The sequence below is a fragment of the Lysinibacillus sp. RC79 genome (assembly GCF_041262405.1).
Taxonomy (GTDB): Bacteria; Bacillota; Bacilli; order Bacillales_A; family Planococcaceae; genus Lysinibacillus.
Genome location: NZ_JBGCCD010000041.1, coordinates 1 through 48,815 on the forward strand (window position 1 = coordinate 1; position 48,815 = coordinate 48,815).

Consider the following 48,815-nt stretch of genomic DNA (forward strand, 5'->3'; position numbering starts at 1 on the left):
TACGCTTTCGCGCAAAAAACATCTGCTGCTGCCGCTACGCTTTCGCGCAAAAAACATCTGCTGCTGCCGCTACGCTTTCGCGCAAAAAACATCTGTTGCTGCCGCTACGCTTTCGCGCAAAAAACATCTGTTGCTGCCGCTACGTTTTCGCGCAAAAAACATCTGTTGCTGCCGCTACGTTAGCACTACGCTTTCGCACAAAAAACATCTGCCGCTGACGCTTCGCTTTCGCGCAAAAAACATCTGCAGGCCTAAGCACAAAGCCGATTCCGGACGCAATTATACCGAGGCATAATTGATCAATATAATAGTTTCACTAACTGGAAAAAAGCGGGTCAACACTTCTCATAATAGAATATTCTTGGCAGAGTAATAAATTCCGCGCGTCCCGGGAAAGGAAACGGATACCCGCGGAAGAGCAGCGAATACCCGCGAATCCGAGGAGGATACCCGCGGAAGAGCAACAAATACCCGCGCACCCGGAGGAATACCCCGGTAAGCAGTGAATCCCTGAGCGCCTCAGCTAATCTTCGTTTTCTTCTTTTGGAGCAGCGCTATAGGTTGTGACATAGGAAGCTGCTGAGAAAATATTTTGCTGATTCACACCAGTTGGTTCTTTACGTTCAGCATGTGCGGAGGCAAATGCCTTTGAGCTTTTCCATGCTTCGAATGAATGAGGACCGTTCCATTGTGTCATGACGATGAATGTTTCACTATTTAATGGACGAAGTAGTCGGAATGCTACGAAGCCTGGTTCATCTTCAATAGCGCGTGCTCGATTTAAAAAGCGATGTTCAAAAACTGGTCTACCTTCATCTGTAACGGGGATATTGTTGAATACAAAGAAGCCACGTTCTTCTAAATCATTTACTGAATCTAGCACTTCAAACTTACGTGGTGTGGCAAAGACAGATTTTTCTTCGGTTTCATGTATGAGCACAGAGTTTCCTTCTCCGTGTATTAAAATCATTACCTCGTTTGGATATTTATTCTTTAGCTGTTCTAAAAAATCACCTGTACCAGAAGTTAAATAAATATACATAAAATTGACCTCCTTATGAATTTTCGTAATATAGCGTGATTATCTCCATTAAAATGAAAGTCTAAAGCTTTGTCAAAAAAGAAACCCCTTAGAAAGAACAATTTTATGACATTTCCCTATGAAAACTATACAATAACAGAGGAAGCGTTTACTATTGAAAACGGATATCAATAATAACAGAAAAAACAAGAGAATTTTACGATATGAATTTTATTGAGGGGAAGGAACTATTCATGACAACTTTTAATGATACTCTTCTACGTGCTGCACGAGGAGAAAGAACTGAACATACACCAGTATGGTATATGCGACAAGCAGGACGCTCTCAGCCAGAATATCGTGCGATTAAAGAAAAGTATTCTTTAGAGGAAATTACACTTCAACCTGAGCTTTGTGCATATGTAACGCGATTGCCAGTAGAAAATTACAATGTTGATGCGGCAATTTTATACAAAGATATAGTAACTCCACTCCCTGGTATTGGAGTAGATGTGAAAATCAAAGCAGGCGTAGGTCCTGTAATTTCAAATCCTATTCGCTCAGTCGCTGATATAGAAAAACTAGGTGAATTCAATGCGAAGGAACATACACCGTACGTTTTAGAAACGATAAAAATGTTAACAGAGGAACAACTAAATGTGCCTCTAATCTGTTTTGCAGGTGCGCCTTTCACTCTCGCAAGCTATATGATTGAAGGTGGTCCTTCAAGAAACTATAATAAAACAAAGTCATTTATGGTATCAGAGCCTCAAGCTTGGTTTGCCTTAATGGACAAATTAGCTGACATGATCATTTCTGATGTTTCTGCCCAAGTCGAAGCGGGAGCAAAAGCTATCCAAATATTTGACTCTTGGGTTGGTGCTTTAAATGTTGAAGACTATCGTGTTTTCATTAAACCGATTATGACACGTATTTTTGCTGAGCTGAAAAAAGAAAATGTGCCACTTATTCAGTTTGGTGTAGGTGCAAGTCATTTAGCGAAAGAATGGAATGATTTACCGATTGATGTAGTTGGATTAGATTGGCGTTTACCAATTAAAGAAGCGCGTGCAAACGGTATAACTAAACCAGTGCAAGGCAATTTAGATCCATCACTATTACTTGCTGACTGGTCAATTATTGAAAAACGCACGAAAGATATTATCGATCAAGGCTTAGAAATGCCAGGACATATATTTAACCTAGGTCATGGTGTCTTCCCAGAGGTAGACCCAGAAGTGTTAAAACGTTTAACAGCTCTTATTCATGATTATAGTGCTCAACAAATCCAAGCACGTTCTTAATGTAGAAGTGAACAAGATATAAAATCTCATATTCTTTTCTAGGATGATATCTCGATTTCATCGTAGAAAGGGTGCTGTCCAACCTAATGAATTGGACAGCTTCTTTTTGTCACATACTGTATGATTAAAGATATATTTAACTATTATTTAGAGGTGAAAAGGTAATGAAAGAAGTTAAAGGCTTATTAGTTATGGCATACGGAACACCCTATAAAGAAGAAGACATTGAACCTTACTATACGCATATTCGCCACGGTCGCAAACCATCAGAAGAGCATTTAGAAGATTTACGCGGTCGTTATGAGGCCATCGGTGGTCTATCGCCACTTGCTGCTGCTACAAAAGCGCAGGCTGAGGCTTTATGTGCTCGCTTAAATGAAGTGCAAGATAATGTGGAATACAAATTATTTATCGGTTTAAAGCATATTCACCCATTCATTGAAGATGCTGTAGAAGGAATGATAGCGGAAGGTATTAAAGAAGCAGTTTCTATCGTATTAGCTCCTCACTTCTCAACGTTCTCTATTAAATCATATAATGGTCGTGCAGCAGAAGCAGCTGGAAATCGATTAACAATTACTTCTGTAGAATCATGGTATGATGAACCAAAATTCATTGAGTATTGGAAAATCAAAGTGAATGAAACATTTAATGCAATGTCTGATGAAGAACGTGAAAAAGCATGTTTAATCGTGTCTGCACATTCACTTCCAGAGAAAATTAAAGAGTTGGGCGATCCATATGAAGATCAATTAATTGAGACGGCTCGACTAATCAAAGAAGCAACGGGTGTCAATAATGTAGAAGTTGGCTGGCAATCAGCAGGTCAAACACCTGAGCCATGGATCGGTCCAGATGTTCAGGACTTAACGCGTGAACTTTACGAGCAAAAGGGCTTCCGTTCATTCGTTTATACGCCAGTTGGCTTTGTAACAGAACATTTAGAAGTTTTATATGACAACGATTATGAATGTAAAGTTGTTTGTGATGAACTTGGCGCGAAATATTATCGTCCAGCAATGCCAAATACACACCCGTTATTTATTGATGCAATGGTTGATGCCATTCATAAAAAATTAAGCTAAGCGAAAAGAAAGTGATGATGTTGGTGACTCAGAAAAGACGAAAGGTAGTTGTTGTAGGCGGTGGCATTACTGGCCTCACAGCTGCGTTCTATTTGCAAAAAGAAGCAAGCGCAAAAGAATTGCCGTTAGATATCGTACTTGTCGAGTCGTCATTACGTCTTGGCGGAAAAATACAAACACTGAGAAAAGATGGCTTTATTTTCGAGCGCGGGCCAGAATCTTTTTTTGATCGTGAGAACTATGTATATGCTTTGGCAAAGGATTTAGGCATTGAACAGGAAATGATTACAAGCAATACAGGACCGACCTACGTTGCCGTTGGTAGTCAATTGTATCCAATCCCGAGCAATCTTTTGTCTGGGGCAACACCACATATCTCGTCATTTATTACATCAGGTTTGTTTTCACTTAGCGGGAAAATTCGTGCGGCGGGGGATTTTTTCATCCCTCGTTCGGCACAGAATGATGACCAACCATTAGGGCAATTTTTTAGAAGAAGATTCGGTGCTGAAATTGTAGAAAATCTCGTAGAGCCATTACTTGCAGGAACATTTGCTGGTGATATTGAGCAGTTAAGCATGCGCTCAACATTCCCACAGCTTTATGGATTAGAGCAAAAATATCGTAGCCTACTTATTGGGATGAAAAAGTCTGGTACGAATTTTTTAAGTAACGATCTCACTGCGAAAGATAAGGGCATTTTTCAAACATTTAATAATGGTCTTGAGACACTTATCGAAAAACTTGAAGAATCACTACTTCCTGGGACAGTTATGAAGGGTGTTAAGGTTGAGGAAATTGAGCATGGTAAGGATGGTACTGTCCAAGTTGTGTTAAACAATTTTACACAATTAAAAGCAGATGCTGTTATTATTGCTACACCTTTTAATGTGGCAAGAAAAATGTTCAGCAAACACCAGTTATTAACGGAATTGAGTACGATGAAGGCAGCAACTATTGCTACTGTGACAATGGCATTTAAAAAAGACCAGTTAGGTGATTTAGATGCATTATCATTTTTTGTCTCTCGAAATAGTGATTTTTCAATAACTTCTTGTACGTGGATGAATCGAAAGTGGCCTGGCACAACACCAGATGATTACGTGCTGTTGCGCAGTTATATTGGCCGAGTGGGCGACGAGGCAATTGTAGCGCTATCCGATACTGAAATTGAAAAGACCGTATTGCAGGATTTAATGAAAACAATTGGTGTAGATGGAGAACCGTTAATGACTGTCGTTTCCCGCTGGAAAAATGCCATGCCACAGTATACGGTAGGACATGAGGCGAAGGTAGAGCGTGTAAAACAAGAATTACATGAACATTTTCCGACTGTCAGGCTCTCGGGGAGTTCCTTCGAAGGAATATCAATACCTGAGTGTGTTGAACAAGGTAAAAATGTTGCTGACGAAATGTTGAAGGAAATGTTTGGGGATTAAATGGTTATCAGTAAGTAGTACAAACTTGAAAAATCAATGTTTGTACTACTTTTTTATTGCTTGTTAGTAATCCGGATTTTTAAGAGATTCGATAAGGGGTAATTTGTAAAGAGTATGAAATTAGATAGGGCAAAGTACAAATTTCACAAGTTAGGGGTCTCAATTTAAAAACTGGGAAAGTAAGCTTCTACTTTCCCAGTAAAGATCTTATAAGAATGTTTGTTGTTAAATCAGTAATATTTTTGTTATTAATGCTATGAAATTCGGTGACATGACCATACAATACCGCCAGAGTTAGCTCCTCCAAGAGCAAGCCCATTCGTTAAACCGTTAGCATTGTAGAATAAATCAATGGTATCACCTGCATTTAAATCGACTTCTCCAGCCAATGTTACTGTCCCATTACCAAGGACAGCTCGTAAAATTAGCAACACAGGTATTGCTACATTTAATACAGGGAATAGCCCGCTAATTAAATTTGTTGTAGCATTTTGGCGAATAGCAAATGATGGATTGATGCCAGCAACTAAGTCTATGGTAATTGCTGCAGTAGTTGAGTAGTTGATTGTAGCTTCAAAAGCATATCTTCCAGTCGTTGGAACAGTGAAAATTCCGGTCGTTGGATTGAATGCTGGTGTTGTGAAATATGGAGGTGCATCACTCCAGTTAGTAATTCTAGTTGAAGCGCTTACTGATATACCATTAGCAAATGCTGAGAAACCTTCTGTACCCATTAGCCCCGGTAACACCAGTAACACCAGTAACACCAGTAACACCAGTAACACCAGTCGCCCCAGTAGCTCCTGTAGAGCCAGTAGCTCCAGGTTCACCAGTAGCCCCAGTAGCTCCCGTAGAACCAGTAACGCCAGTCGAACCAGTAGCTCCTGTAGAGCCAGTCGCCCCGGTTACACCAGTAGCCCCAGTAGCTCCCATAGAACCAGTAACGCCAGTCGAACCAGTAGCTCTAGGTTCCCCAGTCGCCCCAGTTACACCAGTCGCCCCAGTAGCTCCCGTAGAACCAGTAACGCCAGTAGCCCCAGTAGAGCCGGTAGCCCCTGTAGAACCAGTAACACCAGTAGCCCCAGTACTTCCTGTAGGGCCAGTTCTTCCAGGTTTAACAGGCCAAGTACTACAACAACATGGGAATGTGTTACATTTGCTGCAAACTCTATCTGTAAATTTTCCAAAATGCATTGTTTCACCTCCTCTCTCAAATATCGTATTCATAGAGGGAAAAGGTGAAATAGATAGTTAACTACTTGGTTATTCTAGAATATCAATAGCGATAAAAGTATTTTTCTTCAATGTATAGTTAAAACCTATTACTAGAATTGAAAATTACTCCAATGCTCCAATGTACTAACTAATCCATTAATATAGAAGAAAATTAAGATTCTTCATTACCCTTATTTAAAATACGATCAAAATATGTTTTATTGTGTAGTATTTTTTCATCATTTGGTAAAAAGAATCGGGCTAATTCATTATGTGCGTTGGCAGTTTCATAGTGTTGTAACCGATCAAAGAGGACACAAAGTTGTAAGTGGGGTAACCATGTCGTAAAGGTTTTATTTTGAAAAGGGGGAATTAGGATTTTGCTTGATGATAAGTGCTTGTTCATACCAAAATATTGCTTCATAGTTTTTTGCTTGTTCCATAAAATGAAAGCCAAGTCTACAACACGCTTCTGGACGTGGAATATCATATTCAAAGCTTCTTAAAATGGAACTCAAATTATTTTCTGTATCATTTAGATGAGAATAACAATCTGCTAATTTGAAACAGGCTCGAACATTATCTTCTACCCAGCCTAATTTAGAAGTTAAAAACGTTTCATAGTAAAATATTGCATCCTCAAATTGTCCATGATCTAGTAATTCATTTGCGTAATAAAATGTATCCCGTGGAGAGAGTGTTTCTCCTGATTCAACTAATTGCTTATAGATGTTAATATTCCGCGTATGATCATGACTAAGTGGTAAATGGCTGACGGCCATATTACTATCCAATAGCTTTCCACCGACTTCTAAATATTCGTGTACGGCACCTATCCATTGGAATTGTTTATCTCTTCTTACTAAGCGATATCTTCTTAATAAAGAACTTACATTTCCTTCATTATCAAAGCTTAAATTATAATTCAGCGAAACGGCATCTATATCAAGGGTCAAGGATTCTTTTAGTGCTTTAAATTTTTCCTGATCCGCCTCTAATAATACGTCGTCTGCATCTAGCCATAAAATGTAATCCTTTGTTGCTTGATGAAATGAAAAATTCCTTGCAGCTGCAAAATGATGAATCCATTCAAAATCAAAAATACGATCTGTATACTGTTTAACTATTTGCTTCGTATTGTCGGTAGAGCCTGTATCTATGATATTAATCTCATCGCCTAAGCCTTTTACAGATGCTAGACATCTACCAATAACATCTTCTTCATTTTTCACTATCATACATAAGCTAATGGACACCATAAAGTGGATTTCTCCTTACCATAATCTTTGTAGTATATGTGCTACTATATTTTTTGGTTGGATAAATGCTCGTAGATGTAGTATTACATTATAATAATCGTGAAATTTGCTTGTTTTCTTTGTCATAAATTCACCTCTCAAGTTTCACTCGAATTTCACAATTGTGAAGTATAGTTAAGAAACAGAGGTGATGATGTTGAAAAAATGGGTATTCTTCATTTTTTCTTTAGTACAGCTTATATGGCTAGCAGGGTGTGCGGAGAAATCGTTTGAGCCTATTGAACGCGATCAGAGTTTTATTGCGTCCTTAAATATACAAGAGCCTTCGCTAGATTTTATAGATGGACAAGGGAATGTGATGGCAACATGGTTATTTGACAAAGCTTACTCAGGGGCAATACTGCTTGAAAATGATCGTGTGTTATTGTACGGTCATCAATTAAATGAAATAGACGTCTATACATTATCAACCGGAAAGAAGCTCTATTCCAAAAAAGTAAAGCTTGGTACAACGAATGTGTATTATGCTGAAAATAAAAAACAGTTTTTTATTACGAATAGCAAAACAAATACCGTGACAAGCTTTGATGAGAAGGGCAACGAACTGGCAACACAGAAGCTTGGTAATTATCCTATGTCAATGGCAGCCTATAAAGATAAGCTATATGTGATTAATTATAAAGATACGAAATTATCGGTGTTAAATATTGAGAATCTAAAGGTTGAGCAAGAGTGGCCGATTCAAAAATCATCACATGGAATAGCAATTCTTGAAGAGAAAAATGAACTATGGATTGGTGGTCATGGAGAAGGAAGTAAACCAAATAGCTCTGTAAAAAAATATGATCTTATGACAGGAGTCAAACATGGGGAGATCGAAATGCCTTTAATGCCTGTCGGGTTAACCAAAACAAAGGATGCTGTCCTCGTCGTTAGTCATGGACGGAATGAATTATATGTTGCCGACTTTGATGGAAATGTGAAATGGCAGCAAGAAGTAGGAGCTAATCCATTTGCCGTAAATCAGTTTAAAGATTATATTGTTGTCGCTGGCTATGATGATCATACTTTGTATTTCATAAAAGAAGGTCAGGTGAAGAAAACAGTTGATGTTGGGAAAGGTGCATTTCAACTGTTAGTAAGGGAGGAAAAAATGTGACAACTGTATTAATTGTTGATGATGAGCAAGATATGCGTAATTTAATAGAAATGATGCTCCATAATGCAAAAATTGAGACCTTAACAGCAGCAAATGGTACAGAAGCCTACGATATTATTGTACGCGAAAAAATTGATTTAGTACTACTTGATGTGATGATGCCGCATGAAGATGGCTTTGCAGTTTGCCAAAGTATACGTGCGATGTCGAATATACCAATTATTTTCTTGACAGCACGTGATGCGAATGAGGATAAAGTTAGAGGCCTTACAATAGGCGGAGATGATTATATTGTAAAACCCTTTACAAACGATGAACTCGTTGCGCGAATTCAAGCTGTGTTAAGAAGAAGTGGTACTAATATTGAAGACTTGCAGCAAAAATATGTGATGCTTGGACCTATTAAAATAGATGAGACTGCACGGAAGGTATCTGTAGATGGAAAGAGTGTTCCGCTTACTTTAAAGGAATTTGAATTATTACATTTATTTATGAAAAATCCTGGAAATGCTTATACGAGGGAGCAATTACTAGAACGCATTTGGGATATTGATTATGTAGGGGGAACAAGAACTGTTGATACTCATATAAAAACCTTACGTATAAAGCTTGGAAAGGAAGCGGCGGGGCATATTCAAACCGTCTGGGGAGTGGGCTATCGCTTTGATCCTGGCGAATGAAAAAGATTTCAACACGCATTTGGCTATTAATCTTTGCATTTTTGATCATTACCGTTGTCTTTATGTATGTCCTGACTAATTATTTATATGAACGACTTTATGTAGAAGACACGGAAGAGATAATGGTAGAAGTAGGGACAAAGCTACAAACGATGTATACCGGTAGTAAGGTAACGGATGAATTTATTGCTGATATTGAACATTATGCTAATTACTCAAATTTGAATATTTTTGCAGTAAGAAATCCGCGAGAACTAAGTGCCTGTGTGCCGTTTGATATTGATTTCGAAACATTAATTGGTCCAGAAGAGAGGCAGCAATTACTTGCAGGTGAATATGTACAAAAAATTGGGTATGAGCCCCGATTTGATAGACAGCTAATTTCGGTAGTACTTCCGCTAGTAGATCAAAATAGGCTCGAAGGGATTATCTATATATACTTCCCTCTAGCAAAAATTAGTGAATTAGCGAATAATGAAGTCATTTTCTTATTTGTCAGTGCCTTTATATTTTTAATTGTCATCAGCTATTTAATTTATAAAGGAATTCGTCATATTATGCGACCATTAAGTAATTTACAAAGAGCTGTTGAGCAAATGTCTTACGGAAACTATGGAACACGCGTGCCAGTTCATTCAAAAGATGAAATTGGGAGATTATCGAGCACCTTTAATCAAATGGCAGAGGCGATACAACAAGAGGATGAGGCTCAAAAAACGTTTTTAGCGACAGTTTCACATGAGCTACGGACACCCATTAGTTATGTAAAAGGGTATAGTGAAGCAATGCAGAATGGCATTATTCCAGAAAAACAAAAAGAGGAAACGATCCAGCTAATTGTACGTGAGGCAAATCGAATGGAACGCTTAACGAATGAATTACTTCAACTTGTACGTATGGAAAATGAACAAGCAGAAATTACTTTATATCCAATTCCTCTTGCCGAAACATTACGTGAGGTTCAAAAAATATTAACACATCAAGCAGAGAAGAAGAGCATTGCACTTCATTTAGATGCTGATGATGCATTAATCATCAAAGCTGATGAAGTAAAGCTGAAACAAATTTTTATTAATATTATTGAAAATGCCATTAATTACTCGTATGAGCAGTCAAAGGTTGAAATTACTGCTTTTGAGGACAATGGTAGTGCACAAATTATCATTAAGGATTATGGCATGGGTATCCCACAAGAGGATTTATCGCATGTAACGGAGCGCTTTTATCGTGTTAACAAAGCGCGGAGCCGAGCAGATGGTGGCAGTGGACTAGGCTTATCGATTGTTGAACAATTGTTGAAGCAGTTACATGGCAAGATAGAGATTGAAAGTGAAGTTGAAAAAGGCACAATTGTAAAAATTAAATTGCCGTTAATGGAGGAATAAAACATGAAAAAATGGTTATTGGCATTAGTTGCAGTACCTGCATTATTAGTAGGTTGCGGAGATAAGAAAGAATCAACAGCTTTACCAGAACCACAAGAGCCACAAATGTTGGAGGTTCAAATTTTAACACCAAAAGAAGTAGCAATAAATGAAACAGTTGAGCTTGCTGCCCAAGTTGAACAAGGTGGCAAAAGTATCGATGATGCAGATGTGAAATTTGAAGTGTGGGAATCTGGTAAACGAGATGAAGGGCAAACGATTGAGGGTAAATTAGAGAAAGATGGCGTTTATAAAGCGAAGACTAAGTTTGACCACGATGGAGTATATTATATGTATGCTCATACGACAGCTAATGGTATTCATAATATGCCGAAGCAACAAATTACTGCTGGAAGCCCGGATATGACGAAAGTTTTACCAGAGGATGAAAAAGCAAATAACAACAGCATGGATCATAACATGATGGATCACGGTAATGATACATCAGAGGATGCTGAGCATAGTGATCACGAAAAAAATGAAAAAAATACCCATTAAATGCTTGCATTATTTTTAAAATAGGAATATGATAATGACCAGATGACCGAAACGGTTTTCTGGTCATTATCATTTTCGTGTACAAAGGCATGTACATAACATAACAAGAAAGGATGTTACTAATGGATCGTAGGCAGGAAATTCTTGAAGCAGCTGCAAAATCCTTTACATTGTTTGGTTACAAGGCAACAACGATGGAGCAAGTGGCTAAAATCGCCAATGTCGGTAAAGGGACGATTTACACATTCTTTGCAAATAAAGAAATTTTATTTCAAGAGATAGCTATGTCACTTGTACGAGAGATGCAAGCAGAAGCAGATGCAGTGTTGGATGCATCAGCGAGCTTTATGGAAAATGCACACAATGCTTTAATGAAAATGCTACAGTTCCGTGAAAAACATCTTTTATTTGCGAAGTTATTAGAGGAAGAAAAGGAGCTACGAACGCCAGCAGTTAAACAAGTTTTAGTTCGCATTGAGACTGAAATTTTATCCTACGTTACTGAATTAATTCAAAGACGTATCGTTAAAGGAGAAATTAGAGATTGTGATGCAGAATTAGTTAGTTTCCTGTTACTAAAGGCGTATCTAGCGTTTGTCGTTGATTGGCATGAGCTACATGGCGACATTATTCCAGAAGAAAAGATATTAAATCTTTTCAAGGAAACAATCTTCCGTGGGCTAATTTTAACTTGATTTGCTGAGCCAAAAGGTGAATCAATGACAGTCTAGAGGTTATAAACCCTATGAAGATTTAGTTTTTTTTTTGAATAAAAATGACCGACTGACGTTTTCGGTCAAATATATAGGAGTGAAGAAAACTTATGATTAAAGCTGAGTGGCTGAAAATCTTTAAAACAAGAAAAATGCTTGTTTCAATAATCGCTGTATTATTTATCCCAGTCATGTACGCCGGTATGTTTTTATGGGCATTCTGGGATCCGTATAAAGGCCTGCCGAATTTACCAGTAGCAGTTGTCAACCAAGATAAGGGCGCTGAAATGGAAGGCGTTAAATTAGATTTAGGGAACGACTTAGTCGATAAGCTTGTCGAGAGTAACGATTTTAAGTTTATTGAAGTATCCAAAGAAGAAGCTGAAAAAGGCCTAGATGGCCGAGATTATTATATGACTCTAGAAATTCCAACAAATTTCTCTGAGCATGCGACTACGTTATTAGATGACAAACCTTCTAAATTAGTCATGAACTATATTCCAAATGAAGGATTAAACTTCCTTAGTGCACAAATCGGTGAAACAGCAATGGAACGTATACGTGCGGAAGTAAATAAACAAGTTTCAACTACTTATGCTGAAAAATTATTTGATTCTATTACAACACTTGGAGATGGCTTTACAGAGGCTGCAGATGGCTCAAGTAAGCTAGATGAAGGTGCTAAAACTTTAGCTAATGGTGCAAAAGATTTAAAAGGTTATCTTGAGCAATTAGCATCAAGTACAGTTGAATTGTCAAATGGTACAGATAAAATTACTAAAGGTGCTGGAGACGCTGCAAAAGGTGCAAATGACTTATCTACTGGTCTAGTAAAAATACAAGACGGCACTGGACAGTTACAACAAGGTGCACAACAAGCAGCATCTGGAGCAACAACTCTTTCACAAGGTGTATCACAATATACACAAGGTGTAGCAAAGGTTCAAGCAGGTTTAGCTACAATTAACGATAAACAACAACAAATTAGTGCAGGCGCAGCTTCAATTGCTGAAAATGCAGGCGCATTAAATGGTGCAGCAGGCCAATTAACAGCGGGTTCTGCAAAAGTAGAAGCAGGCATCACAGCTTTATCTAATCAATTACAAGGCATGATGGCTTCATTGCCTGAAGAGCAAGCGGCAGTATTAAAGCAAACATTAGCAGAGCTACAAGCAGGAAGTGCAAGCGTGCATAATGGCTTAGGTTCTTTAACTGCTGGTACAGAAAAATTACAAGCTGGTGCTAACCAAGTAAGTTCTGGTACATCACAAATTGCAGCAGGTCAATCACAAGTGTTAGCAGGTGCTAATGAGTTAACATCAAAAAGTGGTGCGTTAGTCCAAGGAGCAAAAGGTCTTCAAGCTGGTAATGCAACACTTGCTCAAAAATTAGGTGAATTAAATGCTGGTGTTAAGACAGCCGTAACAGGTTCTAAAACATTGGCTTCAGGTTTAAATGAGCTAGCAAGTGGTTCAAAAACATTGAATCAAGGTACATCAACACTTGCATCTAAATCAGGTGAATTAGCAGAAGGTTCTGCAACGCTTGCTGATGGTACAACTGAACTTGTAGACGGTACATCAACATTATCTGGCAAACTAGGTGAAGCAAGTGAAAAAGCAAAAGAAGTTCATGCAAGCAAAGACACATATGATATGGTAGGTAGCCCGGTTGAGGTTGATAAAGAATCTGTTAACCATGTACCTAACTATGGAACAGGTTTCTCACCATACTTTATTTCTCTTGGTTTATTCGTTGGTGCGTTATTAATCTCTATCGTTTTCCCACTTGTGGAACCAGCGATTCGTCCAAAAAATGGGGCAACTTGGTTTACAAGTAAAGTCTCAGTTTTAGCAATAGTCGGCTTAATTCAAACTATATTAACAGTGGTTATTGTAAAATGGAGCTTAGGCCTTGAAGTATACAGTTTAGGATACTTCTTCTTAACAGCATTATTAACAAGCTATGTATTCTTAGCTTTGATCCAAATGTTAGTATCTATTTTCGGTGATCCAGGACGCTTTATGGCGATTGTTGTATTAATTTTACAACTTACAACAAGTGCGGGTACATTCCCACTTGAGTTAATCCCAACACCATTACAAGTATTTAATAAACTATTACCAATGACATATACTGTTTCAGCATTTAAAGCAAGTATCTCAACTGGTGATACATCATTCTTAATGCAAAACTACGGAATTCTAGCAGGCTTCCTAGTAGCATTCTTAGTTATTACTTTCGGTTATTTCATGCTACTACACACAAAACGTTACTCAAAAGTAGCCGAGGAAAACTAAAAAAGGGAATTTTTACACCCATCGATATTGATGGGTGTTTTTTTTATGGTTGGATGATTGTCTGGCAAGGGAAGAGATAGCGGTGGAAACTATGATCGGGTAGCTTCGAAAACTGCTCAGGTACCAGGAAGAACCACTCGGCTTCAACAAAAAAGCTCATATGCAAAAAAATCATACAAAAAACAGCAGCTGATATGAGCGTATCAGCTGCTGTTTTGTAAGTGTAAGAGATTTAATTAATGGTTCATCAAAATATGATGAGGGGTGTCATTATTAGTACGTTTGGGGCACATATATGACAATTACAGAATAGGCAAATGCTTATAGGTGGTTACAATTTTCACAAGTGTTGCTGTAGCATTCACTTTGTTCTTCAATTTTTTCACCGCATTCTGTGCATTGCTTTGCAGGTAGGTTCTTGAAAAATTCAACTACATTTTCTAACATTGTGGACTCCTCCTTTAAGTTCATCTGTACTATTACTGTTTTGATATTTCCTAGTGTATTATAACAGAAGCGTTTCGTCAACACAAAATGCCTAATTTACGTTAAAATAAATATGGATATTTTGTGAAGGAGGAAACGGAATTTATGATATTCGTTGATAATAAAGGGATTCATGATCCACGCATTAACCTTGCCATTGAGGAGTATTTATTAAAAACGATGGATGTTGAGAAGGAGCCAGTGCTACTTTTTTACATTAATCAACCTTCAATCATTATTGGTAAAAATCAAAATACTATCGAAGAGATTAATACAGATTACGTGGAGGATAATGGCATTATCGTTGTACGTCGTCTTTCTGGTGGAGGCGCAGTGTATCATGATTTAGGGAATCTTAATTACAGTTTTATCACTAAAGACGATGGCGATAGCTTTATGAATTATAAAAAATTCACTCAGCCTGTTGTAGATGCACTTGCAAAAATGGGCGTTCATGCTGAGCTTTCAGGCCGCAATGACATTTTAGCGGAAGGGCGTAAAGTTTCTGGGAACGCACAGTTTTCTACAAAGGGCCGTATGTTTAGCCATGGTACGTTAATGTTTGATACAGAAATTGATGCTGTTGTATCTGCATTAAAGGTGAAGAAAGATAAAATTGAATCAAAGGGCATTAAATCGATTCGTTCACGTGTTGCTAATATTTCTGAGTTTTTGAAGGATATGATGACAGTCGAAGAATTCCGCTTAGAAGTTTTAAAATCGATTTTCGGTGGAGAAGAAAATATTCGCTATTATGAGCTAACGGAGGAAGACTGGGCAAATATTCACAAGCTATCTGCTGAGCGTTATCAAACATGGGAATGGAACTATGGCAAATCACCACGTTTTAATATTCAAAAAACACATCGTTTCCCAACAGGAGGCATTGATGTTCGCTTAGAGGTGAATCACGGAATTATTGAGGAAGCGCATATTTTTGGTGATTTCTTCGGTGTGGGCGACATGGCAGATGTTGAACAACGATTAGTTGGGACAAACTATGATCGAACTGCAATTGCTGAGGCGTTAACGGATATTGATATTCCAACATACTTTGGTGGAATTGCGACAGAAGAGTTTTTACAATTAATTTATTAAGAAAAGCTTGTGTAGAAATTGGCAAATGTCCTTCTTTGAGACATAAGATGACACTCTTATCTAATGGAACATCCCCATAAAAGTGTGGTTGATTTCCGTTCCGACTGGGCGCTTTGTTGCTGCCGCTTCGCTTTCGCACAGATAAAACATTTGCCGCTGACGCTTCGCTTTCGCGCAGAGCAGAGCTTCCTGGGGGCGTCCGATGAGCCGCTTCGCTTCGCTGTAGGGTCTCATCTGTGACGCTGATCCCCAAGGAGTCGCCCAGTCTCCACTCCAATCAACATATAGACATCGCATATGTTTAAATGTCATCCTCTTCTTTTGGAGACCATAAAAATCTCTAGTTAACGATTCGTGTTAACTTTTGCTACAAAAGGTTCGCTGACAGTTATGTCGACGGACCTTTTTTTGATACAATATAGGATAGAAAGGAGTGTTGGTATGGAGAAGCATCGAATATTTATTGTCGAAGATGATGTGAAGATTGCGTCATTGCTCGCAGAAACGCTTAGAAAATATCAATACGAAGTTGAAACGATCAAAGAATTTGATCATCTCATTGAAGAATTTACAGCATTTAATCCACATATGGTGTTGCTTGATATAAATTTACCTTCGTACGATGGCTACTATTGGTGTCGCCAACTACGTCAACATACAACTTGTCCAATTATTTTCATTTCCGCCCGTTCTGGGGAAATGGATCAAATTTTTGCGCTAGAAAATGGGGGCGATGATTTCATTACGAAGCCATTTAATTACGAGATTGTACTGGCTAAAATCCGTAGTCACTTGCGTCGTACATATGGCGAATATTCAGTAAGACAAGAGGAACGGACAATTAAACAAGGACAGCTTGTTCTTCATTTAGAAAGAATGGAGCTTCATAAAAATGATTTAGAGATTCCACTTCAGAAAAAAGAATGTATCATTTTAGAACTGTTAATGAGAAATGCTCCTAAAGTTGTGACACGTGAGCAATTGTTAGAAGAGCTTTGGGACGATCAGGCATTTGTCGATGAGAATACGTTGAACGTCAATATGACACGAGTGCGGAAAAAGCTAGCTGATTATTATATTACGTCTTCTATAGAAACGGTACGTGGAGCGGGCTATCGCTTTATTTTAAGTGCAGGTGAGTTATAGTGGGCTGGAAATTATTTTTGCGTGATTACGCATCGTTCATTGTATTCCAGTTCTTATTAGTCGGTTTCATCATGGTCTTATATTGGTTGGACGGCTTTCGAAATGTTGATACTGCTATTTATTCTTTCTGTATTAGTTTAGTATTGTTAGCCTCGTTTTTACTTATCCGTTATTTAATGCGTCAACGTTATTTATTAAAAATATCGCAGCTTCCTAAAACTATGGAGGATGTGTTGCAAAAAAATGCTAAAACACCTGAGGCGGTGCAGGCTGAAAAATATATGCATGAACTATATCGACTATATAAGCATGAGCTTCAATCGTTATATGCAGGCCAAAAACGACATGATCAGTTTATTAATCAATGGGTGCATCAGATGAAAACACCAATTTCTGTTATTGAACTCTTATTACAGGATGAGCGTCCTCTCGATAAAAAGAATGTACAAGAGGAAATTGATCGCTTGCGGAGAGGCTTGGATATGGTGTTGGTGAATGCTCGATTAGAAAATTTTGAAGAGGATATGCAAGTAGAACAGGTTCCTTTAAAAACGATTGTGACTGCAACTGTTAATGAAAATAAACGTTTATTTATTACGAAACGTGTTTTCCCAGAAATCCATATTGAGGATGACATCATTGTAGCAAGTGATTCAAAGTGGCTTCGCTTTATTCTCGGGCAATTCGTGACGAATGCGGTTAAATATACTTTTGAAGCAAATAAAAAAATATCGATTTCTGCCATTAAAAAGGATGACTGCGTACAATTAGCCATTTGTGATGAAGGTATAGGTATTCCAACATCGGATCTTTCTCGTGTCACTAAAGCCTTTTTTACTGGTGAGAATGGGCGTAAAACTGGGGAATCCACAGGGATGGGCTTATATTTAGCGAAAGAAATCTGTGAAAAACTCGGTCACGATTTAAACATTACATCAGAGGTTGGAAAAGGAACTGTTGTTACAGTGACATTTACGAATTAGGGGGATCGGAAATGACAGAAGTACGTTTGGATGAATGGGTTTTACATGTAGAGACAGAAAAAACAGAGGCATTATACGAGTCGCATAACGATGTTTGTGATTGTTTATCCTGCAAAAATTATCGTAAGGCTAGTCTTTTACTTAATGAAGAAGTAATGCATTTTTCGAATAAGCTTGGGCTAGACTTACATAAACCAACTTTACTTAACGCTTTTCCTGTAGAAGGTGAACAGGTGATGTACAGTGGGCATTATACGATTTGTGGAGAAATAATTGAAGGTGAAATGGATGCCTGGGATGTAATTGTTGGTTCGCATTGCTTTAGTCTGGTAGAGGAGGATGGCAATAAGTCAGCTGAATCATTAACAGAGCCACATTTTCAAATTGGCTTTGAGGTAGTACTGCAATGGCTTTTACCAGAATCCATGGAATTAATCAAGAAATAAGGTGAACAAGGTATGCCTATTTTACAAATAAAAGACGTGACGAAGGTGTATGAGGGCAAAGTAACTCATCGTGCGTTAAATCAACTAAGCTTTGACGTAGAGGAAGGTGAGTTTTTAGCTGTCATGGGTCCATCAGGGAGTGGAAAAACAACATTATTGAATATTATTTCTACGATTGATGAACCAACGAGTGGAGAAATCATATTAGATGGCATGAATCCTCATACGCTGAAAGCAACTGAGCTAGCCTACTTTAGAAGAAGACAGCTTGGTTTTATTTTTCAGGATTTTAATCTTTTGCATATGCTGACAGTGGAAGAGAATATTGTGCTACCACTTACATTAGATCAACAGCCATTAGAAGTAATGGAGGAGCGTCTTGCAAGCATTGTGGAAAAACTCGATTTAACCTCATTCTTGCATAAACGCCCAAATGAAATATCAGGTGGACAAGCACAAAGAACAGCCATTGGACGGGCACTTATTCATAATCCAAGTCTCATTTTAGCAGATGAGCCAACAGGAAATTTAGATTCGAATTCTTCGCGTGATGTACTTGAACTTTTAACAAAAATCAATCAGGAAAAACGAACAACGATCGTCATGGTAACACATGATCCAATTGCGGCTAGCTACTGCGATCGCGTGTTATTTATTAAAGATGGTGAATTTTTCAATGAAATTTACAAAGATGACCGTCGTCAAATGTTTTTCCAGAGAATATTAAATGTTTTGAGCTTACTAGGAGGAGGACAAGTAGGTGACCTTTCGACAATTCGCTTACCGTAATGTCGTACGGAACAGCCGTATATACGGTGCCTTTTTCATGGCAAGCTTTTTTTCTGTGGCAGTGTTTTTTATCTATTCAATGCTCATGTTTCATCCGGATATTGAACAAGGGATTTTAGGAGAAGCATCGTTAATTGGGATGGTTGGTGCTGAAATCGTACTCGTCCTTTTTACCTTATTCTTTTTATATTATTCGATGAGTGCTTTTTTAGAGGCTAGATCACATGAGTTTGCAATCTTATTACATTTAGGAATGGAAAAACGCCAGATGAATAGGCTTGTCTTTTTGGAGACAATGATTATTGGATCGGGCTCTATTTTTGTTGGGATTATATTTGGTTTCTCATTCTCGAAATTCTTTTTCATGATTGTTCGAGAAATTTTACATTTAGATGATTTACCTTTATATGTTTCATGGCAGCCATTCTTACTAACGATTGGTGTCTTTACAAGTGCTTTTGTAGTCATTTCCTTTATTAGTGTGTATTTTACACGTGAAAGAAAATTGCGTGATCTTCTAAAGGGAAATGACTATTTAAATAGTACTGCAACGTATTCTAAAATTCGTGCTGTATTTGGTATTGCCCTTGTTTTATCAACATACTTACTAGCATTTATCGTATCGAAAACATCTTTGATTGGTTTAACATTATTAATCCCGTTTTTAGCGACATTCGGAACATATTATTTGTTCAGTGATTCCTTACCTTGCTTTTTAGATAAAGCGCGGGGCAAACGGAAATTTCATTGGCAACGCTATCGCCTTCTTTCGTTAGCTGAGCAAACGCATATTATGATGGACAATGTGAAAATGTTTTTTGTAGTAACGATGGTGTCAACAATGGCCTTTTTATCGGTCGGTGTTTTAGCAACAATGTCATCATATACAATACAATATGATCGTTTAAATCCATTAGGGCTTGTCTATAAGGGAGATTTCGACAATCCATATGAGCGAAATCATATCGCCTCTTTACGGATTCAATTAGAGGAGAAGGGTCTGTCCTATCATTTATCGCGCTTTGTTGTCATCAAGCAAACATCTTCATATACTCACAATGAGGTTGAAGTTTTTAGGGAATCAGATATGAATGTATTGCTTTCTTCCTATAGTTACCCATTACTTGATTTGGCATCAGGAGAGGCAGTGTTTATACCATACTCGGAAGATTCTCTAAAAAAACTAAAAAATAAAGTTGTGCATACTGTATTAGAAGAAAACTCTATCCCGATAACAATTGATAGCGTATATCCTAAAATAGTATTCCCAGGGTCTATTGTTAGTGTGAACTCTATAGTGATCAGCGATGAGGATTTTGTAAAGCTTAGAAAGCCGATTGCCGATAAAAACGTTGTGCAGCCAACCTATCATTTATTTACCTTCTATATCCCTCAGTGGATAGAGACGAAAGATATCGGCAAGGACATAGAAGAGTTAAAAGCATCTCAATATTTTTATAAGAAGAATAAATTTAGCCCATTTTACTTTGAAAATGCAGGATTAAATTATTCTTATATATTAGCTACTTACTCATTATTCACATTAGTAGGGGTTTTAGTAGCAACGGTATTTTTATTAGCAGCAGGTAGCTTCGTTTACTTTAAACTGCATACTTCTCTTGAAAGAGAAAAGCGTAAATTCGATATCTTGAAGCGAATGGGCTTAACAGATACAGAGCTCAAAAAGCTTGTGAATCGTCATTTATTCCCACAATTTTTCTTGCCATGGGGTGTTGCAATGATGCATAGCGCCTTTGCTTTTCTTATGGTTCAAGGTATCTTGAAGGATATTGCTAATATTTCTATTGTCAAAGAAGTTGTCTTTGCTTTTGGTTTTTTTGTTTTAATACAAGTAGTCTATTTTTATTTGATTCGTTGGCGATACATCTCGCATATTCGTTCGTAATAAAGTTGTACGAGAGAGAAAAAAATGAATTATTTGACGTAATTTACGACATGAAATAAAAAGTTTCGTTGTCTTTTAGATATATTTCTTATATAATATTACTGAATAATGATTCATTTTATACGATAAGGGGATGGTGTAATTGAATTTAGTTTCAAGTGTTCGTCAACAAGCATTAGAGCAACCGGATAAAATTGCGTATCATTTTATGGGGAAAGATACGACTTACGGTGAGTTTGAACACACAGTTGGTCGCTTTGCAAAGGGGTTAGAAGATTTAGGGGTAGAAAAAGGGGACCATGTGGCGTTTTTACTCGGCAATACACCACATTATTTAATTGCGTTATATGCAACAATGCGTTTAGGGGCAACGGCAATTCCGATTAATCCAATCTATACACCGGATGAAATTTCGTATATTTTGCATAATGGTGATGTAAAAGCTGTTATTGCACTTGATGCACTTCTACCATTAGTAGAAATGGGTGTACATGCTTTTCCAAAAGTAAAAACGTTTGTTGTTTGTGAAACAACAGCAGATGTTGCTGAAAAAGTAACGACTTTATCCGAAGAGGCAAAGGCAAAAATACATTTATTTTCACAAGTAATTGCTAGTGCATCGGACTCTTGCCAACCAGTAGAAGTAGCTGACGATGATAATGCAATTATTTTATATACTTCAGGAACGACAGGTACTCCAAAGGGTGCAATGCTGACTCATAAAAATATCTATTCAAATGCACGAGATGTAGCACATTATTTAGGCTATAAAGCAGATGATCGTATTATTGCTACGTTACCAGTTTTCCATGTATTTGCGTTAACTGTCGTAGCCAATGCGCCTTTATTGAGTGGAGCAACGGTTTTACTTGTACCACGTTTTAGTCCAACTGAAATCTTTAAATTAACGAAGGAACAAAAGGCAACAGTCTTCGCGGGTGTGCCAACTATGTATAACTTCTTGTATCAATTACCTGAAAGCAACCCTGAAGATTTCTCAACAATACGTTTAGCGATTTCAGGTGGCGCGTCTTTACCTGTAGCACTATTACATAATTTCGAGAAGAAATTTAATGTGCGTGTTTCAGAGGGCTTTGGCTTATCAGAAGCATCACCAGTAACGTGCTTTAACCCATTGGATCGTGAGCGTAAGGCAGGTTCTATTGGGACATCCATTTCCAATGTTGAAAATAAGGTGGTGGATGTTCATGGTCAAGAAGTGCCGGTTGGCGAAGTAGGGGAGCTAATTGTACGAGGGCCTAACGTTATGAAGGGCTATTATAAGTTACCTGAAGAAACAGCGATGGCTATACGTGATGGCTGGTTATACACAGGGGACTTAGCAAAAGTGGACGAAGAAGGGTACTTTTACATCGTTGACCGTAAAAAAGATATGATTATTGTAGGCGGATTTAACGTCTATCCAAGAGAGGTTGAAGAAGTACTCTTTGCTCATAATAATATCGTTGAAGCGGCAGTTGTAGGTTACCCAGACCCTAACTTAGGTGAGGCAGTTCATGCATATGTTGTTTTAAAAGATACAGATGCAACTTCAACAGAAGATCTTCTCGCATACTGTGCAAAGCATATGGTGAAATACAAGGTTCCTAAAGTAATTGAGATTATCGATGAATTACCGAAAAATACGACAGGAAAAATTTTGCGTCGTACATTAAAAGAAAAAGTATAAGAAACAGAGCTACTATTGAAAAATAGTAGCTTTTTTTATCCCGCATAAATGAACAGTCAGATTCACATTTCAAGATTTAAGAGAAGCAATGAATATTAGTTGGAGATCCACTGCCAGTAAAAGCTCGGTTGGTTCGAGGCAACAACTGTTTTCTATGCGGAAGCGAAGCGACAGGGTGTTAGACCAAACGTTTTCATAGAATGTGAGATTTTTGCTTGTGTTCCTTTAGTGAGGGACGATGAACACCTACTGATTGAATTTTCACTTTAGGTCAATATTACAGTTCATCACCAAGTGGATGACTTTTGTTAAAACGTCTACTATGTAAATAAGTTGATTGGAGTGGAGACTGGGCGACTCCTTGGGGATTAGCAATAGAGGAACGAAGGCTAAAACCATCACATCCTGTGATAACGCCTTCGTGACCAACATCGTGTTGGCCTAAGCGGCTCATCGGACGCCCCCAGGAAGCTCTGCTCTGCGCGAAAGCGAAGCGTCAGCGGCAAATGTTTTATCTGCGCGAAAGCGAAGCGTCAGCGGCAAATGTTTTATCTGTGCGAAAGCGAAGCGGCAGCAACAAAGCGCCCAGTCGGAACGGAAATCAACCACACGTTTTGGTGATGATCCAATATTACAGCAATGTAAAAAAGCATGACCACTTGTTTAAATAAGTTGAGTGTGTATGTCTGTAAGTGATAAAATCAAACTTGTGAAATCTACATACTTTTTAAAGGCTTGTCATATAGTGAGGGAGAAGTAACACTATAGACAGTAAACAAGAATGGAACCCTTTGGTGTCTAGCTACGTCAAAGCCTTTAGAAAATTTAATTGAAAGAGAGCATACGAAAAAATGATAGAACTCATCAAGGAGTTAATTAGTTTTATTATGCATATTGACGTGCATTTAGAGGAGATCATTCATAAATTTGGTAATTTGAGTTATTTCGTTCTATTTGCAATTGTTTTTGTTGAAACAGGTGTTGTGATTTTCCCATTCCTGCCAGGTGATTCATTGCTTTTTGCAAGTGGTACATTAGCAGCAGCAATGGGCGCATTTAATATGTGGATATTAATTCCTGTGTTTTTAGCGGCTGCAATTTTAGGGGATACGATGAACTATCATATTGGTCATAAAGTAGGAACATCCATTCCACCAAAGAGCTTCCTTGGTAGAGTCGTTAAAAAAGAGCGTATGGAAGCAGCTGAAAAGTTCTTTAATAAACACGGTGGAAAAACGATTGTCATCGCGCGTTTTATGCCTTTCATCCGTACATTCATACCATTTGTTGCAGGGGCTAGTAAAATGAAGTATGGCTACTTCATTATGTATAATGTTGTAGGTGCAGTGTTATGGGTACTCAGCTGTACATTACTAGGTTATTTCTTTGGTAATATTCCTATTATTAAAAATAACTTCTCAACGGTTCTTATATTAATTATCTTGATTTCAGTTATACCAGCTGTTATTGGTGCTATTAAATCAAAAACAAGTAGAAAATAAAAAAGGGACAGTCTAAATGTGATAAAAAATCACTTTGGACTGCCCTTGTTTTTTTGCTATCTAAAAAAGACCTTGGGAATCTTCCAGAACTGTACTTCGTGGAATGTCGATAACTATGACATTTGAATAGGAATAGTGCATTGCATATGATTCACGTTCTATTTCACGATTCATATCTAAAATACCTAATGTTGCTTTTATACGAAAATAATTTACTTGTTGTCTAGAAAGAGATTCAATAAATAGCTGATTTTGTGCCACGTATACGTTAGGTAACGGTACTTCTTCTGAAAGATCAATACCTTCTATAATGACAGGAAATTGATAATAGGTAACAAGAGCTTTTCCAGATTCAATATTGTCATTATAGCGCACTTGAATATTAACGCTTGAACCACTGTCACCTTCATTTATAACAACAGGTAATGTATCTCCTTCATATTTTAACTCCCATGTTTTCTTTTTGTATTCCTCTGTTAAATAAGAAGAATCGTTTTCTTGATCGTACTTTTGTATTTGATCTAATTTTTTCTCAACTTGTTTAATTTCAGAAGGAGAAAGTATTTGTATTTTTGATTCTGAAAAAAAACTAATATAAATGAAGGCAGTAAATCCAAGTACGATATAGCTAGTAATGCCAATTATAATACGCTTAGGAGTCCAAATATTTTTAGCTTTTTTCCCTAATTTACTTAGTAGTATATAAATGGCAATTACAAGTAGTAATGTAGTAAAAAAGAAAAGTGTAGTCGCCATCATTTGCGAGTCACCTCCGATTTATCAGCAATCCAAATAGTGAGACTAAAGCATAGTGTAGCCACAAGCAAATTAATAACACTAATCATAAGATTGGGTAACATTATGAATGGCCTAAGATTTATAGACTCTGGTGACATTAAAAATAATATAAAGCCAAGCAGCATAAAAGTAGATACAAATATTTTTATCCCTACTAGCCCCTTAAAGCTGGTGCCTAATAGTAAGCCAATTGCGCCAAATAAACAGAGGCTACTGAAACATAATAGTAATATTGATGGTGAAATAAATAGGTTTTCTATTACAAATGATTTCTTTTCCACTAGTAAAATCCCGAATACTTGTAAATAGTAAGTAGAAATCATAATGATGACCGCAATAAAACTGTAAATATTCATGACAAATATATTCGCAATGGCGCTAGATGTTCGACTAGAAATAATGGATAAATCATCAATACGATACGCTTTTGTTGAAAAGAGAATTGCTACAATAAATGCCCAAATTGATGTAACAATAAGAAAGGTATCGAGTGAGTAAATAGAGAACTGAACATCTAAATTTCCTCCTCCATGACCAGAAGACCCACTCCCTGAGCTAGATGTTAAAATTCCAAAAATGATTTGTACAATAACTAAGGAACTAAGGGCAGAAATATATAATTTTGCTTTCCATTTCACCTGTTTTATTACAATTGTTTTCAGTGAAATATTAGTCAAAGATTGCATCAATATCACTTCCTTTTTTACTTGTTAAATACTTGCACACTTCACTTGCGGTAAGGGATGATACCGTGATGCCTTTTGCTCGAAGTATTTCTTCTGAGACGAATAGTTTACTAGCATCTATTATTGCTGAGGTCATCCCTGCCATAATCTTTTGAGCGTATACTTCTGTCTCAGAGAGCAGATCTGCAAGTACATCACTTGGTCCGCTAAGTGATATGAGCTGTTCCTTAAATTCATCTAATGGCGCGTGGGCAATGACAGAGCCTTCATCTATCAATAATATTTCTTCTAAAATAGATTCCATCTCTTGCAAATGGTGACTAGTAATTAAAAATGTTCGTGGAAAGGCTAGGTATTCTTTTAAAATCGCCCTGTAAAAATCTGTACGAATCACTTCGTCCATGCCATTCATCGGTTCGTCTAAAATCGTTAGTGCACAGCGGCTTACTAATCCGTAAACAAGATTAAAGGTTGCTAATTGACCTTTAGATAGTTGCTGATGCTTTGCTGTCAGATCTATACCTGCATAACCGAGCATGCGATAAGCTAACTCATTTTGCCAATTAGGATAAAAATCGGCCCCCATCTTTAGAATATCTTCGAGCGACAAGTAATCCGAGAAGCTTAATCGATCATCGATAAAAATCATATTGGCAGCAGTTTGAATATTATTAAAGGGATTTTCATTAAACACTTTGCATGACCCAGTTGTAGGCTTTATATAGCCTGCAAAAATATTAAGTAATGTCGACTTACCAGCACCATTGCGACCAATAATACCGATAATTTTCTCTGCATCAATAGCGCAGGTTACGCGCTGTAGTGCATTACGACGTCCAAAACTTTTAGATAACTCCTCACATTGAATAATATTCATTCCAATCCCTCCTGTGTTTTTCGAATAAGCACTAGCAATTCTTCATCAGATACAAGTAAACGTTTTGCTTCTAATACGATTTCTTGTGCCATTTTCGTCAATATTTCGTTTCGACGTTTCATTAAAATTCGTTCTTTTGCATCCGTAGCGACAAACATACCTAACCCCCGTTTTTTATATAAAAGTTGCTCTTCAAGTAAAATTGTCAGCCCTTTACCAGCTGTAGCAGGATTTATATTGAATAATTCAGCTAGTTGGTATTGTGAATAGACCTTCTCGTCAGCCTGTAATCGATCAGCAATGATTTCGTGCTGTAGCCATTCAGCAATTTGAATATAAATCGGTGTTGTACCATCTAGATGAACGTGCATCGAAAAACCCCCTTTCATTCCTACGTAACATAGTGCATTAGTGTTGTAATGTACTATAAAATTTAAATTGGTAAATGTCAATAGGAAATGAATTTTTTGACAAAAGATTCAGTGAAAAAGAAATAAATGATAGATGAGTAATTTGGAGTTTTAGATAATTCATCACCGAAGGTTGGGATTAAAGAGCATAAGTCAGTGGAGTGAGGTGGGGTGACTCCTTAGGGATGGCGTCACAAAAGCGATGTTAATTAATGTTAGAGGAGACATTTAGACAGTTACTTGAATGATAAGCAGAGAGTAATGAAAGATGCTATAATATTATTTACTAGATAATGGAGAAATGAGGGAGGCGACGAAATGGAAGTATTTATCGGCAGACAGCCTATTTTTAACCTTCATGAACAAGTCGTTGCGTATGAATTATTATATCGTAGCAAAAACGTGAATGCTTTTCCGATGGTCGATTCAGATGCTGCAACAATCGATGTACTAGTAAACTCATTTCTTTCGATTGGCATTGAAGAGGTAACAAAAGGAAAACCTAGTTTTGTTAATTTTACAGAAAACTTACTGAAGAGTCCCTTAAATGAATATTTAAATCCATCGCAAGTTGTTATTGAGATTTTAGAAGATGTCCCTATTACACCTCGGTTAGTCGAGAGAGTCATTGAGCTGAAATCATATGGGTTTAAAATTGCATTAGATGATTTTATTTTGGATGATGAGGTACAAGTATATGATGAGCTATTTACTTATATCGATTTTATAAAAGTTGACTTTTTATTGTCACCATTACTTGAGCGAATGGAAATTGAAAATAAAGTGAAAGAAAATTTCCCTCACATAAAATTACTAGCTGAGAAGGTCGAGACACGAAATCATTTTGAAGTGGCAAAGCATTCTGGCTATGAATTATTTCAAGGCTATTTTTTTGAACAACCTCAAATCATTACAGCAACTGATATACCTGCTAATACTATTCAATATTTATATATTATTACGCTATTAAAAGAAGAGGAACCGAATATACAGTTACTAGCTGATAATATTGAGCGTGATATTTCATTAACGTATAAATTATTGCAAATGATTAATAATTCAGAGATGCGTTCTAAATCCAAGGTTCGTTCGATAAAACAAGCTATTATATTACTCGGTGTTTCAAATTTACGAAAGTGGATTTATTTATTGGCGATGCGAGAAATGGATATGAATGCTGATAATGATCTTTTTAAAGAAGTCATGCGTACATCACTATTTAGAGCAAAAGTATGTGAGAAATTAGCCAAACTTTCCTATAAGAAAAACTTCTCTGAATATTTTTTAGTTGGGATGTTTTCATTGATAGACACTTTGTTGCAAAGACCCCTGACTGATATTTTACAGCAGCTACCTTTTTCAGAAGACATAACAGAAACAATTTTAGGTAATCAAACTGAAATGACACCTTATTTGGATTTCAGTATTGCGTTAGGCAAGTTAGATTGGTCTACTTTAGAAGAATTAGCTCCTCAGCTTAATATGGATTTCACAAATATTGATCTTATATACAATGAAGCAATGGAGTGGGCAGAAAAGTCTTTATAATAACAAGAGCCAATCATAGCGTGGGGTTGATTTCCGTTCCGACTGGGCGCTTTGTAGCTGCCGCTTTGCTTTCGCTACAGAAAACATTTGTTGCTGACGCTTCGCTTTCGCACAGAGCAAAGCTTCCTGGGGGCGTCCGATGAGCCGCTTCGTTGCTGCCGCTACGTTAGCACTACGCTTTCGCACGGAAAACATCCGCTTCGCTGCAGGGTCTCGGGCCAACACGATGTTGGTCACGAAGGCATTATCACAGGATGTGATGGTTTTAGCCTTCGTTCCTCTATTGCTGATCCCCAAGGAGTCGCCCAGTCTCCACTCCAATCAACTAAGCCACATGACATACGTTTTAATAAAATGTCGTCTGCAACTTCCAGTGATGAACTAGAGAATAAGAAATAAGCTATCTAAAATTTGCTCTTTAAGGTAGCTTATTTTTTTGTGTTTTCAAATTAATTGTCATAAGTGTAATACATAATGCAAATTATAAAAATACATGTTTCCTTCATCAAGACGAAGTTCTCAATGCGAAAACTATTTGCTATAATCATCTCGTCTTTAAAAAATTCTGATAGTTGAAGTGGGCGTGGGGAAATGAGTCAAATTCATGATGTAAGGGAAAGCATTGTGGAATATGTGTACGTCATAGTTGGAGCGGCAATCATTGCCATTGGCTTTAATGTATTTTTACTGCCAAATCAAGTAGCTTCTGGCGGAGTAAGCGGGATTAGTACAATTTTACACGGTTTATTTGGTTGGAATCCTGGTTTTGTACAATATGCATTTAATATTCCACTATTTATAGCTGGTGTATTATTTCTTGGAAAAAAGTTTGGGATAAAATCGTTTGTTGGAACAGTGACATTACCGTTTATTGTATTACTAACGAACAGTTGGGGGCCTTGGACAGATAATCCTTTACTCGGTGCGCTTTTTGGGGGAATTGTTGTCGGTTTAGGAATAGGACTTGTCTTTAAGGGGAATGCTTCTACTGGTGGCACTGATTTACTGGCGCAAATTATTACAAAATATACCGGAATATCGCTTGGCACAAGTGTACTTTTAATTGATGGGATTATCGCAATTAGTGCAGCAATTGTTTTTGACTTGGAGAAAGGTTTGTATGCCCTAATTGGACTTTATGTCACTACAAAAACGATTGATATTATTCAGCTCGGCTTTAGTCAGTCTAAAATGGTTTACATTATTACGATGAAACAAGATGAAGTACGTGATGCCATTTATGCCGAGATCGATCGAGGCGTGACAAAGTTGTCTGCTATAGGTGGCTATACAGGGGAAGCAAGACCAGTACTGATGGTTGTTGTTTACCAAACAGAGTTCACAAAGCTGAAACAACTCATTAAAAACGTTGACCCATCAGCGTTTGTGATCGTTTCTAATGCTTATGAGGTGTTAGGGGAAGGTTTCAAACGTGCATAATTTTGGTATAATGTCGGGGAAAGATAATTATTTACTTTGAGGAGGGGCCCTAATGAAAAAGGCAATGTTAACATTAGCGATTGGTTCAGCAATCTTCTTAGCTGCTTGTGGCGGAGGTAAAACAACTTCAACTGAAGGTACAAAAACTGCTGCTCCAGATGGTGAAACAATTGCTATGAAATCTTGTATCACTTGCCATGGTGGCGAGCTACAAGGCCAAGGAAATGCACCAAAAATTAGCGATGAAGGCTCTCGTTTAACAGAAAAAGAAATTTTAAATGTTATTGAAAATGGTAAAGGTTCAATGCCTGCTGGTGTTGTTAAAGGTGCAGATGCAGAAGCAGTTGCAAAATGGTTAGCTACTCAAAAATAAAACGATAATGAAACTAGCGGGCTGGAGAACCGCTAGTTTTTTATATTTTATAGAATTATTTTAGTCATGCTGACAGAGTGTAAATATATTTCTTTTATACTTAGACATGCTAAAATAAGGTGGAACTGCAATCAGTAAGCTGATTGTTAGTTAAACCAATCGGGCGTTTACAGACAGTTAATTTCAATGATAAGTGGAGAATTACTGATGTTAACGCGATAAAATATATTCAATTCCTTTGAATGGGGGCTACTAAACATTGGTCGTAGTATTAACAAGAGATGTTATGGAAAAATTTAAGTTAGAACTATTAGCTGGTGAGGAAGGAATAGGAAGAACGATTGTTACTAGTGATATTTCAAGACCAGGGCTCGAGATGGCGGGGTATTTTACGCATTATCCTGCAAATCGAGTACAATTGCTTGGAAAAACAGAACTTTCTTTTTTTGAAATGCTACCTGCAAATGTGAAACTGGAGCGCATGCGTCTACTGTGTTCGCAGGATACACCAGCTATTATTATTTCTCGTGATTTAGAGGTACCTAAGGAACTTTTACAAGCATCCAATGAAAAACATGTACCTGTATTTAAAACACATATGACAACAACGAAATTTTCGAGTAGGCTAACAAACTATTTAGAAGGTCGCTTAGCACCAATGACTGCTGCTCATGGAGTTTTAGTTGATGTATACGGCATCGGTGTGCTAATTATCGGAAAAAGTGGTGTAGGGAAAAGTGAAACAGCACTTGAGCTTGTCAAGAAGGGGCACCGTTTAGTGGCTGATGATTGTGTGGAGATCCGTCAGGAATCAGAGAATTTTTTAATTGGGAGTCCACCTCCTCTTTTAGAACATTTACTCGAAATTCGAGGTATTGGTATTATCGATATTATGACACTCTTTGGAGCAAGTGCGGTACGACCGTACAAACGTATCACATTAGTTATCGAATTAGAAATATGGGATCCAGAAAAAGTATATGATCGTCTAGGTTTAGAGGAAGAAAAAATGAAAATCATTGATACGGAATTAACAAAGTTAACGATTCCTGTAAGACCTGGACGTAACGTGTCTGTTATTATTGAAGTAGCAGCAATGAATTATCGTTTGAAAAAGATGGGTGTTAATGCAGCCGAGGAGTTTTCTAGACGATTAGATGAGGTAATCTCATCGACAGATGAGTTGGATGATTATTCATTTTGATTAGGATTCAATTGCAAATGCAATGAATTGATTTTGAGAGGAGTATAAGATGGACTTAGTATTATTACAAATTAATCCGATCGCTTTCCATTTAGGACCTATCCCTGTTCGTTGGTATGGGTTACTAATCGTATCGGGTATTATTTTAGCTTATATTGTAGGACAAAGAGAGGCTGTTAAGAGAGGCTTACCCGAGGATTTTCTTGCGGATTTATTACTATGGGCTGTTCCTATATCCATAATATGTGCACGTATTTACTATGTTACGATGCGTTGGGATTATTATAGTGAAAACCCTGGGAAGATTATTGAAATTTGGAATGGTGGTATCGCTATTCACGGTGCTCTTATTGGTGCATTTTTGACAGCTTACATATTCACTCGTAGAAGAAATATTAGCTTTTTACGAGTAGCGGATATTGCGGCACCGAGTATTTTAATTGGACAAATAATTGGCCGATGGGGCAATTTTATGAACCAGGAAGCTTATGGTGGTCCAGTATCACGTGAATTTTTAGAACATCTAATGCTGCCGGATTGGATTATTAATCAAATGTACATCGAAGAATTAGGGACATATGTACATCCTACTTTTTTATATGAATCCGTCTGGAACATTATTGGGCTAATTATTTTATTAGTTTTACGCAAAGTAAATTTAAATCGTGGTGAAATATTCTTCGGCTATTTAATTTGGTATTCAATCGGTCGCTTCTATATAGAAGGCATGCGTACAGATAGCCTATATTTAGTAGGGAATTTACGCTCAGCTCAGGTTGTTTCGATAATAGGTATTGTTGTGGGTCTTGGTGCAATTATTTACCGACGTAAAAAAGTAAAACCTGTAGTAAAGTATTTAGATAATAAATAAGGGGTGCAAAGCATGGTTGTAAAGGCATTACTATTTGATTTTGATGGTACATTACTCAATACAAATGATTTAATCATTCAAACGTTTATGCATGTTTTAAACGAGCGATTTCCCGGGCAATATTCGCCAAAAGATTGCCTGAAATTCCTCGGGCCATCCTTAAAACAGACATTTAGTGACATTGCTCCTGGTGAAGAGGATGCAATGATTGTTAAATATCGTGAATATAATGAATTACATCACGATGAGCTTGTCACTCAATATCCTGATGTTGTATCAACTTTAGAGCAATTAAAGGCTATGGGTATCAAATTAGCGATTGTGTCTACAAAACGTAATGGGATGATTGACCGTGGTCTATCTGTACTTGGTGCAAGTCATTTATTTGATATCCGTATTGGCACGGATGATGTGAAAAATGTAAAGCCTGATCCAGAACCAGTTTTGCTTGCGCTTGAACGCCTTGGTGTAAACAAGGAAGACGCGATTATGATTGGTGACAATTCTCACGATATTGAGGCAGGACACAACGCTGGAGTTAGAGCAGCCGGTGTCGCATGGGCTTTTAAAGGTGAGGAATACTTACAGCAATTCAAGCCGGAATATATGTTGCATCATATGACGGATTTATTTGAAATTGTGAAAGCGGGGTAAGTAAATGGCACGTAAAACAGAACGCTACCGTGTCGAAGGAGCAAACTCGCTTTGGAATATTTATGATACGGTGTCCTTTTGGAAGGTGATGAAGTGTTTCGTTGTCATTCAAATTGGACGCTTCATACCATTTTTACGTGTGAAAAACTGGTTGTATCGAACTTTATTAAAAATGGAAATTGGTGAGCGAACTTCCTTAGCTTTAATGGTTATGCCAGATACGATGTTTCCAGAACGTATCCATATCGGTGACAATACCGTTATAGGCTTCAATACGACTATTTTGGCGCATGAATATTTAATAGAGGAATATCGTCTGGGAGATGTTCATATTGGTAACGAAGTGATGGTTGGTGCCAATTCAACGATACTACCAGGTGTTACGATAGGTGACGGTGCGATTGTGTCAGCTGCAACCCTTGTCCATAAAGATGTTCCAGCTGGCTGTCTAGCAGGCGGTAATCCTATGCAAATTATTTATACAGCTGAACAAATGGCGGAGCGCAAACGCAATGAAGTAGTAGAATGGTGCACGCCTAAAAAATAATAATACCTACACTGTGCAAGCTTTGCTATGCACAGTTTTTTGTTTTTGAAAAACTATTGTAACAATGAAATTAAAAAGAACACTGTACACAGTAATGCTTGCACAGTGTCATAGTATTGAAAAACAAAATGGTCAATGTTGTAGAGTCTTAAATGAGGGTGATTTCCGTTCCAGGCTACTCGCTTTCCTGTGGGCGAGCGTCGAGCCGCTTCCTCCGCTTACGCTCCGTCCAGGGTCTCGCCTGTCTCGCTTTCCCACGGGAGTCGAGTAGCCTTCCACTTCAATCAATGATAGTGTAGAACTTTTATAAATTTTTATGCATTTCAAATGTGTACGTTATGACAGCTCACCATAATAGAACAGAATAGACTTACAACAGTGACGCAATTGTATCTGTTGTTACTGCCACTATATTTTCGCTATAAAAGCATTTGTTGTTAAATGTTTCGTTTTATCACTATAGAATTAGAGCTATATGCCAGAAGATATATGTTATGTGAAGTGGTTGATTGGAGTGGAGACTGGGCGACTCCTCGGGGATCAGCGTCACAGATGAGACCCTGGAGCGAGCACACAGGGGAACGAAGGCTAAAACCATCACGTCTTGTGATAACGCCTTCGTGACCAACATCGTGTTGGCCCAAGCGGCTCATCGGACGCCCCCAGGAAAGCGCCCAGTCGGAACGGAAATCAACCCCTCGTTTTGCCGGAGAGTCATACTTTATTTAATATGCCCATAGAGGTTTACTAGTTTAAGTGGGGAAAAGCTGCTTTGCTGAATAAAGTTTCAATTTATTTATTTTCGAGTATAATTAACAGAATAATCAGTATTGAAATTATTCGATAATTTAAACGTAGTTGCATTGACTAGCAAGAAGAAATAAGTTAGAATTCTTTCATAATCTAATTCTCTAACACTCTAGTGAGTTAAAGTGAAACGTGAGGAAGTGTCAAAATGTCGTCGATTAAAATGTTTGAGAAACCACTTGGAATGCGCGATACATTTCCGCAAATATTTGAAAAGGTAGAGGCCGTAAGAAATACAGGGCGAGACTTTTTATGCAGAAGAGGCTATGAATTTATTAAAACGCCTGCAGTAGAGTATTTTGATACAGTCGGTAAAGCATCAGCAATAGCCGATGCGCATTTATTTAAATTAGTAGATAGCCAAGGCAACACGTTAGTACTACGACCTGATATGACAACACCGATTGCACGTGTAGCAACATCAAAATTATTAAAAGAGATGATTCCCGTACGCCTTGCTTATTTTGCTAGTGTCTTTCGCGCACAAGAAGCGGAAGGTGGACGTCCAGCAGAATTTGATCAGATGGGGATTGAGTTAATTGGAGACAATTCTGTATTTGCGGATGCTGAGGTTATTGCTACAGCAATGGAGTTATTAAAGCAATTTGGATTAGCGAAATTTAAAGTGACGATCGGTCATGCAGGTATATTAAATTGTATTTTACAAGATTATACAGAAAGCGTTGAACAACAAAATATACTTCGGACACTACTTGTGCAACGCAATTATGTAGGGTTTGAGGAAGCAGTAGAATCATTTGATTTACCTAAAACAAAATCCGATGCATTATTGCAATTCATTGAAGAAGCTATGAATTTAAAAGAAATACAAGATATTGAAAAATATGTGCGGAAAAATGACGCATTAGAATATATGCAACAGCTCAATAAACTACTTGAAATGGCAGAATTAGCGGATTATGTAGCCTTTGATTTTACACTTTCTAGTCACATGAGCTATTACACAGGCATGTTATTTGAAGTGTTTGCAACCGGCAGTGGCTTTCCATTAGGCAATGGGGGACGCTATGACGGATTGCTGGAGGTATTTGGCTCAAAAGTAGGTGCTACAGGTTTTAGTATTCGCGTTGATCGCCTATTAGAAACAATTGATGGGCAATCTGATGAACGACAAGAAGCTACAGTCGTGCTATTTGAGGAAGAACAATTTGAAACTGCTCTTGCAAAGGTACAGACGCTACGAGCAACTGGTAAACAGGCTACCTTACAGTTAAGGAGTAGCCTAGTCGATGAAGCAGCTTTTTTAGCACACTTTACAGAAGTAGTTGTTGTGGGACAGGAGGACGTTGACGGTGAATGAATTAACGATTGCTATGCCGAAGGGACGCATTTTTGACGAGGCATATCAGATGCTTTTAGAAGCTGGCTTTAATTTACCAGAAGAAGTCGAAATGTCCCGTAAATTAATGCTCGAAATTCCAGAAGAGAAAATTCGTTTTATATTAGCAAAGCCAATGGATGTTCCTGTTTATGTTGAGCATGGAGTAGCGGATATTGGTATTGCAGGTAAAGATGTTTTGTTAGAACAGCAACGAGAAGTGCATGAATTACTGGATTTAAAAATAAGTACTTGTTATATCGCATCAGCAGGCTTACCAAATACGACGATGAATGAAATCGCACCGAGAATAGCGACAAAATATCCTAATATTGCAATGAAATATTATAAGGGTATTGGAGAGCAGGTTGAAATTATTGAGCTAAACGGATCGATTGAATTGGCGCCCATGATTGGCTTAGCAGATCGAATTGTCGATATTGTTTCAACAGGCCGGACACTGAAAGAAAATGGCTTAGTGGAGTATGAATTTATTACAGACGTATCATCACGATTAATTGCCAACCCAGTAAGTTATCGCATGAAGAGTGACCGTATTATCGATCTTGTAAAACGTTTAAAAAAATGCGTTAAATAAAAATGTCTACTGTCTGGAAGAGGCACATTCCTAGATTTAAAGGAGATTAATCCTATGAAAATAACAAAGCTTGCAAAAGGTATTTCCTTAAAGCGACCACTTGAAAGTGGAAATGAAGAACAGTTAAAGGTTGTGCGTCAAGTATTGACAGATGTTCGTGCACAAGGTGACGCAGCCATTCGTGTTTATACAGAAAAATGGGATGGCTTTGCCCCTGATCATTTACGCGTAACGAAGGAAGAAATAGAAGAGGGCGCAAATTCGATTGATCAACAGCTTTATGCTGATTTAACAGAAGCTGCCCAAAATATTCGCTTTTATCACGAACAGCAAAAACGTTCAGGTTATCGCTTAGAACTAAAAGATGGTTCATGGCTTGGGCAACGAATTACTGCGCTCGATGCAGTAGGTCTTTATGTTCCTGGCGGTACAGCAGCATACCCATCGTCAGTCTTGATGAACGTTATTCCTGCACAAGTTGCTGGTGTTAAACGCATTGTTATGACATCTCCAGCAGGTCGCGATGGAAAATTACCTCCAGGTGTACTTGCTGCAGCCCGTATTTTAGGAGTAGAAGAAATATATAAAATCGGTGGAGCTCAGGCGATTGCAGCTCTTGCATATGGCACAGAGACAATTTCTCCAGTTGATAAAATTACAGGTCCGGGAAATATCTTTGTAGCATTAGCAAAACGTGAAGTATTTGGTGAGGTAGCGATTGATATGATTGCAGGTCCAAGTGAAATAGCAGTGTTAGCAGACGACACAGCATTTGCTGATGAAATCGCGGCTGATCTTTTATCACAGGCTGAGCATGATAAATTGGCTTGTGCAATTTTAGTGACGACTTCTGAGCAATTGGCTAAAAAAGTAGCTGATGAAGTGGAGAAACAATTAATGACTTTACCGCGTGAAGAAGTAGCACGTACATCGATAGAAAACTTTGGTGCTATTTATGTGGCTGAAACGATGGCAGATGCTATAGATGCCATTAATTCGCTAGCGCCTGAGCATTTAGAAATTGTCACAAAAAATGCTGAGGCTGTAGCTGAACAAGTACGACATGCAGGTGGTATTTTCATCGGTCGTTATAGCTCTGAACCAGTTGGTGATTACTTTGCAGGGACAAACCATGTGCTGCCAACGAATAGCACTGCACGCTTTGCAAGTGGCTTAAACGTCGATGATTTTGTGAAAAAATCGAGCGTCGTCTTTTATAGTGAAAAAACTTGGGCAGAAAACGCACCGAAAATTGCACGTCTAGCACGCATGGAAGGCTTAGAGGGCCATGCGCGTGCAGTCGAATCACGTGGATGGGAAAAGGAGTAGTACAATGACTGAAAAAAAACGATATGCAAAAGTTGAACGTACGACAAACGAAACTCAAATTTCGGTAGCCATCGATTTAGATGGTGAAGGAAAGGCGGATATTAAAACGGGTGTTGGCTTTATGGATCACATGCTTGATCTCTTTATCAAACATGGGCTTTTCGATGGGACGATACAAGCGAATGGTGATACATATATAGACGATCATCATACAACAGAAGACCTCGGAATTGTATTAGGCCAAGCCATTCGTGAAGCGCTCGGTGATAAAAAAGGAATAAAGCGTTACGGCACAGCATTTGTGCCAATGGATGATGCGCTTGCACAGGTCGTTGTTGATTGCTCGAATCGTCCGCACTTAGAATATCGTGTGCCACAGTTGAAGGAAAAGGTCGGTAGCTTCGATACTGAATTAGTACATGAATTTTTGTGGAAGTTTGCACTTGAGGCTCGGATGAATGTTCATGTCATCGTACCTTATGGCCATAATACACATCATATTATTGAAGCTATTTTTAAGGCGTTAGCACGTGCCATTGACGCAGCAGTGGAAATTGATCCACGTGTTAAAGGTGTACCATCGACTAAGGGGCTGTTAACGTGAAAATAGGTGTTATTGATTATGGAATGGGGAATTTATTTAGTGTTGAACAGGCATTAAAACGACTTGGCTGTGAGGTTGTTGTCACGTCTAACGAAAAAGTGCTAGATGCGACAGATGCACTGCTGCTTCCTGGTGTTGGGGCATTTCCAGATGCCATCAAACGTTTAGCTGAAATGAATTTAGATCGATATTTACACAAGGTGAAAGCTGAAAATCGACCACTTCTCGGAATTTGCTTAGGCATGCAATTATTATTTGAGCAAAGTGAAGAAGTGGCCCCAACGAAAGGTCTAGGCTTTTTTAAAGGCAGTATTAAACGATTTAGTGGTGACAACGCTGGGCAGAAGTATCGAGTGCCGCATATGGGATGGAATGAGCTCGTAGTGACAAAGCGTCCTTCATGGTTAAAGGGTGAGGTATCGGCAAAGCATGTTTATTTTGTGCACTCATTTTATGCAACTGATATCGAAGAAACGGAGCTTGTCGCTTATGCCGATTATCGTGGAATTAAGGTACCTGGCATTGTTGCAAATGGCTCTGTAACGGGAATGCAGTTCCACCCCGAAAAGTCAGGTGAACTAGGTGTGTATTTATTAGAGCAGTGGTTGAAGGGGGTGGCATCATGTTAACAAAACGCATTATTCCATGTCTTGATGTGAAAGAGGGGCGTGTTGTAAAAGGTGTACAGTTTGTGTCGTTACGTGACGCGGGTGACCCAGTAGAGCTTGCCAAGTTTTATGATGAGCAAGGGGCAGATGAGCTTGTGTTTCTAGATATCTCGGCATCACATGAAGGACGTGAAACAATGGTTGATGTCGTACGACAAACTGCAGCTACATTAGCAATTCCATTTACAGTAGGTGGTGGAATTCGTACATTAGATGATATGAAACGCATTTTACGAGCAGGTGCCGATAAAGTATCGGTGAATACTTCTGCTATAGAGCGACCGGAGCTCATTAAAGAAGGTTCTGACTTTTTTGGCTCGCAATGTATTGTTGTAGCTATTGATGCCCGCTATAGTGAGGCAGATGCCACATGGATGGTTTATACGCATGGAGGCCGAAATAAAACAACATGGCGAGCAACTGAATGGGCAAAGGAAGCGGTTCGCTTAGGTGCCGGTGAAATTTTATTAACGAGTATGAATCAGGACGGTGAGAAATCCGGTTTTGATTTAGCATTAACAAAAGCTGTGAGAGAGGCTGTGACAGTTCCTGTTATTGCAAGTGGCGGTGCAGGGAATGCCGAACATTTTTACGAGGTATTAGCTGAAGATGTCGATGCAGATGCAGCACTTGCCGCATCCATCTTCCATTACAAAGAAACGAGCGTAGCACAAGTAAAAGAATACTTACGTGAAAAAGGAGTGACAGTAAGATGATTGACGGCATTAAATTTGATGATAAGGGTCTTGTCACTGCGGTTGTACAAGATGCTAATACAAAAGAAGTACTAACGGTAGCGTATATGAATAAAGAATCACTAGAGAAAACACTTGAATCGGGAGAAACATGGTTCTTCTCACGTTCACGTCAAGAGCTCTGGCACAAAGGGGCAACAAGTGGTCATACACAAAAAGTCGTGTCTATCAAGGCTGACTGTGACGGTGACGCATTAGTTGTGGAAGTAATTCCTACTGGCCCGGCTTGTCATAATGGAACAACTTCTTGCTTTACGGAAATCATTCAGCAAAATGCCGAGGTCGGGTCTGTTGAGATTATTTCGAAACTTGTAAATGTCATTGAAAAGCGTGAGCAAGAAATGCCAGAAGGGGCGTATACTACATATTTATTCGATAAAGGAATCGATAAAATTTGTAAAAAAGTTGGAGAAGAAGCAACTGAGGTTGTCATAGGTGCAAAAAATCGCGATGCAGAAGAAGTAAAATGGGAAGCTGCCGATTTAATTTATCATCTACTAGTGTTACTACAAGAACAAAAAGTAAATGTTTATGACGTCTTACATGTGTTAGAAAAACGTCACGAGGAGAAATAACGGCATATTGCTTATTGTATGGTATAATAGAAGTTACTGTGTAAAGGAACGTATGATACGTTCCTTATTTCTTGTTTCGGAGGAAATATATTGGAAAAGAAACGTCAAAAAGAGAATCAAACGAATATAGTGTCGTTCATTCCAACAGGCGACTATTATTATAAAAAATCAATTCAAGCAATGAATAGCGGACAAATGAATAAAGCCTATAAATATTTACAGCGAGCAGTTGATTTAAGCCCTGATGATCCAATGATTTTATTGCAATTAGCGATAATAGAGTTAGAGGGTCAACGTTTCGAGGAAGCGTATGATCTTCTTCGTCGTGCCTATCAGATAGATAAAGACAATCCAGAAATTATTTTTTACATGGCAGAGGTATCAGGATGTATCGGCATCATACATGATGCTAAGCGCTTTGCAGAGCAATATTTACAAATAGAGCCAGAGGGTGCCTATGCAGATGAAGCTGCTGAAATATTAGAGTTTGTTGACTTTGAGCAGGATGATTTTGAGGAGCTTGAAGGTTCTGCTGAAGATTTATATCGGCAGGAACAGGCGAGACGTTGTATGGAAAAGGGAGATTTCCCTGAAGCTATTAAGATTCTAGAAGACTTAATTGAAGATACACCAGATTTTTGGTCAGCTTATAACAACTTAGCCCTTGCCTATTTTTATGTTGGTGAAGCAGAACAGGCGAAGGCTCTGCTAAACACTGTATTGCGTGAAAATAAGGGGAATCTACATGCACTATGTAATTTAACGGTTATCGCATACTATGAAAAAAATGAAGAAGATTTAAAGGATCTTTTAGAAGTACTTGTAAAAATTCAGCCATACTTATGGGAACATCGCTACAAGCTAGGTGCAACATTAGCACTCGTTGGACAATATGATGTAGCATTTAAATGGTTGCGTAGCATGCAAAAAAGAGGCTATGTAGGCGATGCTGGCTTTTACTTTTGGTTATCACATGCAGCTTATTTTTCAGGACATGAAGAAATTTCAAAGAATACATGGGAGCAGCTACTTGAGCTAGATCCCGATAAAGAAGGTTTCGAACCTTGGCGTCAAGAAGAAAATACGTATTCACTTGATGCATTAGAACATGACCGTGATTATATTGTAGATAAGCTAGAGAGCGATTATACAAGTGAACGGATATTTGGCTTATTTTTACTAAGCTGTACAGCACATAAACAGGAAATTATTGCGCACCCAAAATGGATAAACGTTGAACAATTCAATGCGTATGAAAAGCTATTCCTAGCTTATGTACTAGGACATCAATTTGATATGAAAAACAAAGTAGAGGCTAGCTTTATACGAGCAGTAAGTGTGCCAGAAATATTACTAGAACAGTATGGTAAGCTTACGACTTTAATTGCACCAATGTTCCAAATGTGGTTTGTGCTTTGTGAGCAAGCATTGATAAATAATTATCGTTTTACAAATCCAGCGGCTATTGCAGGAGCAAATGATTATTTATTCCGTTCTTCCCGAATGCTCAAGGTTACAAAAAAGGAGATAGCTCAGCAATACGGAGTATCAGTGTCTACTTTATCGAAGTATATTGATGAAATTTTAAAGTTTTTACCAGACACTCATAATTAGACCGTGAGCAACATAGTTGAATAACTTTTTACTTTCACATACGATGATCATACTAAAGTTATTATAAAAAAGTAAAAAATCTGTTTAGGGGGAAGTATTTATGTCAGAAGAAAAAATTTATGATGTTGTAATAATTGGTGCAGGTCCGGCTGGTATGACTGCAGCTGTTTATACATCACGTGCCAACCTTTCAACTTTAATGATTGAACGTGGTATCCCTGGCGGACAAATGGCAAGTACAGAAGAAGTAGAAAACTATCCAGGATTTGATACAATTTTAGGGCCTGAGCTGTCTACAAAAATGTTCGATCATGCTAAGAAATTTGGTGCAGAATATGCGTATGGCGATGTAACTGAAATTATTGATGGTGAGGAATATAAAACAATAAAATCAGGTACTAAAGAATATAAAACACGAGCAATCATTATTTCTACAGGTGCAGAGTATAAAAAAATGGGCGTGCCTGGCGAAAAAGAACTTGGAGGCCGTGGTGTCAGCTATTGTGCAGTATGTGATGGTGCATTCTTCAAGCAAAAAAATCTTGTTGTCGTAGGTGGCGGGGATTCTGCTGTTGAAGAAGGCGTTTATTTAACTCGCTTTGCTGATAAAGTAACAATTGTGCACCGTCGTGATAAATTACGTGCACAAAAAATTCTCCAAGATCGTGCCTTTGCTAACGAAAAAATTGATTTCATTTGGAATGCAACAGTCAAAGAAATTAATGAGGCTAATGGTAAAGTTGGAAGTGTAACATTACAATCAACTATAGATGGTACAGAATCTGATTTTGCTACTGACGGCGTATTTGTATACATTGGTATGCTTCCGTTAACAAAACCATTTGAGTCTCTAGGTATTTTAAATGATGCTGGTTATATTTTGACAAATGATACTATGGAAACAACAGTACCAGGAATCTTCGCAGCTGGGGATGTACGTGAAAAATCACTTCGTCAAATCGTTACAGCGACAGGCGACGGAAGTGTTGCAGCACAAGCAGTACAGCACTATGTGGAAGAATTATTAGAAAAAATTAATGCTTAAAGTGAATCATTGCTAAGGGCATTCAACTCCCAGAGTGGGATGTGCAGTCAAGTGAATATTTTGTAGAGTGCCCAAAATCAGGCTCATCATCAAAAGTTGTGGATAACATTTTTTTTGAAAATGTATGCCATTTATATAAGTTGATTGGAGTGGAGGCTGGACGCCCCCAGGAAGCTTTGCTCTGTGCGAAAGCGTAGCGTCAGCAATTGTTTTATCTGTGCGAAAGCGTAGCGACAGCAACAACAAAGCGCCCAGTCGGAACGGAAATCAACCACACGTTATGGTGATGAACCCAAGATCGTTATTTTAAGGAAAAAAATACAATTTTAATACGGTCTTAATATAGTTGTAACTTGAATGACATATAAAAGGTGTAATATATAAATTGTAATTAGCAATCCCCCTTTTATTTTGTTGAGTAGGTTGTTTCCGCCAAATAAGGTGGAGCAACCTATTTTTGTTGTAAACGAAAGTTTTGATTTTTTATGGCGGAGTTTCATATGCTTGAGTAGAGGTTAAAAACAAGTATCGTTGAAGTTGAAATTGCAAATGCACCTAAAGTTGAGAATTGAGGACAAACCTTGTTTGGTCTTGCTATAATAAATGGTAGAATGCAAAAGAGATTAGAGGTGTGCCTATGCAAAGAATTGCAAATTTAATAGCCGTAAAAGACGGTCAAATGTTATTACTTCAGAAGCCAAGACGTGGCTGGTACGTAGCTCCTGGCGGTAAAATGGAGAGCGGGGAGTCGATTTATGAGGCTGCTGTACGTGAGTTTCAAGAAGAAACAAATGTCACACCAATAAATGCTCATTTAAAGGGTGTTTATACGATGATTATTAGAGAAAATAATGAGGTAGTGGACGAATGGATGCTTTATACATTTGTTGCAAAGGATATAGAAGGAGTACCGTTTAAAGAAACTAGAGAAGGCAAACTTGCATGGCACCCAGTAGAGGATTTGAAACATTTGCCAATGGCTGAAGGTGATCGAACAAACTTACAATTTGCTATCTCACAATCAGGCATTCAGTACGGTACATTCGAATACACAACTGATTTTGAATTACTTCATGAGAAAATACAAATATCAATCGAACAATAAAGGAGCTGAATGACAGTGGTGGTTGAAGGCCCAAAAGGTACACATGAGTTGGTTATTATTACAGGAATGTCTGGAGCTGGGAAAACTGTAGCTATTCAGAGCTTTGAGGATTTAGGGTATTACTGTATTGATAATTTACCACCAGCGTTACTCACAACATTTTTAACCCTACTAAGGGATTCGGGTAAAAATATTACACGTATAGCAGCTGTCATGGATATGCGTGGTGGCGACTTTTTTGATTCTCTTATTGGCGCCCTCGACCATATACTTAAAGAAGGCGATATAGTTGCACGAATTTTATTTTTAGATGCAGATGATGCAACTTTAGTTAGACGTTATAAAGAAACAAGACGTGCACATCCATTAGCTGTAAATGGTTTGCCATTAGATGGCATTAAACAAGAACGTAAGCTTTTATCAGAAGTAAAGGGTCGCGCTAAATTTGTCTATAATACATCTAATATGAAGCCTAAAGAGCTACGTGAAAAAATAGCTAAAGAATTTGCCAGTGATGCTGATAATATTTTCTCAGTGAATATAATGTCTTTTGGATTTAAGCATGGTATGCCGATTGATGCCGACTTAGTATTTGATGTCCGTTTTTTAAAAAACCCATATTATGTAGAAGAGTTACGCCATAAAACGGGTTTACAAACTGAGGTATCTTCTTATGTTCTGGCACTAGAAGATACGCAAACACTCATTCAAAAACTAACGGATTTATTTGAATTTATGATTCCGCTCTATAGACAAGAGGGCAAATCACAACTTGTCATTGCTTTTGGATGTACTGGCGGACAGCATCGTTCGGTAACATTAGCAGAGTATTTTGGGGCATATTTAGCTGGAAAGGAAAACACGGTTATTACGCATCGTGACATCAATCGTAGAAAGGATTGAGTGAATGGGAAAGAAGCGAACAAAGCTTGTTGTAATTGGTGGTGGTACAGGGCTTTCTACATTATTACGAGGGCTTAAGCACCACCCATTTGATATTACTGCAATTGTGACAGTAGCAGATGATGGTGGTTCTTCAGGACGCTTACGAGATGACTATGATATTCCACCACCAGGTGATGTCCGCAATGTGATCGCGGCATTATCGGATGTTGAACCGCTTGTAGAGCAAATGTTTCAATATCGATTTTCAGCATCGGAAGATTTACGTGGTCATTCATTGGGTAATTTAATGCTGACTGCTTTAACAGATATTACCGGGGACTTTAACCATGCTATTAGTGAAATGGGCAAGGTATTAAAGGTTCATGGTCGTGTCATACCAGCAGCTAATAAAAAGATAAATTTACATGCAGAGCTTGAGGACGGTTCAATCATTGAAGGGGAATCTAAAATTCCCATGGCTAAAGAACGAATTAGTCGAGTTTTTTTAGTGCCTGAAAATGTGAAACCGTTACCAGAAGCTATTCGAGCAATCAATCGTGCTGATTATATATTAATTGGTCCAGGAAGTTTATATACAAGCATTATTCCAAACCTTCTTGTAAAAGAAATTGGAAAAGCTGTTGTTAAGGCTACAGGGAGAAAAATTTACGTTTGTAATTTAATGACTCAAAAAGGTGAAACCATTTCCTATACAGCAGGTGATCATGTTAAAGCTTTATACAAGCATGTTGGAGACTCCTTCATTGATTCCATTTTAGTGAATAATGAAAAACTTCCTCATCCTGTAAAAGAGCTTTATAAGGAAGAGTTTGCTGAGCCAGTAACATTTGACGTTGCAAAGCTCGAAAGTATGGGATTAGAGGTTATTAAACGGGATATTGCCACGATTCGCCCAGATGGGATGGTTCGTCATAATGCGGCAAACGTTGCAAAATGGCTTGTAGATTACGCGAATATCTATAAACAAGAAGTTAGTGAATTATAAAGCACTTATTGTATATGATAAGATGGACATATACATAGAACAAAAGGTTGAAAGGAGGGCGTGATATGTCTTTTGCTTCTGAAACGAAAAAGGAATTAACTCAAATAGAAGCGGACAATCATTGTATGAAAGCAGAAGTATCTGCCCTAATTCGTATGAATGGTTCATTATCCTTTGCTAATAAACAGTTAAGCTTAGACGTACAAACTGAAAACGCTGCAATCGCAAGAAGACTTTATACGATTATGAAAAAGTTGTATCCGTATAATGTAGAGTTACTTGTTAGAAAAAAGATGCGTTTGAAAAAAAATAACGTATACATTTGCCGTGTAAGAGAAGGTGCGCGTGAGCTACTAATCGATTTAGAAATCATCTCAGACGACTTTCAATTTAATCATACTATTTCTCGGGAGCTCATTAAAAAGAGTGGTCAAAAAAGAGCGTATTTACGAGGCGCATTTTTAGCGGGTGGCTCTGTCAACAATCCAGAAACATCAGCCTACCATTTAGAAGTTTATTCATTATATAAAGAGCATGGCGAGGCTTTAATGGATTTGATGAATGAATTTGAGCTAAATGCAAAAACAATTGAACGAAAAAAAGGCTTTGTTACTTATTTAAAAGAAGCGGAAAAAATTTCTGATTTCCTTAATATTGTTGGAGCTCATCAAGCAATGATGAAGTTCGAAGACGTTCGTATATTGCGAGACATGAGAAATAGTGTTAATCGCATTGTTAACTGTGAAACAGCGAACTTAAATAAAACTATAGGTGCAGCATTACGTCAGGTAGAGAATATCCGATTTATTGAAAATTCAATAGGACTAGATCAATTGCCTGAAAAACTTCGTGAAATTGCACGATTACGAGTAGAATATCAAGATGTAACGTTAAAAGAACTTGGCGAAATGGTATCAAGTGGGACAGTTAGTAAATCAGGTGTCAATCATCGATTACGGAAAATCGATGAGATTGCCGATGCATTAAGAAGCGGAGAAAAAATTGGTGGTTGAATTTTCATACTTTTCAGGTATGAATGTGATGCGTAATCGCGTATTGTTCTTTTGCTAGTAAGTAAGGTAAGATAAATACAATAAGATGAACGGTAGTAAAGGAGAGTTTTAAGAATGACCGAGAGAAGAGTCTATGTAAAATTAAAATTAGGACTACAAGCTAGACAAGCAGCATTATTTGTCCAAGAAGCAAATCGTTTTAGCGCAGATATCTTTCTTGAGAAAGAAGAGAAAAAAGTAAATGCTAAGTCCATTATGGGTGTTATGAGCTTAGCCATTGCAAAAGGAACAGAGGTCGTACTTAGTGGCGATGGCAACGATGCTGAGCAAGCGGTTACAGCATTAGCAGCACTAATCGAAAAAGAAGATTAAAAAACTTATGATGCAAAGACTGTCCAAACAGGTAAAACTTACATGTTGGGCAGTTTTTTTTGCGCTTTTGCACAGAAAATAGGTCCTGAAAGAAGGGCCAAAGCGACGGAAAGAAAAGTCAGAGCGACGGAAAGAAGAGCAGCCGACGGAAAGAAGTGTCAGAGCGACGGAAAGGAGAATCGGAGCGACGGAAAGAAGAGCAGCCGACGGAAAGAAGAGTCAGAGCGACGGAAAGAAGAATCGGAGCGACGGAAAGAAGAGCAGCCGACGGAAAGAAGTGTCAGAGCGACGGAAAGAAGAGTCAGGGCGACGGAAAGAAGAGCAGCCGACGGAAAGAAGTGTCAGAGCGACGGAAAGAAAGATCAAAGCGACGGAAAGAAGAGTCAGGGCGACGGAAAGAAAGATCGAAGCGACGGAAAGAAGAGCAGCCGATGGAAAGAAGAGTCAGAGCGACGGAAAGAAGAGTCAGAGCGACGGAAAGAAGAGTCAGAGCGACGGAAAGAAGAGCAGCCGACGGAAAGAAGTGTCAGAGCGACGGAAAGAAAAGTCAAATGGTGGATAGAACCATCAAAATGATGGATAGAACGATCAAAGTGAGGGATAGCCCCATCAAACCATACATAAATTTGATGTCGTACAAAAAAAGACATCTCAGAAATAAATCTGGGATGCCTTTAATTTTTTATTTACGATCCATAATTTGGTCGATTAAGCCGTATTCTTTTGCACGCTCAGCAGTCATGAAGTTATCGCGGTCTGTATCTCTTGCAATGACTTCAAGTGGTTGACCAGTGCGTTCTGATAAAATACCATTTAATTTTTCACGTAAGAATAAAATACGTTTTGCAGCGATTTCGATTTCAGTTGCCTGACCTTGTGCACCGCCAAGAGGTTGGTGAATCATTACTTCTGCATTTGGTAATGCGAAACGTTTACCAGGTTCACCAGCAGCAAGTAGGAAAGCACCCATAGATGCTGCCATTCCAATACAAATTGTTTGTACTTGTGGTTTGATAATTTGCATTGTGTCATAAATTGCCATACCAGCAGTGATAGATCCACCTGGTGAGTTAATGTAAAGAAAGATATCTTTTTCTGGATCTTCTGCTTGTAGGAATAGAAGTTGAGCAACAATTGAGTTAGCAACGTTGTCGTCAATTGCGCTTCCTAGTAGGATAATACGGTCTTTAAGTAGTCGTGAATAGATGTCATATGCACGTTCACCACGACTTGTTTGTTCAATAACTGTAGGAATTAAATTCATGTTAAATCCTCCTTAAAAAACTAAATTCGAATACTTTTGCTGAAAACTTTCTTTGGATTTCAGCTGTAACCTTATCATACACATTATAGTCAGGGAAGGTCAAATATTAACCCTGTTAAAGTGAAATAAATTAAATCAATTTCGCCTTGGCGTAATTGTAGCTGCCGCATCGCTTTCGCACAGACAAACCATTGTAGCTGCCGCATCGCTTTCGCACAGACAAACCATTGTAGCTGCCGCATCGCTTTCGCACAGACAAACCATTGTAGCTGCCGCATCGCTTTC

49 protein-coding genes and 1 pseudogene are annotated in these 48,815 nt (G+C 38.1%); 39 read left to right on the forward strand and 11 right to left on the reverse strand.

Going from position 1 to position 48,815, the window contains the following annotated elements:
- On the forward strand, positions 1–295 hold a 295-nt coding region (locus ABH968_RS24835; RefSeq protein WP_370048327.1), incomplete at its 5' end, for a hypothetical protein.
- A 228-nt stretch (positions 296–523) separates the two neighbouring features.
- On the opposite strand, the gene ABH968_RS24840 is transcribed toward ABH968_RS24835, so the two are convergent.
- The gene (locus ABH968_RS24840; RefSeq protein ID WP_370048329.1) at positions 524–1,042 is read right to left on the reverse strand and encodes an antibiotic biosynthesis monooxygenase family protein; all 519 of its coding nucleotides are present in this window, start codon (positions 1,040–1,042) and stop codon (positions 524–526) included.
- Between the two features lie 233 nt (positions 1,043–1,275).
- Here ABH968_RS24840 and hemE point away from each other — a divergent pair, with 233 nt between their 5' ends.
- The 3 genes from hemE to hemY all read left to right on the forward strand — a co-directional run bounded on the left by hemE (position 1,276) and on the right by hemY (position 4,849).
- Positions 1,276–2,325 (forward strand): uroporphyrinogen decarboxylase, encoded by a 1,050-nt coding sequence (hemE, locus tag ABH968_RS24845; protein ID WP_370048331.1) that lies wholly within the window; start codon positions 1,276–1,278, stop codon positions 2,323–2,325.
- Between the two features lie 164 nt (positions 2,326–2,489).
- The gene (gene hemH, locus ABH968_RS24850; RefSeq protein WP_370048332.1) at positions 2,490–3,410 is read left to right on the forward strand and encodes a ferrochelatase; all 921 of its coding nucleotides are present in this window, start codon (positions 2,490–2,492) and stop codon (positions 3,408–3,410) included.
- A 14-nt stretch (positions 3,411–3,424) separates the two neighbouring features.
- On the forward strand, positions 3,425–4,849 hold the full coding sequence (hemY, locus tag ABH968_RS24855; protein ID WP_370048334.1) for a protoporphyrinogen oxidase: 1,425 nt from the start codon (positions 3,425–3,427) through the stop codon (positions 4,847–4,849).
- Between the two features lie 254 nt (positions 4,850–5,103).
- On the opposite strand, the gene ABH968_RS24860 is transcribed toward hemY, so the two are convergent.
- The 3 genes and pseudogenes from ABH968_RS24860 to ABH968_RS24870 form a co-directional block, all read right to left on the reverse strand.
- Positions 5,104–5,583, reverse strand: a complete 480-nt coding sequence (locus ABH968_RS24860; protein ID WP_370048335.1) for a hypothetical protein — start codon at positions 5,581–5,583, stop codon at positions 5,104–5,106.
- Entirely contained in the window at positions 5,552–6,043 is a 492-nt protein-coding gene (locus ABH968_RS24865; RefSeq protein ID WP_370048337.1) for a collagen-like protein, read from the reverse strand. Before ABH968_RS24865 ends, ABH968_RS24860 begins: the two co-directional genes overlap by 32 nt.
- Before the next feature lie 193 nt (positions 6,044–6,236).
- Positions 6,237–7,323, reverse strand: a pseudogene (locus tag ABH968_RS24870) (tetratricopeptide repeat-containing glycosyltransferase family 2 protein).
- A gap of 193 nt (positions 7,324–7,516) precedes the next feature.
- Here ABH968_RS24870 and ABH968_RS24875 point away from each other — a divergent pair.
- The 6 genes from ABH968_RS24875 to ABH968_RS24900 all read left to right on the forward strand — a co-directional run bounded on the left by ABH968_RS24875 (position 7,517) and on the right by ABH968_RS24900 (position 14,097).
- Positions 7,517–8,482: a YncE family protein gene (locus ABH968_RS24875; RefSeq protein ID WP_370048339.1), complete on the forward strand. Its 966-nt coding sequence runs from the start codon at positions 7,517–7,519 to the stop codon at positions 8,480–8,482.
- Positions 8,479–9,162: a response regulator transcription factor gene (locus ABH968_RS24880; RefSeq protein WP_370048340.1), complete on the forward strand. Its 684-nt coding sequence runs from the start codon at positions 8,479–8,481 to the stop codon at positions 9,160–9,162. Before ABH968_RS24875 ends, ABH968_RS24880 begins: the two co-directional genes overlap by 4 nt.
- Entirely contained in the window at positions 9,159–10,547 is a 1,389-nt protein-coding gene (locus ABH968_RS24885; protein ID WP_370048342.1) for a sensor histidine kinase, read from the forward strand. The genes ABH968_RS24880 and ABH968_RS24885 overlap by 4 nt, the downstream gene beginning before the upstream one ends.
- Before the next feature lie 3 nt (positions 10,548–10,550).
- The gene (locus ABH968_RS24890) at positions 10,551–11,084 is read left to right on the forward strand and encodes a FixH family protein (RefSeq protein ID WP_370048344.1); all 534 of its coding nucleotides are present in this window, start codon (positions 10,551–10,553) and stop codon (positions 11,082–11,084) included.
- 122 nt (positions 11,085–11,206) lie between these two features.
- A complete protein-coding gene (locus ABH968_RS24895) occupies positions 11,207–11,779 on the forward strand; it encodes a TetR/AcrR family transcriptional regulator (RefSeq protein WP_370048346.1) in 573 nt (190 codons plus the stop codon).
- A 128-nt stretch (positions 11,780–11,907) separates the two neighbouring features.
- On the forward strand, positions 11,908–14,097 hold the full coding sequence (locus ABH968_RS24900; RefSeq protein ID WP_370048347.1) for a YhgE/Pip family protein: 2,190 nt from the start codon (positions 11,908–11,910) through the stop codon (positions 14,095–14,097).
- A 321-nt stretch (positions 14,098–14,418) separates the two neighbouring features.
- Here the strand turns inward: ABH968_RS24900 and yhfH are convergent, their stop codons facing one another.
- Positions 14,419–14,544, reverse strand: coding sequence for a protein YhfH (gene yhfH / locus ABH968_RS24905; RefSeq protein ID WP_132362068.1), 126 nt, complete (start codon positions 14,542–14,544; stop codon positions 14,419–14,421).
- A 144-nt stretch (positions 14,545–14,688) separates the two neighbouring features.
- On the opposite strand from yhfH, the gene lplA reads away from it, so the two are divergent.
- The 8 genes from lplA to ABH968_RS24945 all read left to right on the forward strand — a co-directional run bounded on the left by lplA (position 14,689) and on the right by ABH968_RS24945 (position 24,143).
- Entirely contained in the window at positions 14,689–15,681 is a 993-nt protein-coding gene (gene lplA, locus ABH968_RS24910; protein ID WP_370048349.1) for a lipoate--protein ligase, read from the forward strand.
- Positions 15,682–16,122: 441 nt separating this feature from the next.
- Positions 16,123–16,827: a response regulator transcription factor gene (locus ABH968_RS24915; protein WP_370048351.1), complete on the forward strand. Its 705-nt coding sequence runs from the start codon at positions 16,123–16,125 to the stop codon at positions 16,825–16,827.
- Positions 16,827–17,810: a sensor histidine kinase gene (locus ABH968_RS24920; protein WP_370048352.1), complete on the forward strand. Its 984-nt coding sequence runs from the start codon at positions 16,827–16,829 to the stop codon at positions 17,808–17,810. Before ABH968_RS24915 ends, ABH968_RS24920 begins: the two co-directional genes overlap by 1 nt.
- An 11-nt stretch (positions 17,811–17,821) precedes the next feature.
- Positions 17,822–18,256, forward strand: coding sequence for a hypothetical protein (locus ABH968_RS24925; protein WP_370048353.1), 435 nt, complete (start codon positions 17,822–17,824; stop codon positions 18,254–18,256).
- A 12-nt stretch (positions 18,257–18,268) separates the two neighbouring features.
- The gene (locus tag ABH968_RS24930; RefSeq protein ID WP_370048355.1) at positions 18,269–19,045 is read left to right on the forward strand and encodes an ABC transporter ATP-binding protein; all 777 of its coding nucleotides are present in this window, start codon (positions 18,269–18,271) and stop codon (positions 19,043–19,045) included.
- Positions 19,017–20,951: an FtsX-like permease family protein gene (locus tag ABH968_RS24935; RefSeq protein WP_370048356.1), complete on the forward strand. Its 1,935-nt coding sequence runs from the start codon at positions 19,017–19,019 to the stop codon at positions 20,949–20,951. The genes ABH968_RS24930 and ABH968_RS24935 overlap by 29 nt, the downstream gene beginning before the upstream one ends.
- A 142-nt stretch (positions 20,952–21,093) precedes the next feature.
- Positions 21,094–22,641: a fatty acid--CoA ligase family protein gene (locus ABH968_RS24940; RefSeq protein WP_370048358.1), complete on the forward strand. Its 1,548-nt coding sequence runs from the start codon at positions 21,094–21,096 to the stop codon at positions 22,639–22,641.
- An 854-nt stretch (positions 22,642–23,495) separates the two neighbouring features.
- Complete coding sequence (locus ABH968_RS24945) at positions 23,496–24,143, forward strand: VTT domain-containing protein (protein ID WP_370048404.1); 648 nt, start codon at positions 23,496–23,498, stop codon at positions 24,141–24,143.
- 60 nt (positions 24,144–24,203) lie between these two features.
- On the opposite strand, the gene ABH968_RS24950 is transcribed toward ABH968_RS24945, so the two are convergent.
- The 4 genes from ABH968_RS24950 to ABH968_RS24965 are packed head-to-tail and all read right to left on the reverse strand — an operon-like array spanning position 24,204 to position 26,875.
- The gene (locus ABH968_RS24950) at positions 24,204–24,902 is read right to left on the reverse strand and encodes a hypothetical protein (RefSeq protein ID WP_370048360.1); all 699 of its coding nucleotides are present in this window, start codon (positions 24,900–24,902) and stop codon (positions 24,204–24,206) included.
- On the reverse strand, positions 24,899–25,627 hold the full coding sequence (locus tag ABH968_RS24955; RefSeq protein WP_370048362.1) for a hypothetical protein: 729 nt from the start codon (positions 25,625–25,627) through the stop codon (positions 24,899–24,901). The genes ABH968_RS24950 and ABH968_RS24955 overlap by 4 nt, the downstream gene beginning before the upstream one ends.
- Entirely contained in the window at positions 25,611–26,504 is an 894-nt protein-coding gene (locus ABH968_RS24960) for an ATP-binding cassette domain-containing protein (RefSeq protein ID WP_370048364.1), read from the reverse strand. The genes ABH968_RS24955 and ABH968_RS24960 overlap by 17 nt, the downstream gene beginning before the upstream one ends.
- Positions 26,501–26,875, reverse strand: a complete 375-nt coding sequence (locus tag ABH968_RS24965; RefSeq protein WP_370048365.1) for a GntR family transcriptional regulator — start codon at positions 26,873–26,875, stop codon at positions 26,501–26,503. The genes ABH968_RS24960 and ABH968_RS24965 overlap by 4 nt, the downstream gene beginning before the upstream one ends.
- Positions 26,876–27,232: 357 nt before the next feature.
- On the opposite strand from ABH968_RS24965, the gene ABH968_RS24970 reads away from it, so the two are divergent.
- The 21 genes from ABH968_RS24970 (at position 27,233) to ABH968_RS25070 (ending at position 47,266) form a co-directional block, all read left to right on the forward strand.
- On the forward strand, positions 27,233–28,462 hold the full coding sequence (locus ABH968_RS24970; RefSeq protein WP_370048367.1) for an EAL and HDOD domain-containing protein: 1,230 nt from the start codon (positions 27,233–27,235) through the stop codon (positions 28,460–28,462).
- Between the two features lie 591 nt (positions 28,463–29,053).
- The gene (locus tag ABH968_RS24975) at positions 29,054–29,902 is read left to right on the forward strand and encodes a YitT family protein (RefSeq protein ID WP_370048368.1); all 849 of its coding nucleotides are present in this window, start codon (positions 29,054–29,056) and stop codon (positions 29,900–29,902) included.
- 52 nt (positions 29,903–29,954) lie between these two features.
- The gene (cccB, locus tag ABH968_RS24980; RefSeq protein ID WP_370048370.1) at positions 29,955–30,275 is read left to right on the forward strand and encodes a cytochrome c551; all 321 of its coding nucleotides are present in this window, start codon (positions 29,955–29,957) and stop codon (positions 30,273–30,275) included.
- Between the two features lie 259 nt (positions 30,276–30,534).
- A complete protein-coding gene (gene hprK / locus ABH968_RS24985; protein ID WP_370048371.1) occupies positions 30,535–31,479 on the forward strand; it encodes an HPr(Ser) kinase/phosphatase in 945 nt (314 codons plus the stop codon).
- Between the two features lie 49 nt (positions 31,480–31,528).
- A complete protein-coding gene (gene lgt / locus ABH968_RS24990) occupies positions 31,529–32,350 on the forward strand; it encodes a prolipoprotein diacylglyceryl transferase (protein WP_370048373.1) in 822 nt (273 codons plus the stop codon).
- A gap of 12 nt (positions 32,351–32,362) precedes the next feature.
- Positions 32,363–33,004, forward strand: coding sequence for a pyrophosphatase PpaX (gene ppaX / locus ABH968_RS24995; RefSeq protein WP_370048374.1), 642 nt, complete (start codon positions 32,363–32,365; stop codon positions 33,002–33,004).
- A gap of 4 nt (positions 33,005–33,008) precedes the next feature.
- On the forward strand, positions 33,009–33,551 hold the full coding sequence (locus ABH968_RS25000) for an acyltransferase (RefSeq protein ID WP_370048376.1): 543 nt from the start codon (positions 33,009–33,011) through the stop codon (positions 33,549–33,551).
- A 955-nt stretch (positions 33,552–34,506) separates the two neighbouring features.
- Positions 34,507–35,679 carry an ATP phosphoribosyltransferase regulatory subunit gene (locus ABH968_RS25005; protein ID WP_370048378.1) on the forward strand — a complete coding sequence of 391 codons (1,173 nt, stop codon included), beginning with the start codon at positions 34,507–34,509 and terminating at the stop codon, positions 35,677–35,679.
- Positions 35,672–36,295: an ATP phosphoribosyltransferase gene (gene hisG, locus ABH968_RS25010; protein ID WP_370048380.1), complete on the forward strand. Its 624-nt coding sequence runs from the start codon at positions 35,672–35,674 to the stop codon at positions 36,293–36,295. Before ABH968_RS25005 ends, hisG begins: the two co-directional genes overlap by 8 nt.
- A gap of 54 nt (positions 36,296–36,349) precedes the next feature.
- Positions 36,350–37,624, forward strand: coding sequence for a histidinol dehydrogenase (gene hisD, locus ABH968_RS25015; RefSeq protein ID WP_370048382.1), 1,275 nt, complete (start codon positions 36,350–36,352; stop codon positions 37,622–37,624).
- A gap of 4 nt (positions 37,625–37,628) precedes the next feature.
- Positions 37,629–38,228 (forward strand): imidazoleglycerol-phosphate dehydratase HisB, encoded by a 600-nt coding sequence (gene hisB / locus ABH968_RS25020; protein ID WP_053485806.1) that lies wholly within the window; start codon positions 37,629–37,631, stop codon positions 38,226–38,228.
- A complete protein-coding gene (gene hisH / locus ABH968_RS25025) occupies positions 38,225–38,857 on the forward strand; it encodes an imidazole glycerol phosphate synthase subunit HisH (RefSeq protein WP_370048383.1) in 633 nt (210 codons plus the stop codon). The genes hisB and hisH overlap by 4 nt, the downstream gene beginning before the upstream one ends.
- Positions 38,851–39,612 (forward strand): imidazole glycerol phosphate synthase subunit HisF, encoded by a 762-nt coding sequence (gene hisF / locus ABH968_RS25030; RefSeq protein ID WP_370048385.1) that lies wholly within the window; start codon positions 38,851–38,853, stop codon positions 39,610–39,612. Before hisH ends, hisF begins: the two co-directional genes overlap by 7 nt.
- Positions 39,609–40,226 carry a bifunctional phosphoribosyl-AMP cyclohydrolase/phosphoribosyl-ATP diphosphatase HisIE gene (gene hisIE / locus ABH968_RS25035; RefSeq protein WP_370048387.1) on the forward strand — a complete coding sequence of 206 codons (618 nt, stop codon included), beginning with the start codon at positions 39,609–39,611 and terminating at the stop codon, positions 40,224–40,226. Before hisF ends, hisIE begins: the two co-directional genes overlap by 4 nt.
- Positions 40,227–40,316: 90 nt before the next feature.
- On the forward strand, positions 40,317–41,840 hold the full coding sequence (locus tag ABH968_RS25040) for a tetratricopeptide repeat protein (RefSeq protein ID WP_370048389.1): 1,524 nt from the start codon (positions 40,317–40,319) through the stop codon (positions 41,838–41,840).
- A 100-nt stretch (positions 41,841–41,940) separates the two neighbouring features.
- Positions 41,941–42,885 carry a thioredoxin-disulfide reductase gene (gene trxB, locus ABH968_RS25045; protein ID WP_370048391.1) on the forward strand — a complete coding sequence of 315 codons (945 nt, stop codon included), beginning with the start codon at positions 41,941–41,943 and terminating at the stop codon, positions 42,883–42,885.
- Between the two features lie 637 nt (positions 42,886–43,522).
- Entirely contained in the window at positions 43,523–43,990 is a 468-nt protein-coding gene (locus tag ABH968_RS25050) for an NUDIX domain-containing protein (RefSeq protein WP_370048393.1), read from the forward strand.
- Between the two features lie 9 nt (positions 43,991–43,999).
- Positions 44,000–44,893 (forward strand): RNase adapter RapZ, encoded by an 894-nt coding sequence (rapZ, locus tag ABH968_RS25055; RefSeq protein ID WP_370048394.1) that lies wholly within the window; start codon positions 44,000–44,002, stop codon positions 44,891–44,893.
- A 4-nt stretch (positions 44,894–44,897) separates the two neighbouring features.
- The gene (locus ABH968_RS25060) at positions 44,898–45,881 is read left to right on the forward strand and encodes a gluconeogenesis factor YvcK family protein (RefSeq protein WP_370048396.1); all 984 of its coding nucleotides are present in this window, start codon (positions 44,898–44,900) and stop codon (positions 45,879–45,881) included.
- A gap of 65 nt (positions 45,882–45,946) precedes the next feature.
- A complete protein-coding gene (gene whiA / locus ABH968_RS25065) occupies positions 45,947–46,894 on the forward strand; it encodes a DNA-binding protein WhiA (protein WP_370048398.1) in 948 nt (315 codons plus the stop codon).
- Between the two features lie 114 nt (positions 46,895–47,008).
- Positions 47,009–47,266: an HPr family phosphocarrier protein gene (locus tag ABH968_RS25070; protein ID WP_370048399.1), complete on the forward strand. Its 258-nt coding sequence runs from the start codon at positions 47,009–47,011 to the stop codon at positions 47,264–47,266.
- 682 nt (positions 47,267–47,948) lie between these two features.
- Here the strand turns inward: ABH968_RS25070 and clpP are convergent.
- Together clpP and ABH968_RS25080 are read right to left on the reverse strand one after the other, a co-directional pair.
- Positions 47,949–48,530 carry an ATP-dependent Clp endopeptidase proteolytic subunit ClpP gene (clpP, locus tag ABH968_RS25075; RefSeq protein WP_370048401.1) on the reverse strand — a complete coding sequence of 194 codons (582 nt, stop codon included), beginning with the start codon at positions 48,528–48,530 and terminating at the stop codon, positions 47,949–47,951.
- Between the two features lie 89 nt (positions 48,531–48,619).
- Positions 48,620–48,815 (reverse strand): hypothetical protein (locus ABH968_RS25080; RefSeq protein ID WP_370048402.1); only part of this gene is annotated, 196 nt, incomplete at its 5' end.

Excerpts from the sequence above, each read along its gene's own strand:
- ABH968_RS24840 (WP_370048329.1), bottom strand. The coding sequence starts at position 1,042 with ATGTATATTTATTTAACTTCTGGTACAGGTGATTTTTTAGAACAGCTA.
- hisF (WP_370048385.1), top strand. The coding sequence starts at position 38,851 with ATGTTAACAAAACGCATTATTCCATGTCTTGATGTGAAAGAGGGGCGT.
- ABH968_RS25060 (WP_370048396.1), top strand. The coding sequence starts at position 44,898 with ATGGGAAAGAAGCGAACAAAGCTTGTTGTAATTGGTGGTGGTACAGGG.
- hemE (WP_370048331.1), top strand. The coding sequence starts at position 1,276 with ATGACAACTTTTAATGATACTCTTCTACGTGCTGCACGAGGAGAAAGA.
- hemH (WP_370048332.1), top strand. The coding sequence starts at position 2,490 with ATGAAAGAAGTTAAAGGCTTATTAGTTATGGCATACGGAACACCCTAT.
- ABH968_RS24965 (WP_370048365.1), bottom strand. The coding sequence starts at position 26,875 with ATGCACGTTCATCTAGATGGTACAACACCGATTTATATTCAAATTGCT.
- ABH968_RS24975 (WP_370048368.1), top strand. The coding sequence starts at position 29,054 with ATGAGTCAAATTCATGATGTAAGGGAAAGCATTGTGGAATATGTGTAC.
- ABH968_RS24885 (WP_370048342.1), top strand. The coding sequence starts at position 9,159 with ATGAAAAAGATTTCAACACGCATTTGGCTATTAATCTTTGCATTTTTG.
- yhfH (WP_132362068.1), bottom strand. The coding sequence starts at position 14,544 with ATGTTAGAAAATGTAGTTGAATTTTTCAAGAACCTACCTGCAAAGCAA.
- hisB (WP_053485806.1), top strand. The coding sequence starts at position 37,629 with ATGACTGAAAAAAAACGATATGCAAAAGTTGAACGTACGACAAACGAA.
- ABH968_RS25070 (WP_370048399.1), top strand. The coding sequence starts at position 47,009 with ATGACCGAGAGAAGAGTCTATGTAAAATTAAAATTAGGACTACAAGCT.
- ABH968_RS25005 (WP_370048378.1), top strand. The coding sequence starts at position 34,507 with ATGTCGTCGATTAAAATGTTTGAGAAACCACTTGGAATGCGCGATACA.
- hisIE (WP_370048387.1), top strand. The coding sequence starts at position 39,609 with ATGATTGACGGCATTAAATTTGATGATAAGGGTCTTGTCACTGCGGTT.
- ABH968_RS24925 (WP_370048353.1), top strand. The coding sequence starts at position 17,822 with ATGACAGAAGTACGTTTGGATGAATGGGTTTTACATGTAGAGACAGAA.
- ABH968_RS24890 (WP_370048344.1), top strand. The coding sequence starts at position 10,551 with ATGAAAAAATGGTTATTGGCATTAGTTGCAGTACCTGCATTATTAGTA.
- ABH968_RS24930 (WP_370048355.1), top strand. The coding sequence starts at position 18,269 with ATGCCTATTTTACAAATAAAAGACGTGACGAAGGTGTATGAGGGCAAA.
- rapZ (WP_370048394.1), top strand. The coding sequence starts at position 44,000 with ATGACAGTGGTGGTTGAAGGCCCAAAAGGTACACATGAGTTGGTTATT.
- ABH968_RS24955 (WP_370048362.1), bottom strand. The coding sequence starts at position 25,627 with ATGCAATCTTTGACTAATATTTCACTGAAAACAATTGTAATAAAACAG.
- ABH968_RS25050 (WP_370048393.1), top strand. The coding sequence starts at position 43,523 with ATGCAAAGAATTGCAAATTTAATAGCCGTAAAAGACGGTCAAATGTTA.
- hemY (WP_370048334.1), top strand. The coding sequence starts at position 3,425 with ATGATGTTGGTGACTCAGAAAAGACGAAAGGTAGTTGTTGTAGGCGGT.
- cccB (WP_370048370.1), top strand. The coding sequence starts at position 29,955 with ATGAAAAAGGCAATGTTAACATTAGCGATTGGTTCAGCAATCTTCTTA.
- ABH968_RS24970 (WP_370048367.1), top strand. The coding sequence starts at position 27,233 with ATGGAAGTATTTATCGGCAGACAGCCTATTTTTAACCTTCATGAACAA.
- whiA (WP_370048398.1), top strand. The coding sequence starts at position 45,947 with ATGTCTTTTGCTTCTGAAACGAAAAAGGAATTAACTCAAATAGAAGCG.
- trxB (WP_370048391.1), top strand. The coding sequence starts at position 41,941 with ATGTCAGAAGAAAAAATTTATGATGTTGTAATAATTGGTGCAGGTCCG.
- ABH968_RS24960 (WP_370048364.1), bottom strand. The coding sequence starts at position 26,504 with ATGAATATTATTCAATGTGAGGAGTTATCTAAAAGTTTTGGACGTCGT.
- ABH968_RS25000 (WP_370048376.1), top strand. The coding sequence starts at position 33,009 with ATGGCACGTAAAACAGAACGCTACCGTGTCGAAGGAGCAAACTCGCTT.
- ABH968_RS24950 (WP_370048360.1), bottom strand. The coding sequence starts at position 24,902 with ATGATGGCGACTACACTTTTCTTTTTTACTACATTACTACTTGTAATT.
- hisD (WP_370048382.1), top strand. The coding sequence starts at position 36,350 with ATGAAAATAACAAAGCTTGCAAAAGGTATTTCCTTAAAGCGACCACTT.
- ABH968_RS24865 (WP_370048337.1), bottom strand. The coding sequence starts at position 6,043 with ATGCATTTTGGAAAATTTACAGATAGAGTTTGCAGCAAATGTAACACA.
- ABH968_RS24900 (WP_370048347.1), top strand. The coding sequence starts at position 11,908 with ATGATTAAAGCTGAGTGGCTGAAAATCTTTAAAACAAGAAAAATGCTT.
- ABH968_RS24895 (WP_370048346.1), top strand. The coding sequence starts at position 11,207 with ATGGATCGTAGGCAGGAAATTCTTGAAGCAGCTGCAAAATCCTTTACA.
- ppaX (WP_370048374.1), top strand. The coding sequence starts at position 32,363 with ATGGTTGTAAAGGCATTACTATTTGATTTTGATGGTACATTACTCAAT.
- lgt (WP_370048373.1), top strand. The coding sequence starts at position 31,529 with ATGGACTTAGTATTATTACAAATTAATCCGATCGCTTTCCATTTAGGA.
- lplA (WP_370048349.1), top strand. The coding sequence starts at position 14,689 with ATGATATTCGTTGATAATAAAGGGATTCATGATCCACGCATTAACCTT.
- ABH968_RS24875 (WP_370048339.1), top strand. The coding sequence starts at position 7,517 with ATGTTGAAAAAATGGGTATTCTTCATTTTTTCTTTAGTACAGCTTATA.
- clpP (WP_370048401.1), bottom strand. The coding sequence starts at position 48,530 with ATGAATTTAATTCCTACAGTTATTGAACAAACAAGTCGTGGTGAACGT.
- ABH968_RS24915 (WP_370048351.1), top strand. The coding sequence starts at position 16,123 with ATGGAGAAGCATCGAATATTTATTGTCGAAGATGATGTGAAGATTGCG.
- ABH968_RS24860 (WP_370048335.1), bottom strand. The coding sequence starts at position 5,583 with ATGGGTACAGAAGGTTTCTCAGCATTTGCTAATGGTATATCAGTAAGC.